The organism is Suttonella sp. (genome assembly GCF_056855035.1).
On the sequence record NZ_JBXGGR010000036.1, the window covers coordinates 1 to 57,671 of the forward strand.

The window sequence follows — 57,671 nt, forward strand, 5'->3', positions numbered from 1 at the left end:
ACCAACAAACCGTCCCAAAAATCGCCCATTTTCAGTGAAAAACGCCAAATTCACCCCATATTCGCCGCAAAATTCCAATAAAAACGGCGACACCAGCACATTACCAAAACAAAAAATATGCCCGATGGAATGAATCGGCAATTGGGCAACTTTTTTGCGGTCTTGCTCCACAACAAGGGTTTCGCGTTCTTTATGCAGGTAAGTACCTTGTGTGGTGATATAGAGGGTGTTTTGGAGTTTGCGCATTATGAAAAATTCCCTTTATTTTGACCGCATTTTAATGCCATTTAAATTATGTTTTTTATTTTTCAGATGATATTACAAGCTGTTGGATTTAGTTGAATTTTGCAAAATTTAAAGCATCACTACTTACAATTCTCAATCATACTTTATATATTACTAATATTCTGTATCCCAAACCTGAAGATGTTCCTTGTTATTTTGAATAAATTTAATCATATCTTCTAGCTTTCTCATTTTTCTAGAATTATATTCAAAAACCTTATCTTTATATTTATTTTGTAAGAAATACAACACATCCCAATAACAATCTGTTTTTATTTTCTGAATATTAGAACTCAAGAATAGCAATCTACCATATAGCTTTATATAATTATCATCACTATTTATTATTTCAAGATTATTCTCATAAAATAATTTCAACCCCTCATCTTTAATAAGTTTCTTACCTTGCTCAGTATTAAGTAATATCCAATTATTAATAACCGAACTTAACAAATCTGAATAATATTCATCCAAACCCAATTCATTTGGCTATTTTCTAATTGCATTATTAATATTATTTAATGTTCTTTCTGTATAATCTAATTTCTCATCTTCTGGTAATAGATGTTTATACAACAAAAGGTCTTTATATCTTGGCAGACATTTTAGTTCCTCTCGTCTCAATTGAAAAATTGGCTGCATATACGACTTATTAATAGATTCTCCACAGTAATTTTCACTAAGAAGTATATAACATTGAAATGTTCCAAAAATTTCAATATAAGAAAATAACCTTTTCTCCAAATTGAATAATTTAATTTGATGGCTCAAATAACGAAGGTCGTTACTACCCAAACGCACCTCTTCAATAGCACCATTTATAAAATCCCATGGCATATACGGTAATAATGCTATTCTTTGTTGTATTTGATGGTTATCAACATCTAGCACACATTCTAACTCTTTACGCTTGATACCATTTGCAACAGCAAATCCAATAGCTATCTTTGCCATTCCTTGTTTATACAGAATATTTTCTAAATTAAATGGAATAGTATATATATTTTCTAAATAATCGTTAAAATCTCGAATAACAATAACCTTATCTGGATCTGTTATTTTAAATTGTTCCATTTTTTTATTTCTTAATCCTTTAATATTCTTGTCTGGCATTCCTTTTGGATAAAGAATAAACAATATGTCATTCTTCATAAAAACTTCAACCTTAATGGGTAAAAGATCTTTTTTATTCATTCTAAATTCAAAAACGTAATCAAATTTAGGGATAAAGATTTCCCCTTCTTCACTAAATGAAGTATTTTTAGATTTTCTATCAAAATTTATAGGTAACCTAGATATATAATTTTTAAATATTTTGATAAATGGTATATCTATATCTTGCCCTAATTTATTCCCGCATTGTTCGCACAATATGCCATCGCATACCAACGTTCCTCCAAGTGCTTGTTGAAAAATATGTTCCCCATGATCATTACCTGATGTCAATTCAACATTGCATAAATAGCAATTCTTTTTCTTTTCATTCATATAATTACATTCCGATCTTTAAAATAATTTAATTCTATATTACATCACGCGACTCTACCGAATCTAATGCCTCCTCCCCCCCCCCCTTCACATACTTCCCCGACTTGTCTTTTTCCAACAGTTTCGGCTGGCAGTTCAACAAGCGGTCAATTTTCCCTGAAAATTTGCAAATTTCTACTCGAACGCCCGATAAACCCGTTCATATTGTCGTGTGAGAAAATCTAGCATCGGGGCTTTTTCGCCGCTTTGGTAAAAGTCAAGCATCATTTGGTTGTATTCCAGTTTGCTGTCGGCAAATACAGTGAGCGGGGCGAAGCCGTGGGTCATTAACACACCGCTCATCATCAGCTGCCCCGTGCGTTTGTTACCATCATAAAAAAACTGGGCTCGAGCGGCATCAAGAAATAAACCGAAGGCTTTTTCGGGTATGGTCATGGCGGTGGCGTAGTTTTCCAACAAGGTGTCAAAGGCAGCATTTAAGGCTTCGCCTGCTTGTGGCGGACGATAATTCGTGCCGCTGATGCCAACTTGCCCACTACGAAAACCGCCAACTTCTAACGCCTCTTCTTTTGCTACTAATACGTTAATATGGATAAAATTTTCTTTTGACACGACAAATTTTTCAGCGGCAACTTGACGGATAATTTCCTGCCAACCATTAGCAATGTTCAATACCTGATTTTGATCACTAATTTTATGCCCACCAACCGTTATACCCGATAAAGTCGTTTGAATTTCAGGAAAGGTAAACGGATTATTTTCCAGTTGTGCCATCTGAAAAACGAAATCAGGACGCATTCTTTGCGCAATAAAAAGCGCCTTTTTATGTCCGACTTGAAGCATATCATCTCCTTATTTTATAAAATCACAAAAAAACACCGCACTTTTACGGTCTAGGTATTTATTTTGACTAATTAATCTTTTCTAAACAAACCCTTTACATACCCCACCGACCTATCCTTCTCCAACAACTTCGGCTGACACATCTCCAGCAAAGAACAGGCTTTGCAATGCTTGCCATATTCAGGCGGTGGTGTGGTGCCGCTTTCCAGTAATGCGCGGACTTGGACAATGATTGCCAAGGTTTGCTCACGCAGGCTGCCTGAAAATACCACAGGCAAACGATGGCGCGTTTGCATGTACCACAACGCACCATCGTTGATGGTTTGACCGGTCATTTCTTCCAAACACATGGCTTGGGCACAGAGTTGGATTTCGTCCATCAATACGGGTTTGGGTTTGCCGCGTTTGTATTCCACGGGTTTCAGGCTGCCTAAACGCATATCGTGTTCAACCATATCCAAAATGCCCGACAAGCCCAAATGCTCCGCCGAGACGTGCACACTGCGCTCAAAACGCAGGCCTTTGCGGGTTTCGAGTTCGCCTGAATCAACGCGTTCGTGCAGGGCTTTGCCTTGTGCGGTCAAGAAATTCTCCGCCCATACTTGTTCATTGTGAATCAAGGCACATTGACGCGGGCAAAAGGCGTAATGTTGCAGGGCGGAGAGTGGAATCATGAGCATTACAACAGTTCTTCTACCGTAACACGTTCCAGATTTTCCTTATTAACGTGAATTTGATAATCGGCAAAGGATTGGGCAGGTGTACCGCTTTCGCCATTGACACGTTCCACGCTGACACGTTCAAACAGCTGATGGGCAGGCTGATTGCCTAAAGCATCATCGTGTTTAAATACAATGAGTTTGCGGGCGTTCATCTCGCCACGGGCGGCGGAATGGTCGTGCTCAAACATGAGTGTTAAGGCTTGCCATAATTTTTGCAAATCGTCATCGCCAAAGCCTGTTTTTTCTGCCAATTTTGCCGACACAAAACCATGCACGCGATACAAGGCGTAAGGCACGATGTATTTGCGACCCATGGTACGTTCTTTTTCCAAATCTTTTTCGTTGGTCACTGCCATGCGGGTAATGGAGATTTCCAAAGGAATGATGGGGTCAATGGATTGGGCAAAGGCAAGCTGTACCGCCCCTCGCACTTGTCCGCTATTGACTTCGGTGGTCATGACCGCCCCAAAGGTGCGAACATCAAAGAAGTTTTTGCACATCCAAGCGGTGATTTCACGGGCTTTGGCTTCGTCTTTGGGCAATTTTTTGGCTTCAGGTTCAACGCCCAAGGCTTCATACGCCCGTTTGTTCTGCAAATTCAACACGCTTTTTTCTTTAACGTAAATTTCATAGCCTGCTTCGTTTTCACAGCTTAATTCAATGAAATTGCGGATTTTGCGTTTTAAGCAAACGTCTGTTACCAAGCCTTTGCTGGATTCTGGGTCAAGGCGTGGCATATTGCCTGCATCTGGGTCGCCATTGGGGTTGCCGTTGTTTACATCAAAAAAATACACAAATTCATAACGATTTTGAATGGACATGGGCTACTCCTGTTCTGATTGGGATTCTTTTTTGGCAAAGTACTGCTGTTTTTGATGATAATAGCCAATGGCAAAACGCCCTTGTTCATCAATGCTCAAATGACGGGGAAAGGTTTCAGGCAATTTGCCAATGATGTCGCCCAAATCTTTATCCAAATTAACCGCCATACCTGCTTTGTCTTTACGCAAACGGGATAAATGGTGTTTGGCACCACTTAACAAACGTGGAAAAACCGAAAACGGCACGGCGGACGCTGAGCCATAATAACGGTCGGCAATGCCGGCATTCACATCGCCAAGTGCTTGGTTTTGAATGCGTTCTAATACCGCAAACAATCTGCCCATTAAATAAGCCGTATTGTTGCTTTCTTTGTTTAAACTCATGGGAACTCCTTCTGTGATAAGACCTTTTCTTGATTGACGTGCTAACACTGCTTTTATCATCGCCACACGCAAGCCATTGACATCGCCGTCAGCACGAATGCGGGCAATCAGTTGAGATAACAAACTTTTGGGATATGGCGAACCGTTGATAACCGCCCGTGTCATTTCTCCTGCCAGCACAGGCGAGATGTTTTCGCTTTTGCCCAAAACAGCCGTTTGAAGCAATAATCGCCAAATGGACGGCGGTGTTTTCCATGCAGGCGGTTCAATGGCTAAATCGTGGTAATGCCATGCCAAATTTTGTGCCAATGCCCCAAAATGGGTATCCAGCCAAAAACGAATGGAAATCCGTGAAGCATTCGGCGCCAGTCCCAAAATGTAAAAACGGGTGTTTTCAGACAATTCTGGTGCAACTTCCGACAATGGTCGCCCTTGGTTGATTTTTTTCAAAATATCAAAAATCTTGGCAGTTTCTTGCTCATCATCTGGCGGTGTCAAAGCCCCTGCAAAAAAATCTTCCGCCATTTGAGCTTGCTCCACGCTTTCGGCTTCTGCCCAAAACACGGTGCTGGCATCGCCGATTCTGAGCGAATGTTTGTCGCTACGCAGTAAGTAATTTAAGGCTGTGGTGTAGGCAAATGCTGATTTTTCAGAAACAGGGGCATTGGCTCCTTGCTCTTTGCCAAATGAGGTAAAAGATTCTTTATTAAAAGAAATAATAGACCCGCCCGAGCTTTGTCCGCCCCACACGCCTTTAATGGCTGGGTGCAGTCTGGCAATCGGAGCGACCTCGCCTGTTATCAAACACAAACCTTCTTTTGCATCTTCGGTGTTCAATAAATCCGCCCACAAGGCTTTGGCTTCTTCACGCCCATGGATATAACCGCTTGTGTCGTCTAATTTAAACACCAAATTGGCGTCCAACACGTCGTTGGTCAAAATGGAATCGGCAAATTTTTCAGGCTGCCAATTTGCCAAAAAAGCACGCAACGCCACCAGCCCTTCATCTTGGCTGTCCTTTAACCAATCCAAATGCGCCTCGCGAAAGGCATCAAAGGTTTTTTCAGACGGCACAAAAGGCATCTCTTTGGCGGTCGCCTTGTCTTTATTGCTCTCCACGCCCAACACATACGCACTTTTGTCCCACAAAAAATTCGGTTTAACACCTGAAGTGCGTTTTTCAGGACGTGGTACGCTCATCAGTTTGGGCTGGGGCTTTTTATCGGCAGTTAGATTGGGCATACAATCAAGCAGTTCTCCTGCTTTGTTTAACACCAAAATATAGCCGATTTTTTCTTCGCCAAACCCATAAGCAGGCACTTTGGGGCTGCCTGAAACCTTATCCACTTCATTTGCCAAACGATGATAACACCCTGCTAATTTTGCCAAAATCATGCTTTGACCTCCTCAGCAAAAAACGGCGGAACCTCAATCACACCCTCGTTCATCTGAGCCCGAAAAAACTTGGGCGTGTTGTCATGGTCAAAATCAATATCGTGCAACATCCAACCCAAATCACGGGTTTTGTCAGCCTCCGCCAACAGACTTTGGGGCATGGGTTCATTGTCATCAATCAAGGCAAAATGTGCTGGAAATTCACGCACGCCCATGCACGGCTGATAAAAACATTGTCCTTTTTTGGCTCGGCGTTTAAACATCTCAATATGCTTGGTGATATTATCCTCCTCGCCTGCTTTGGCGGTCAGCACGCAATGGGCTTCAATCACATAGGCAACGTCTTTTAACACAGTAGAAGCACGTTGCTGGCGGTCATCTTCAATAATGGTGTACAAATCAGCTGTACTTTTGCGTTTCATCGCGCCGCTGATTTTGCCTGCTGAAATCTTACTGCCCAATTCATTACGCCGAACCGATTCAAAACGTATGGGCTTTAACACATAAATTCTGTCAATCACCCAGCGAATCGCAGGTTTCCAGTGTATCCCTGCCAAAATCCCCCGTGCCGCCGACGGCGTGATGACATCGTAAGACACCCGCTCCACTTTCATCTCAGGACGGGTAAAACAGGCATAATCGCCCCAGATATAGAGTTTGATTTTATTGGGCATAAACCCTCCTATTCTTAACACACGCCCCCGTAAAGGGGGCGAATCGCCTAATGGCTAATATATCAACTTTAGTTTCAACACACACCAGTCAATGATGCGAAAAAAAATAATGGCTATTTTCTTTCAAATTGCAAAAAATCAATGAGCTTCTTAGATTCAAGCACTTCATTATGAGGAATGAGTAAATAACACCACGCTTTGCCGTCATGTGCCTTGGTATACTGTGTCGCTTGTTTACACCAAGCCACGCCTGCTGTTGCCTTGGTCAGCACGACGTCATCATTCATATCATTAAGGGCTTTGGTTTCTACCATAAGGATATGATTGGCAGTCTCTACCACAAAATCAGGTACATACTCTTTTTGCTCCGCTCCCAATTTGTAATAAATCTGAAACTGCCCTTCGGTCGGCTTGAACCATTTTTGTGCCTCACGCTCCAAAATAATGGCAAAACGACGTTCAGTATCAGAATCAAACTTTTGTAAGGGGTACAAGCATTTTTGAAAACCACCAAACAACATTTGTCTGATGCGAGAAACATCCTGTACCGTTTCACGGACTTTATGTACTTTGTCTTCTGTTGCTGTGTATTGACAAGGTTTTAATGGCGTAAAGCCTTGACTGACTTTCACTTCATATTCGGTCGCCTTTTCCCAAAAATGCGTTTGCATTTGGGCATGGATTTCACGGGCTATCAGACGGCGATTAGTATCCAATACATTTAACACTTCATTTTCAGATAGATAGCCACGTAAATGCCCCACCATTTGACCTGCCAAATCGTACAACAATTCAGCTTGAGTAAAATAGTCAATATCATCAAAATCCACCAAAGCGTGTACGATATAATCTTCCGCTCGTTTTTCCTTTAATCCCAATTCTGCAGAAAGACTGCTTTGCTCGTCGGTGTGCAAATCATGAATCAGAATTTCACGTTTACTTGGCTGTAAATGCAATCCTGCTGTATCTAATCTAAACGCATGAAAACCACTGCTTATCTCGCCACTTGGCACCACCGTAATGCGTGGAATGTCAATCGTATTATTGATTAACAACTTTGCTACTTGAGCAGTAATTGCTTTTATTTCCACATCATCAATCAATAAATTCCCCTGCACAGGAGCTAAGGCTTGGCGAACCTCTGCCATGATTTTTTGTTGAACATTCTCATTCATCAAATCCTTTGAAGTCGGAACTTCACTTGGCTTATTGGCATAACGAGAAGCGGTTTGTAGTGCTGTACGGGCAATGAGTTTTTCACGGTCATTTTGAAAAACTGTTTGGCTTGTTGGCACATTGTCGTTTAATGCTCCTATTGATACATTATCAGGGGCTTTATCGGAAGCATCCGACAAGCCTAGCATCACATCAATATTACTTGGTACTTGTACACTTACCTTGTGTTCGCTCTTGTCTGGTGCGTCCAAAATCATCTGCTGTAATTTGAGTACAGAATCGCCCTTATTGGCTTCATCGATGATTTCTTGAAAGCGGTCATGAGCCACGATATTAAGCCTATCCACTACATCTACGCCCGTACGCTTACCATAGGGCAAACGCAAACCTCGCCCGATAGACTGCTCAATCAAAGTACGGGCATTGGCGGCACGAAGTGGCACAATGGTATAAAGATTGGTAACGTCCCAACCCTCTTTTAACATATTGACGTGAATCACAATCTCTGTTGGCTCATCGACACTCTCCACCGCCAACAAGCGGTTAATCATCTTTTCTTCATCTTTACCGGACTTACTAGAATCCACCTGTATCACTTTGCCTGCATAACGCCCAGCATAAAACTCGCTTGATTCAAGCAATGCCAATAACTGCGATGCGTGGGTCGTATCACGAGCAATCACCAGCATAAAAGGCTTCACAAAAGGCAATTCATGCTGACGGGCATAAGTTTGCAATTCCACTTTGGTATTTTCGTGTAAGCGTACGCCATCTTCTAATTTGATTTTTTCAATCTCTTCAGGTGTGTAATTTTTAGCATTAAAGTTACGCTGAGTAACTACCGCAGGCGTTTTGATAAAACCGTCATCTAGGGCTTTTGCCAAAGGATAATCCACCACCACATTTTTAAAGGGAATCGGGGCTCTGGTTGATTCTACAAAAGGCGTAGCGGTCAGTTCCAAGCCCAATAGTGGGTTTAGTTCGTTGATTGCACGCATACCTGCCAAAGCCCGATAGCGGTGTGATTCGTCCATAAGTAGCACCAAATCAGGCAAATTCGCCAAATAATTAAAATAACTGTCGCCCAGCACTTCTCTCATTCTTTTGATGCGTGGTTCTTTACCACCACGAACTTCGGAGTTTATTTTGGAGATATTAAACACATTGATAACAATCTCCCCAAACAAATTACCCATGCCCATGCTTAGGCTTTGTTGGTCATAATTATCGCCTGTGATGACTTTAGGGGCGTTAATGGCAAATTCGCTGATGCCTTTAAACACATATTTTGGGGTATTGGGCGTAAAATCGGCAATAAGTTTGTTGTAAATCGTTAAATTCGGTGCCAATACAAAAAAATTGTTAATGCCATGAGCCAAATACAAATAAGCAATAAACGCCCCCATTAGGCGAGTTTTGCCCACGCCAGTTGCCAAAGCAAAACACAAAGACGGAAATTCCCGCTCAAAATCTTGCAACGTAGGAAATTTTTCCTGTAACTTTTGCAATATCAATGATACATCACGCTCACGAGCCAATACCTCAGGGGCGGTATCAAGTGCCTGTTTGAGCACTGCCAAACTCTGTGATTGTGGCGGACGCAAAGACAAGCGACCTGTAATGTGTTGCTGGGTTTTTAGGCTCATGATTCATCTCCCTCTTCAAACAAATTGCCTTGCGTGGCATTTTCTTTGTCTGTGTTTGGCTCGGCGGTGCTTTGGGTTTCGGCTAAAGGCAAATTTGCCACATTCAGGCTGTAATCATCATGCCCCCATTCGCAACGAGACAACACCATTTTGGGGATTTTTTTCAACGTCAGATTGCCAAAGCGTTCTACCGCTTGCGTGGCGGTAACACTACACCACGCCGAACAGCACACCAGCAAACTGCGTCCTTCCCCCACTTCATCAGACAAGGCTTGCAACTGCTCTGCCGACAGGCTTTGGGTGGTTACATAAATAAAATCACTCTCGCTAGAAACCCCATGTTGCCACCACAGATTTTCAGACGGCTGATAACGAAAGCCCTCCAATTTACACAAGGCTTCAGCCAGCATTTCAGCATTATATTCTGGATTGATGATTGGATTGCCCCATTTGTCATTAACAATCAAGGTCGGAGCCAATCGGTAATAGCGAAAACCGCCACCGCCTTGCCAATTTACCGCCTTAGAAATCCCACCTTGGTCGGTGCCGTCAATCACCTTTTGCAGGCGTGGAATGATGTGTGTATGGCAATGCTCGCCCAGCTCCACCATAATCCAACGCCGTCCCATTTTATGGGCAACCGCACCGGTAGTGCCGGAACCGGCAAAAGAATCAAGGACAAGGTCGCCTTCGTTAGTAGAGGCTTCTAAAATAAATTCTAATAATTTTTCTGGCTTGGGATAATCAAATGCATTGCTACCAAACAACCCCAAACTCTCTTGTGCAGAATCTTCATTAGTAGCCATATCATAATGGGCTCTACTGATTAAATTATGGATTTTCTTTCCTTTTTCCTCTCTTTGAAAAACTCTCCTTGGACGAAAATCAAAACTTTTTACTACATAATAATCGCCAGCCTGCAGTTGTTCATAAATAGAATTTTGCCTATACCTCCACTCCCCTTCAATAACAACTTCATTTATATTCCACCCATTTAAAATCTGTAATTCTGTAAGCAGAGCAACCTCACTTGTATCTTTTTTGAAGATATTTTTTGGATATACGCCATCTTTATGCTTTATAAACTTAATAGATTTGGGTGGAAAAATTAGACTTTTTCTCGGATTACCTACATTATACAAGGGGTAAGTTTCTTCACCTGAAGTTTTACCATAAGTAAACTCCGCTACCTTATCATAATTTTTTGCATAGCAAAGAATGTGATCTGTAATGCTACCTATTTTACTTAAAAAAGATGGTTTTCTCTTTTTTTCCCACACTAAGTTTCCAACAAAATTTATCCGCCCAAAAATTTCATCACAAAGCACTTTTAAATAATGGGCTTCATTGTCATCAATGGTAATCCATAATGAACCGTCATCAGAAAGCAGGCGTTTGATAATCTCCAAGCGGTCTCGCATCAACCCAAGCCAAATGGAATGCTCTAAACCATCATCATAATATTCAAAAGCATTACCCGTATTGTAAGGGGGATCTATATAAATACATTTTACCTTGCCAGTAAATTCCTGCTCCAAGGCTTTAAGTGCCAATAAGTTATCGCCAAAAATCAGACGGTTATCAAAAATATCCTGTTCTGATTTTTGCTTAGCGTGATAGGATTTTTCGGTATCTTCTAACAAGATACGGGCTTCTAACTTGGGGCGTTTGTCTTTACCAACCCAAGTGAGTTCTAGTTTTTGTTTGGTCATGCCAGTAATTCCTTTAGATACAAAGATTCACCATTTAAAACCGCTCTTTTGTAGGCTTTATCTGGGGTAGTTTTTTTCATTTTGGGCTTGGGCGTAGTCGCTGTTTTATTCAAAAGACTCTTCTTGCTATGGAAAATAATATACCTTTCATCAATAATCGGTAACCTTATACCAGAAAATTCTTCGTATAAGCCAATCATATAACGAACAAATTGACGAGTGCTTTTAAACTGTGGGCTATATCCCGTTGGATTGTCTGACTTTAAATCTATATAAAGAACCGTCAATCCATTATTATTTTTCAAAAAAATAACAGCATCGCATGCACAGTGATGATTAAATTCTTTACCTATCGTTAATAACGGAGATATAACTACAATATTCTTAGCTTTAGGATGAATCCTTTGGCATTTTCTCCCTTCATCAGGAGAAAAGCAAAACCAATCGCTATTATCCATTTGAATATTAACCGATTTTAATTTGGCAGATGGGTTAGATTCATTAATGCAAATATCTGAATGTTGAGCACCGTTATAGGTAACACACGATAATGATTTCATTAAATAATCCAATTCCACAGATAGGGGCATCTTACTCCCCTCCATAGATTAAATCATTCTGAATGGTATTCATTAAATCAATCGTATCATCAAATGTTGTTACCTCGATACCCAACTCGGAATAAATATTAGCTTTTCGTAGAATATTCTGTTTTTTTCTTGAACCAGCTTTATCCGTAATATAAAGCACAATATTACTACAATCTAACAATTCATTTTGAGAATACTTATATTTTTCCTGCATTAACTTAGTATGTTCAGTTTGCTGATTGAGCATAATGAGTGTATTTAACTCTTTAATAATATAATCACTATGAGTTGTCATAAAAACTTTGATACCAGAGTTAACCAATTGGGCAATCAATCTTGCAAAAGCACGCTGATTTTTAGGATGTAAATTCAACTCTGGTTCATCGATAATAAATAAGTCTCCTGACTTGGCTTTGCAACGTAAATAAAATTCAACATCTAGCAATGCTCTTGCACAGCTAGACGCTTCGTTCATTGTGTATCTTCGATTTTTAGCACCTTTTGCCTGAAAAACCAATCCTTGATTTTTAACCACCTTATAACTACCCCCGATAATCTCATCAAAAGCTTTTAATATTTCAGGATGTTTTTTGTCAAATCACTGGTTTGTTTATCTATATCTTCTAATTGGCGAACAAATTCCACATTGTCTTCTACTGGCCAGGCATAATCAGTATCAATGCTTTGCAATAATTTCCACGGTCTGTTTCTAATCTCTTTAGAATCCATTTCATTAATTGCTTTTAGCATTCTTGTTCTTGCCATATCCAATTCACGGCGAAAGATTGCCGCTCCAGTACGTTCAGCACTTGAAATATGAGGATTTGGAAAATATGGACTAAATACGATTTCAGCAATAGCATCAATCACAAATTCAATTAAACCAAATGCACTTAATCCACTTTCCATATCTGCAGATAATAGCTCTAAAATTGGGGAATCGGCATCTTTAGTTATTGTTGCCAATACAGACCCCCCTCCTTGAACCCTTCGTTGGTAAGAATCTTTAAAAACATCAAGTTCTTTTTCTATGCTGATACGAATTTTTGTGTCTGCAAAAGCATCCTCTTTTGTGGCAAATACTTCATAAAGAATCTTTTGAAATTAATCACTTAGCTTAATAAAATAATCATTTATTTTACCGCCAAAAATCTCCTCTAAATTTATCTGATATTTTTGATTGGACGATTCCATTGATGAAATTTCTAAAAACAATACATTTCTCAAAAGACTTTTCCAAGAACGTAAAAAACCATAAACTGCATAAGTTGCATAAGTTTTTCCTGTGTTATTCTCACCACATATAATGGTTAAGTCAGATAAGTTTATTTCAGCTCGACCGAGCAATCCCAAATTTCCAAATTCAAATTTCATAATTCACCTTCATGTTTGAAATAATATTTGTGGAAAGCATCACACCATCTCCCATTCAATCACAAATAATTCTTCATCCACCACCGTCTGTTTGAGTTTTTCTTCTAACTCTTCAATCAAGCGATTGCGTTGATGTTCAATCTCATCTTGTTTATCAAAAAGTTCACGCCGTTGTTTGGTACGTTTACTTTCTAGCTCTCGCTGTTTTTTCTGCCAGCTTAACTTTTCATCCAGCGTTGCCGATGTTGCTGCAGTACGGCGAACTTCTTTAATTTGGCGGTCGGTTTCTTTGATATCTTGCTCTAGCCCAACTTTTAAATCCTCCGCCCAGTCATCCAGCTTTTGTACTTCTTGCTCAAAATAGCTCAAATTTCGTTCGGTACTGTCATCCACACACAGCTTATGGCGAATCTGCATATTAGCAATCAGGTCAGATGATACATGAATCTCAATGTTTTCTTGAATGACTTTGGCAGGCAGTCTAAGCAATTTGGCAGGGTCATCGGCTTGCAGTATTTGTCCACTGTGTGTTATCGCACCAATTAGCAGATGCTCTTCACTTTCATCCAACGCACCGATACGGACAAGTTTGGCGATAAGTTGCCCACTTTGTCCAAGATAAGGCTTAAGCGTGCTAATAAGACTTCCTTGAGCAGAATAATCAAACAACAGTCTGGCAGGCGGGCAATCACGATTTTTTGCTCGTTTAATGACCGCTTGAGCCAAAGGATGACTGATGCGATACAGATGAGCATCACCGTTTTTGCGTGGCAATTCATAACGCCCTGCCATAATCGCTTCATTTACAAAATCATCAGGTAAGTCTGTTAAACTAAAACCGTCCTTATCAAAACAAACATGGTTTGCCAGCTCATTTTCGGTCAGCGTAAACAACAACTGTTCGTATTTGTTGCGGGTATTGCGACTGTCTTCATCACGCATACGCAGTCGTTGACGAACTTCTTCATCAAAATTCTCTAGCAACTTTTGACGAGCCTGTATCATCGTTTGATTGATTTCATCGGATAGCTCATGTTGCAGATTATTAAAGGCTTGTTTGATGTCTTCAGACTGCCTGCAATGGCGATAAATATCAGCAATACGCCGTTCAATATCCACCCCCGAACCAATCGCTCCCAAAATCTCATCGCTGGCACCAAAAACACCGCTAAACAGTTGAAATTTTTGCTCCAAAAGTTCATAAATACGGGCATCCGCTTCATTGTTTTGGTCAATAAAATTCACCACTACAACATCATGTTTTTGCCCATAACGATGACAACGACCAATTCTTTGTTCAACACGCTGAGGATTCCAAGGCAAGTCATAGTTGATAATCAAGGAACAAAATTGCAAGTTAATACCTTCAGAACCCGCTTCGGTTGCAATCATGATATTGGCACGCTCTTTGAAATGCTCTACAAGGGCGGCACGGGTATCGGCTGTTTTGGAGCCTGTGATTTTGTCGCTTCCTTGATGACGTTTAAGCCATTCTTTGTAGATTCTTTGAGATTGGGCATCGCTGTTGCTTCCGTTGAACAACACAATGCCGTCGCCATGCTCGCTTGCATATTTTGTTTTGGATAAACATTCAAGCAAATAATCTTGAGTGCGTTTGGATTCAGTAAAGATAATCGCCTTTTTGTTTGCCCCCAAACGTTCAAGCTCACCAAAAGCACGTTCCAAAGCACGCAACAACGCATGGCTTTTGGCATCTTCACGAATGCTTTCAGCAAGGCGTTTAAATTCTTTAAGCTCTTCTATTTCATCTTGTATGGCTTGATATTCATCAGCGGTCAAAAGCTCGGTCTCCTCAGATTCCCATTCTTCGGCTGTTTCGTCCAAAGTTTCGTAATCTTCATCTAAGGTCTCAACCAAATCAACAACCTCTGATTTATCCAAAACACCTTGCAAACGTTTGCTCATGGTATCCAACGCCCCTGCAATCGCTCGACTGCTGGATGCAAGCAATTTCCACAACACCAAAGAGATAAGCTGTCTTTGTCCCTCGGGCATGGCTTGCAAATTAGGACGGCGTAAATAGTCAGCAACCAATTTTGAAAATTCGCGCTCTTGGTCAGACGGCATAAACTCCTCTACCAATGCCAAACGATTGGTATAAGGCACATAGGCTTGCACTTGTCTGCGGAGTGTTCGCTGACAAAATGACTTAAGACGTTGACGCAGGTTGTTTAATGCCTGTTCACTCGCCTTGGCACCATATTGACTGCGAAAACTATCCACATCGCCAAACACCCTCTCATCAATCAAGCTGGCAAGTCCATACAACTCCAATAAAGAATTTTGCAAGGGTGTTGCGGTCAATAACACTTTACTGTCCACATGAGCCAATGCTTCTTTTAAAGTTTTGCCAATGACGTTACTTTTTTTATAGACGTTGCGTAAGCGATGAGCCTCATCCATAACCACCAAATGCCAATTGACCGCCTTAATATCTGCTGATTTTGCTTTGGCAAATTGATAAGAACAAATGATAGGAACACCTTGTTCAAAAGGATTTTTTCCCTGTTTTTTAATGCTGTTATAATTTTTAGCTTCCAAAATCACGCCTTGCAAGCCAAATTTTTCTTGTAATTCTTGATGCCATTGTTTACGCAAATTGGCTGGCGTGATAATCAAAATACGGTGCTTGCGCTCTGACCAATGTTGCAAAATCACAAGCCCTGCTTCAATGGTTTTACCCAAACCAACTTCATCTGCCAAAATAACTCCTTTAGACAAAGGATTAGCACAAGCAAACAATGCCGCATCTACTTGATGCGGATTCAAGTCCACCTGCGCATCCACCAACGCACTGGCAAAAGATTCCATGCTCCCAGCATGGGCTTGACGAGTCAATAAATAGGCGTGATATTTGGCTTGATGCGGGGTAAGATTCATGTGTAAGCCTCCGTATTTTTTTGCAATATTAACCCGATTAAGCCAAAATGTCAATAATTCACTTCTAAAGCTGATAAATTATAACACCAACCCCTCCGCCCTCAAAAACGTCGCATTCTCCCAAGAGAGCCCTGCCACAGGGTTATACAAATCCGTGCCAATCAAGGCATAAAATTGCTTGCCAAATTTAGGCTCGTTAATCGCTTCAATCCGTCCTGCTTGAAACAATTCCGCCAAAGCATTTTCTGGAATTTGCACGGTGTAGGGCTGAAGCCTACGCAAAATTCCGCCAATGTGTTCGGCATAACGCAAATTGTCTATCAGTTCTTCGGCTTCTTGATTAAACGGTATGATGACGGGGTATAAATGACTTTCAATCATGCGAAATTTTTCGGCAATATTTTGAAATGGAAAATCGGTTTGACAAGCGTGAATTTCACTTAAAATCCCTTTTTTATCCAATTCATCGCCCTTCATTTCATACACCTGCGTAAAATACCACTCCAATGCCTCTGGCGACAACAAATCATCGCCATGACTGCGTACTACCGAACACATCACCGCAGACAATCCTTTGAGTTCAGGTGGCATTGTCCATTTCTCCTCTGTGGCAAATACCGATACCACGCTGTTTTCAGGCTGTCTTTTGCCCTCACGATTACAACGCCCCGCAGCCTGAACCACGCTGTCCAGCCCCGTCTCGGCACGCATGACCGCAGGAAAGTCTACGTCCACGCCTGCTTCTATGAGCGAAGTGGCAATCACACGACACGGACCGCCTTGTTTAAGCCGTTCACAAATTTTCTCCAACATCAGCGTGCGATGTTTGGCACACATGAGCGTGGTCAGATGAAACACGCCGTCCAAATCTTTGGCACCGTCATACAAAGAACGGGCATGACGGCGGTTATTGACAATGATGAGCAGTTGTTCGTTTTTAGCCAGCTTTTGCAATAATTGCTCATCGCTCTGCACGCCAATATGACGCACGGTCGTACGGCGTAATTTGTCAAACAGTTCATCAGGATTAGGGGCAAGTTCTCGGATATTTTCAAAGCCGTTATAAAAGCCTTGTTTGGCTTGAATGGCGGGCTGAGTGGCGGTACACAACACCACACTGCAACGATAATTTTGTGCCAATTCCTCAATCGCCATCATAATCGGACGCAACAAATTAAGCGGCAACAACTGTGCTTCATCCAAAATAATCACACTGCCTGAAATGTTGTGCAATTTACGACAGTGTGATGAACGGTCGGCAAACAGACTTTCAAAAAACTGCACCGCCGTCGTGACCACAATCGGCATATCCCAATTTTCAGAAGCTCGGCGTAATTTGTCTTGGCTGTCACCTTTGTCTTCAAGCTGGCTGTCATCAAAATTACTGTGATGTTCAAGCACCGCCTGTTCGCCCAATTCGCCAAAGGCTTTTTTAAATTCACGGGCATTTTGTTCAATGATACTGGTAAACGGAATCACATAAATGATTCGCCGTAATTCATGCACTTTGGCGTGTTCCAATGCAAACGCCATAGACGTGAACGTTTTGCCGCCGCCAGTCGGAACGGTTAAAGAAAATAAGCCTTTTTCTTGTGTGGCTTGTGAAATGGCGTGGTCTAAAATTTGTGTGCGTAATTGATTGAGTTCAGAAAACTTTTCAGACTGCCTGAATGTTTGAATATATTGATTAAATTGGGTATGAAGTTCGCTTAACGCAGGATAATTGCCCCGTTGAACGGGTTTGTTTTGATGTGTGGCATAGAATTTTTCGGTATCCAAAAAATCAGCATCCACCAAACATGAATAAATCATGCGGGTAAAAAATGAATATGAGAAAAACGGGTGTTTTTTTGAAGCGTTAAATCCATTAGGTGATTTAATGGTGTCAGGCAAATGGATTTCTTGTTGCCAAGTCTTGTCCAGTTTGGGAATTTGATTACCAAATTGTTCGGACAATCTAGCGGTTAAAGTACCACGATTATTGCCCTGTTTTGCCCCATTTGCTAAACCCGCATGATGCCCTGCAATGCAAAACGCCATCATTTTTCCGATGGGATTGTTCCATTTTTCTAGGGCGATTTTGGCACCTGCGGTAGAATGATTGACCTTTTTTCCACCATGCAAACGCTCTTGATAAGGCAAACTGTATTTACCCAAATCGTGCAATAAACCTGCGTAATAAGCAATGTCTTGGGCGTTAAAATGATAAGCAAATTGAGAAGCCATTTCGCCAACTTGATGAAGATGACTGTCTAAAGTTTGCCAAAGATTTTCAGGCTGCTTTTCAAGAGAGTGTGCATAAAAATTCATAACAAGCATTGAAAGAAATTAATAAATGAATCAATTACTGATGATAAACCTTTTGGTTTCATAACATATTAAATTGAGGAAGAATTGATAAGCAAGTGCAGCACATCTTACTTCTTCTCTCTTGTCTATTAAATGTAGCACTTCTCGACTAATCCGAGTTTATGACAATAGAAAAGCGCCCGAAGGCGCTTTGAAAAGACTATTATTTTTTACCCGCCCGTTTGCGCTCGTTTTCAGTTAATAGTTTTTTCCGAATACGAATGGATTGCGGCGTCACTTCGACTAATTCGTCTTCGTCAATAAACTCTAAAGCCTGCTCTAAAGTATTGCGAATCGGCGGCGTTAAAATCAGATTTTCATCGCTGCCTGCCGCGCGGATATTCGTCAATTGTTTCGCTTTGAGCGGATTGACCACCAAATCATTGTCGCGGCTATGAATGCCGATGACCATACCTTCGTATACCTCATCGCCATGCCCGATAAACAAACGTCCGCGGTCTTGCAAATTAAACAAAGCATAGGCCAATGCCTTACCGGCTGCCATCGCAATCAATACGCCGTTATGCCGCGTTTTACCCAAACCCTCTTTAATCGGCCCGTAATGGTCGAAGGTTTGGAATTTCAAGCCTGAGCCGGAAGTCATGGTCATAAATTCGGTTTGAAAGCCAATCAGTCCGCGCGTCGGGATAATGTATTCCAAGCGCACTCGTCCTTTGCCGTCGGGAATTATGTTTTGCAAATCGCCTTTTCGCTGTCCCATACGCTCCATGACAGCGCCTTGATGCGGCTCATCAACATCCAGCACCACAAATTCATAAGGCTCTTGCTTTTGTCCGTCGATTTCTTTGAAAATCACTTCCGGACGCGATACGCCCAATTCATAGCCTTCGCGGCGCATGGTTTCAATTAAGACCGACAAATGCAATTCGCCGCGCCCCGATACTTTAAATTTATCAGGATCGTCCATCTGCTCGACACGCAAAGCCACGTTATGAATCAGCTCGCGATCCAAACGTTCTTGGATTTGGCGCGAGGTAACGAATTTGCCTTCGCGTCCGGCAAAAGGCGAGGTATTGACTTGGAAAGTCATACTCATAGTCGGTTCATCGACATCCAAACTGGGCAGGGCTTCCACATGGTTGGGATCGCAGAGCGTATCAGAAATATACAAAGGATCGATGCCTGTGAAAGAAATAATATCGCCGCCGGCGGCTTCTTCCACTTCCACTTTTTCAAGCCCTAAGAATTTGAAGATTTGCAAGATACGCCCGCTGCGTACCTCACCTTCACGACCGATGATTTTTACTGGCGTATTTTTACGCACTCGACCGCGCTCGATTTTGCCGACGCCGATAACCCCTGTATAGCTGGAATAATCCAATGAAGAGACCTGCAAACGGAAAGGCGCTTCGCGGTCAACCTGCGGCGCTTTAACATGATTGACAATCGCTTCAAAAAGATAAGTCATATCGCCTTCGCGGATATCGGCATTATCGCCGGCATAGCCGTTCAAACCCGAAGCATAGACAATCGGGAAATCCAATTGCTCATCAGTCGCGCCCAAGCGGTCAAACAAATCGAAAGTTTCATCTAATACCCAATCGGCACGTGCGCCGGGGCGGTCGATTTTATTAATCACAACAATGGGATTCAAACCCATATTAAAGGCTTTTTGGGTTACAAAACGCGTTTGCGGCATCGGGCCGTCCATCGCATCGACCAAAAGCAAAACGCAATCCACCATTGATAAGACGCGCTCTACTTCGCCGCCGAAATCCGCATGTCCCGGCGTATCCACGATATTGATTTGATAGTCTTTCCAACGAATCGCGGTATTTTTCGCCATAATGGTAATGCCGCGCTCGCGCTCCAAATCCATCGAATCCATCATACGCTCATGCACTTCCGCGCGCTCGGCAAGCGTGTCGGACTGGCGGATTAACTGATCGACTAAAGTGGTTTTGCCGTGGTCGACATGCGCGACAATGGCGATATTACGAATCTTAGAAACGTCTTGGTTATTGCTCACAAAATTTATCCGAAATTAAAGAAAAACGGCGCGCATTATAATGCTAGCCATGCGAATTAGCGAATGTTTTTCCAACGTTCGGCTAAATTGCCATTATCGGTATCAAATGCACCGATAAAAAGATGACATCAGGCAAAAACAAAAAAGCGGTGCTATGAAAAACAATCCACTATAAAATTAATGCTGTTTTTTTCTCCGCCGCAGTTGCGCTTTCATCAGAAAGCACTATAATGCGCCTCTCTCGATAAGAGAACGGATGCTTAGCTCAGTTGGTAGAGCATCGCCCTTACAAGGCGAGGGTCATAGGTTCGAGTCCTATAGCATCCACCACTGCGGAGTGGTAGTTCAGTTGGTTAGAATACCTGCCTGTCACGCAGGGGGTCGCGGGTTCGAGCCCCGTCCATTCCGCCATATTTCTAAAAACCGCTCATAAGCGGTTTTTATTTTGCATAGAAATTTTTGCACCGGATTCTTGTAGTCCGAGCAAAAATGACTATAATGCGCCTCTCTCGATAAAAGAACGGATGCTTAGCTCAGTTGGTAGAGCATCGCCCTTACAAGACGAGGGTCATAGGTTCGAGTCCTATAGCATCCACCACTGCGGAGTGGTAGTTCAGTTGGTTAGAATACCTGCCTGTCACGCAGGGGGTCGCGGGTTCGAGCCCCGTCCATTCCGCCATTTTCCTAAAAGCCGCTAAGAAGCGGCTTTTATTTTGCCTATTCCCTGCCAAATGCTGGCGCTTAGCATCCTCTTCCCCTATCATGGCTTCTTTTTTCATGCTGTGTAAAGATACCGATGCCAAGCACCAAAAACATCCTCTTAATTGCTCTTGCCGGCTTATTAAGCGCTTGCGCCAAGCTCTCTTACCAACCCATTCCGGCAATTGAGCAGATTGATCATCAAAAAGGCTATCGTCTCAGACAGGCTTTAGAGCAGCAGCAGAATCAGGAAGATTTATTTGTCGTCTTAACGCTTTCCGGTGGCGGCAGTCGGGCGGCTGCATTCGGCTACGGGGTATTAGAAGCCTTGGCACAACAAAATATTGCATTAAACGGTCGCCAAAGCAATCTGCTGGAAGAAATCGATTTGGTTTACGGCATTTCCGGCGGTTCCGTATTGGCAATGTATTTCGCGCTGCATGGCAAAGACACGATTCCGCAATTTTTACAGCGTTTTCTCGCCCATAATTTTCAAGACACGCTGATTGAAAAAGTTTTCTCTCTCGCCAATGTGGCGCGCCTGACCTCGCCCGAATTCGGACGCGGCGATTTATTGCAAGAAGAATTTGAAAACAGTCTGTTCGGCGAGGCGACTTTTGCCGATTTAGCCCGACGGCGCGGACCTTTCGCCGTTATTTCCGCCACCGATATGACCCAAGGCATTCAAATAGACTTTACCCAAGAATTTTTCGACTGGCTGTGCGTGGATTTATCCGCCTTACCGATTGCGCGCGCCGTTGCCGCCTCCAGCGCCGTACCGCTGGTATTTAGTCCGATTACACTGAACAATCACGGCGGACAATGCGGCAATCCGCAGCAATACAGCGATTTACTGGCAAAAAATACGGAAGAACATTCGGAACAAGCCAAAATTCGCGATGATATGCTCACCCAGTTCCAATCTTATCAGGACAGCCAAAAGCACCCTTATCTCCATCTTTTAGACGGCGGTTTGACGGGCAATTTAGGCTTGCGCTCCATGCAGACCATCGTCAATCTCAGCGGCGGTAATGAAAAAAATCTTTATATGCAGCTGACTAAGGGGCGCGCCAATCGCATTGTGCTGATTAATGTTAATGCGCAAAATCAAATCGACAGCGATATCGATCAATCCCCTGCCGTACCGGGTTTTCAAGACTCGCTCAATGCGATTATCAATATCCCGATTGACCAATCCTCCGCCGATGCCATTCGGCAAATGCGTCTAATGGTCGATGAATGGAATCAAGCCGAACACCGCGACCAACAAGGGCGCAAAATCTCCCTGCATTTCATCGAATTGTCATTAAAAGATCTTGCCGATGAAACATTACGCCATCAAGTATTAAATATACCCACCAGTTTTGCTTTACCGGGAAAAGATGTCAATGCACTACGTCAAGCGGCAATAGAATTACTCAAACAATCATCAGACTATCAATCCCTTATTGAGCAATTACGCTAGATGCTTACATTTGACGGGCAATACAGCATATAATCTTTACATCAACTTAACCCATTTAAGGACTAAATATGTATTTAAGCAATACTTCATACACGCAATTATACGGAGAGTCTCATGTCGCAAAATAATTCTATTTTTTTAATAGTCATCGTATTAATTATTTTCGCAATAATTGCTATATTTTTCATCCGCAAAACCTCTGCAGCTAAAACGAACAACCCAAAAGAGCTCACGCTCCCCAATCAAAAAATAACCTTAAATAGCCAAGATATTATTTATGTCGCTTGTGATGCAGGCATGGGCAGCAGTGCGACCGGTGCAAGTATGCTGCGTAAAAAAATCCAAGAAGCGGACTTGCCTTATCAAGTAAAAAATCTCGCTATCAATGATTTGCCTGAAAATGCCAAACTTGTTATTACCCATCAAGACCTCACACCACGTGCGCAACAACGTTTGCCGCAGGCGACACATTTATCACTAAAGCATTTTCTTGATCGGAAATTTTACGAGCAACTAATTTATTCATTAAGCAATAATCAGAACTTATCTTAAATAGAATTTTAAACCTATTCTAAAATGCCGGTTTCAACCGGCATTTTTATGCGAGCAAAACTTGCAGCAATTGGCGTAAATGTACTTCCTGCAAATTTACATTTCCTTGCCGTCGCCAGTGGGCATCTAATGTTTGCCATAAGGATTGCCGATAGGTGGTGCTTAATGTGCTAACCGTACGCAAAGCCTGCAATAAGCAGCGCAAATCCTCCTGCGATGTCATCTCTAAAGCATAAAACTCCGGTATTTTTAGTGGAAAGCTTTGCTGTATCAGTTGTGCAAAACATTGCTTTTGTTCCATAAGCAATGTTTGTGCATCAGGCACTTGCATTTGCCAAGGCGTTTTTTGGCTATGATACAAACTCGCTACCGCACGCAAGAGCTCATAAATCGCCATCGCATTATCACGATAATGCTGATTTTGCCTAGGCTTACTAAGAATAAATTGCACTTGAGCGGCATAGCAAATTTCATAAAAGGTCAATTTGCCGTCATCACGCATAATATGTTGGATTTGCTGCCATAATGACAAATGTTCTTCAGCACTGCTTTGCGCCTGATATTGCTTTACAATTTGTTGAAATATCGCAAAATGCTGCATCGGCGGCAACAGATTCACTGCGGCAAGCGCTTGGCTTAATTCTGCTTTTTCTGCCTCGGGAATACGTTTGCTATATGCTAAGCTTAAGCTGTCTATACCGCTGTGATACACAAAAAATGCCAATAGCTGCTTGCGCAATTTTAAACGGCCGAGTGATTGCGGCAAAGTATGCAGTTGTGCCGCCTGTATCGTTAAAATAGGAAATACCGCATTTTGCACAAAAGCTTGCCGATTAATTTCTATGGCATTATCTGCTACACAGTGTAACTTTTTACTCCGAATCTCAAAGGCAAGCGCTTCGATTTCCTGCGGATTGACATTGCCGCCGTAGCGGACGATGCGTGTTTCCAGCGGCGGATGGGTGCGCATTTGCGTGAAATAATTGATGAATAATTGATGGGCTTGATTGCTGGGCATGGCATAGGGACGCATCTGCAAATATTGCAGGGCAAGCGCTTTTTTAAATGCCATGACTAAGGCGGTAGGGTTGCGTGTGTATTGTACCGCCCGCGCATCTGCCATCCATTCGCGCTCGCGGCTAAATGCCGCCTGAATACGTTCTCCGAGCATGGCGAGGATTAAGCCTGTGGTTCCCAGTAAGCGGCGAATCGCATCTAGCGGTGTGTCGCCGCCGTCTTCGCGCCGCAGCAGTCCGCTGAAAATGTGTTCGCGTGCTACCGATACGATGGGCGCGCCGTGCCGCCATTCGCTAATTGCATAATAGCCTTTGAGCACGGCGGATAATTTGGCATAAATGAAGACATCTTCATTTTTGATATGACCGAATTCATGCGCAATAATCGCTTGCTGTTCATCGCGTTCCAGATAATTCAGCAGACCGTTGCTGACCACTAATGCCACGCTTTGCCCTTTGCCGCCCAAAACGAAAGCATTGATGCTCTCATCATGCGGCAGATAAAACACCGGCGGCGGACGCATGCCGCCGGCGACCGCCATTTCATCAACGATATTTGCCAGCATTGCAAAGCGCGGAATGTGTTTGTTTTCATCAATCGGCTTGGCGTACATTTCTTTTGCCAATTCTGTGGCAGTTTTTCTTTGCAGCAGGGCGAGCGCGGCAAAATATTCGCCGATGACCACCGCTATGCAGGAAACGGCGATAATGCCGCCGCAATAAAGACTGTAGCGGTGCAAATGCCATTCCTGATCGAGCAGTTCCGCATGTAAAAAGATGAAGCGGAATAATTCGATAAAGCCTGCGCCCAACGCAAAATAAATGCCGGCGCTGAGCAATACGCCGAGCCAAAAGACCGCCGAAAGACGGCGGCTGGCCTGCTGGGCGGCTTGATGATGTAAGCGGAATAAAGAGCTTCGCGCTGCCATGACGGACTTTTAGCTGAAATCGACCTTGACTGCTTCGCGCACTTTCGCATCGGCGACTTCCAACCACGGCGAGGGCAGGAAAGAAAAGGCTCTGCCAATCAGATGATTCGGGAAGACTTGCAGATAATTGTTATATTCCGTGACGTAGGAATTGTACAAATTGCGCTCACGCGCCACTTCGGTTTCGATATTGCTAAGTTCGCGCTGCAAATTCAGCATTTGCGTATCCGCTTTCAAATCGGGATAAGCCTCGAAAGCCACCTGTAAATTGCCTAAAGCATGGGTTAACTGATTATCCGCCAGCGAAAGCGCGCCTATATTTGCCGCATTGCCGCCGCTTTGCTGAATCTGCTTCAGCGCACTGGCTGCCGTATTGCGCGCTTGCGTTACCTGCACCAAAGTCGCCTGCTCGTGCTGCAAATATTTCTTTGCCACCTCGACCAAATTGCGGATAAGGTCGTAGCGCTTGTTCAGCACCACATCAATATCGGAAAACTGATTGGCTACCGCATTGCGCGAACGCACCAATTGGTTATACACCATAACCACGAATACCGGCACGCCGATTAACACCGCCAGCAAAAATACGGAAATGACAAACCACGTCATAACTATCTCCTTGAAGACATCATCTAAGAAACCAATTCCTTGATTGGCACAGGGGGCAAGAGCAATTGCTCCTGCGATTGAAAAGCAAAACAACGCGCCAGCAAGCAATCGGGGAAGACTTGCAAAGCATCATTATAATCATTAACGGCATCATTCAAATACTGGCGCGCAAATGCCACGCGATTCTCCGTGCTACGCAATTCCTCTTGCAAACGCAGCATCTGTTCGTCGGCTTTAAGCGCGGGATAGGCCTCGGCGCGTAGGAAAAAGTGCCCTAAAGCCGCCGCCATTTGCTGGCCCTGCGTTGCCGCCAAAGGTTCTCGGAGGGCTGCCGCACGCGCTTGACTGACCGCTTCCAGCACCGCTTGCTCATGCTGCATATAACGCTGCGCTACTTTGAGCAGATTAGGGATTAATTCATAGCGTCTGCTTAATTGCACCTCAATTTGGGCGCGGGCATTAGCAATCTCATTGCGCTTTTTGACTAAGCGGTTGAACACCCATACCGCCCATAATAAGAATGCCGCCAATACTGCCAAAGCAATGCCCATCGCTAATCCCTTATCTGTATGAAATATCTCAATCATAGCAAAATGCTAGTCAATTAACAGCAGACAAAATAAAAAAATTCCCCTATAATCCGCACCGAGTTCGCTAGACAATCACCGGCATCAGCCGGAGGAAAGTCCGGGCTCCATAGGGCAGAATGCTGGGTAACGCCCAGGCAGTGCGAACTGACGGAAAGTGCCACAGAAAATATACCGCCTCGATGAGGTAAGGGTGAAATGGTGCGGTAAGAGCGCACCGCGCTTTTGGCAACAAAAGTGGCAGGGCAAACCCCATTCGGAGCAAGATCAAATAGGAAACCTTTGCGGCTGCCCGTCGCGGTTTCGGGTAGATCGCTACAGGCGGTGAGTAATCAGCGTCGCAGAGGAATGATTGTCCACGACAGAACCCGGCTTATCGGCGAGCTCTTTTTCTTTCAATGCCCTTGTAGCTTAATGGATAAAGCAGTCCCCTCCTAAGGGAAAGAGTGCCAGTTCGACTCTGGCCTCGGGCGCCAATTTATCCGACGACTGACATGCGCTCTTTTTTGCTATCCGTAACATGTCAAAAACAAAACGACAATCTTTCCGCTAATTAAACGACTCGAAGCACAGGTTTCATCTGTCTGCATCAAAAGCGCTACGGTATTGGCGCCACTTACCACACTGTTTGCAATTGCTTGCCCGGATTGCTTTTTACTTCTCAACCTAGGGAATATTTTCATAAGTAATTTAATTTATTGTCAAATTTTAACTTCAAACTCTCTCATCATAATCAGCTGTATTAACAAATACTAAAGCAGTAACAAATTTTCATATTGAAACTTGTAAATTAAAAGAAGGGTGAAAGAACTTTACTTTATCCTTATTTATTATAAAGTAGCCACGCTCATGGAGCGATTTACTAATTCATTCAGGAAGGAAAACAATGAAAAAACTATCCTTAGCGCTTTTACAAAGCCTATTATAGTCGAAGAATTGAAAAAGTATTACGGCGTTGACTCGCCTTGCCGTACTATCTGTACTGTCTGCGGCTCGCCGCCTTGTACTACTTTTTCACTTCTCCGACTATAGTGACCGGCCCTAGTTTTGCTGCTGATGAAGGCACCCATTAGGACTATACAGGACACGAATCTCCCGAAAAATGGGGCGAACTTTCTCCAAATTATGCCCTATGCTCAAGCGATAAAACCAATCACCCATCGATGTGGTCGATACTATCAGCGGCGAACCGCCGGCTTTAAATTTGGATTACAAGGCGGCAAAAGCAGAAATCGTGAATAATGGTATACCATTCAAGTAAATTTCAAAGATGATGCCAACAAGCTCTCGCTAAATGAAAATACTTTCACGCTTAAACAATTCCATTTCCATACGCCAAGCGAAAACCGCATTCAAGGCAAATCTTTCCCTTTAGAAGTGCATTTCGTACATGCAGACAGCAATAACAATCTTGCCGTATTAGGTTTGCTATATGAAGTTGGCGCGGAAAACGCACAACTCTCTCCCGTTTGGGCGGCTATGCCTAAAGAAGCCGGTGAACCGATTGCTTTAAAAGCGCAAATCAACCCTGCCGAAATGTTGCCTGAAGCTTTAGATTACTACCGTTTCAACGGTTCTCTAACAACACCTCCTTGCAGCGAAGGCGTTAACTGGTTATTGTTGAAAAACACTGTTAGTGCTAGCGAAGCGCAAGTAAAAGCTATTGAAGCGATTATGGGCAATAACAGCCGTCCGCTGCAAGCAGTAAATGCGCGTGTTATTTTAGAATAATAGATAAGCTAATGCTTAGTACTCTGCAAATATTTCTATATTTACAGACAAAATAAAGGCAGATTATTCTGCCTTTATTTTTTACTAAATTAAGATTTAATGCCCTTGGGTTTAAAATTCATTTTTTTATTTCTGGAAAATTAACCTGCAAAGAAAAAGGCGCATCATCCCAATATTTTAATTCTTCTTGCAAATCCGCCACACTTAAAGGATGTTTTTGCAAATATTGCTCTGAAAAACTCAAACTCAATATTTTATCTTTCAATTTAACTGTTGGCCAATCCGATTCTGCCAAAGGCACACGCGAGCGGTATAGCAGCACGGCTAAGCGCAATGCCAATAAATATTGCCAAATAAATTCTTGATAAGCGGGATTTAGTTCGCGAATTAATTTAGCAGGCAATTTCTTACGCTGTCCGCGTAGCAGAATCGCCATCATTTTTTGCATGACTTGAGAAAAGCCCGGCATATCCGCATGCTCCATGAGATAAGCGCCGTGTTGATGCTGTTTGCCGCGCGCAACCGCCAAGCCGATTTCGTGCAATTGGGCGGCAAAGCCTAATAGCGGTGCAAATCGCAGCGGAGCTTCTTGCGCCATGGCGGCGTTAATATGCTGTGCCATTTTTGCCACGCGTTCCGCTTGTAGCGTATCAACCGTAAAACGATGCTGCATGGCGGCAATGGTAAGCTCTCGTTCATCATGACTGCCGTCTTCATCACGTCCCATTAAGTCTAGCAAGACGCCTTCGCGCAGAGCCGCTTGGCTGACAAAAGCCGATTCAATGTGCAAGATGTCGCAGAGCCCTGCCAAAATACACACGCCACCGGTAAAACCGAAAGCACGCGCAGGATCGATTTCCAAACGTTCCGCCAATTTATCCGCGTGCCCGATTTCCAGTAGCACTTCTAATAAGCGATGCAAACCTTGCCGCGTAATTCCCTGATTGCTGATACCCAATTTTTGCAGAACTTTTTCCGTGCTTTTAGCCGTGCCCGAGCTCATGACTGCGCGCTGATATTCATGCATACTTAATTCTTTTACATGCGGTTCAATTGTCACAGCGACATGCGACAAGGCTTTTTTAATACCTGTTTTGGTAATTTTGCCACGCGGGAAAAATTTATTTGCCATATTGGCACAGCCGATTTTCATCGAACGCAAGACTTTCGGCGTTTCGCCTTCACCGATAATAACTTCCGTCGAACCGCCACCTACATCAATGACCAAGGTGACGTCTTTAAAGAAGTTATGCTCGCTGATGCCAAGATAAATCAATCGCGCTTCTTCATTGCCGCTGATGATTTCAATATCCGCGCCAAGAGCTTTTTCTGCTTTACGCAGAAATTCTTCGCCGTTTTTTGCCACGCGCATGGTATTGGTTCCCACCGCACGCACTTGATCACGCGGAATATGTTCAATACGCTGACGCATTTCCCCTAAGGCGGTCAAAGCGCGTTTGATGGAAGCGTCATCAAGCATATTGTCTTTGCCCAAACCTTCCCCCAATCGCACCATATGCTTGATTTTGTCTACTTCTTGAATGCCGCTGGCGGTCACTTGCACCACAATAAGATGAAAACTGTTCGAGCCTAAATCTAAGGCGGCATAATAAGAAGATTGTTTGTGCATCATCAGTCCTAAGCTTATTCAACGATGGCAATCATACCCACAAACGGTCGCCAATGAAACCAATTACTCTGTCTGATTGCATAATAATGCGAAATGCTGCCGTCTAAATACAGGGCTTGCCGACAACCGAAAGACAGCATCGCCTCGCTCATGCGATAAAAACTCGGCCATTCGCTATCCTGCCGCACAGCAGTGCTGATAATAAAATACAGCTCTCCCGCTTCATTGATACAGGCGGCATTGCGTTTGTAAGGAGAAGACAAATCTTTAATAAAACGCGAGTTGATTGTTCCGTCGATAATCATCATCGGTCCTGATTGAAAGGCATAAGCGGCTTTTTTCGGCTGTTTCTGCCATTGCTCGATCGGCATTATGCCTGCGGATTGTCCGCCAAACCACAGTACACCGTTCGGCTGAATATGAAAATTGCCTTTGCCGCTGCTGCGGTTTAAAGCGCGCAAAGTTTTGCCTTCTTCAATCCACAGTCCGGCAGGCTGATAGTCCTGCGTATAAATACCGGCATTCATCAGCATTAAAACATTTTCGCCCTTAGCGCTCAGTGCAGCCGCTGCGGCGCGCAATTTGCTGTAATTTTTTCCCGCTTCATCGCGCCACAGCAGACGCATTTGCGCAGGATTAGCAGTAAAAATACGGTATTCCACGCCTTTAAATTCCACCGTCGCAAATAATAAGCCGCGCTCATTGCTAAATTGCAAGGGCGCGGCAATCGCTTTGCTGAACAAACAGAATAAAAAGACGAATGTTAGCTTAGCCAACTTTCACCACATCTAAGACCAAACTATCGACATTCACCACCAACACTGTCGTTCCGGCCGGCATATCTTCACCGCGAATCGTCCACATGCCGTCATCAATCTTAACCCGTCCGCTACCATGCACAATCGGCATTTCTAAAACCAAATGCCGTCCAATCAAATTGCGACTGCGATTATTTAATTTAGCCGCCTCGTCATTATGATTTTTAGGCTGCCAAGCTTTAGTGATAAACCACCATGCCGTAATGCTGATCATCGATAAGAGCGAAAAAGCCAAAGCTTGGCTTTGAATGCCCAATTCGGGCATCAGCCAAGTAAGCAAAGTTAGCGTTAATGCCGCCATTGCCCAGAAAATAAAGAAGAAGGATGTCGTAAAAGCCTCAATTGCCAAAAACAAGCAAGCCAAAATCAGCCAATTCCAAAAAATTGGTTCGATGTAATACATGGCTATTCCTCTGTAGGCTTATTCGATTGGGAAGGATTTACGGCGCTGAAACTGCTGTCACTCACATTTTGGCGCAACATTTCCGCCATACCGCCCAAAGCCCCTAAAATGCCATTAGATTCCATTGGCAGGAAAAAGGTTTTTTGCTGATTACTTTCGGCAAATTTAGCCAAAGCCTCGACATATTTTTGTGCAACGAAATAATTGGTCGCATGAATATTGCCTTCGGAAATCGCACGCGATAAGGTCGCCGTTGCGCGTGCTTCCGCAATCGCCAAACGCTCGCGCGCTTCCGCATCTAAAAATGCCGCTTCTTTGCGTCCTTCCGCTTCTAAGACCTGCGATTGCTTTTCCCCTTCGGCACGCAAAATTTCAGACTGACGCTGTCCTTCCGCTTCTAAAATCTGCGCACGTTTAATTTGTTCGGCTTTTTTCTGCCGCGCCATTGCCGCAACCAAATCCGCCGGCGGCGTAATATCTTTAATTTCCACTCGTGTGACTTTTACCCCCCAAGGGTTAGTCGCCAAATCAATAGTTTGTAATAAGCGCTGATTGATTTCATCGCGCTGTGCCAGTAAATCGTCCAAAGCCATAGATCCCATAACGGTACGTAGATTCGTCATTGCCAAATTCATAATCGAATATTCCAAATCATCCACCGCATATGCCGCCTTCGCCGCATTCACCACTTGGAAAAACACAACGCCGTCAACCGAGACCATGGCATTGTCTTTGGTAATGACTTCCTGACGCGGCACGTCCAACATCCGCTCTTTCATATTCACGCGATGCCCGACGCTTTGCCAAAAAGGAATCAATAAATTAAAACCGGGCTCTAAGGTTTTCTGATAACGCCCCAAACGCAGCAATGTATATTCCATACCCTGCGGCACAATTTGAATGGCTTTTTTGGCAATCCAAAAGACTACTACAATCAGCACAATAGAAAAAACCATTGAGCCGTCGAATATTTTTTCAGGATTCATCCTTTTCTCCAATACATTAATTTTTGCGCATAATACAGAAATCCTTTCTTAAGTTAAAGCTTTAAATCAAAAGCGCCTAAAAACCGAGTAGCTGTTTTCATCCTCTTTTAAACCGCTCTCGATGTATCCGTTTTATTTGCATAGGAATGAGTCATATCCGAATTGGCGACAGCTTTTTTTTCCGCACTTTTTTACCTAAAATGAGCGATTTTTCATTAAGGAGAAATTTATGAATGCAGTCGTTTTAGCCGTCGTGCTGATGATGATATTGGCATTGCTGCGTATCAATGTCGTGCTCAGCTTGGCTATTGCCGCCTTTATCGGCGGTTTGTATGCAGGACTGCCTTTAAGTACGGTGACAGACAGCGCCGGCAATACACAATTAGGCGTGATGGAGCATTTTCAAAACGGCTTGGCGGGCGGCGCGCAAATCGCCCTGTCTTATGCCATGCTGGGCGCCTTTGCCATGGCAATCATGCACTCGGGTCTGCCGCAACAATTAGCCCATCTTGTCATTCGCAAAATGGAGCAGGAACGCGGCAGCCGCTCGACATTAAATCTGAAATGGCTGCTGATGGCAGGTCTATTGGCGATGTCGGTCATGAGCCAAAACCTTATCCCTATCCATATCGCCTTCATTCCCATGCTCGTACCGCCATTGATGATGGTATTTAATCAGTTGCAGATTGACCGCCGCCTGCTTGCCTGCGTGATGACTTTCGGCTTGGTTACTACTTATATGTTCCTGCCTTACGGCTTCGGCGAGATTTTCCTCAAGCAGATTCTGCTCGGCAATGCCGCCAAATTCGGTTTAGATACACAGGGATTGAATGTTGTCACGGCAATGGCGATTCCGGCTTTGGGTATGTTTGCAGGATTGCTAATTGCCGCCTTTTTCAGCTATCGCAAAGCGCGCCACTATCAAAGCCGCGAAGTACAGCAACAACAGCACAGCACAGCCATCGCGCCCAGCACCTACCGCAGCGCCGTTGCGATTGCCGCGATTATCGTCGCTTTTGCCATTCAATTATTCGTTGATAATGCCTTATTACTGAGCGCCATGTTAGGTTTTGCCGTCTTGATGTTGGCAGGCGTAGTCAAGCGCCGAGATGCCGACAGCGTGTTCGACAGCGGCATCCGCATGATGGCGATGATCGGCTTCATCATGATTGCCGCCAAAGGCTTTGCCGAAGTCATGAATGCCACAGGACAAATCGATTCTCTAGTGAGTGGAGCGATGGAGCTATTCGGCAATAACCGTGCCTTAGCCGCTGCCGCCATGTTATTAGTCGGCTTATTAGTGACCATGGGTATCGGCAGCTCTTTCTCCACTCTGCCAATTTTGGCGGCAATTTATGTGCCGCTGTGCATGGAAATGGGCTTTTCCGCTTTGGCTACCATTGCCATTATCGGCACCGCCGGTGCCTTGGGTGATGCCGGTTCGCCCGCCTCGGATTCTACTTTGGGACCGACGGTCGGCTTAAACGGCGACGGACAGCACAACCATATCCGCGATACCGTAATCCCGACCTTTTTGCATTTCAACATCCCGCTTTTCATTGCCGGCTGGATAGCGGCACTCATCCTATAAATCAAAAAATATCCCCTAAATTCAAAGGGATATTTTTACTAAAGTCGGATAATTGAAAAAGCACCACAAGCTAAGCTTCGCTACTCTGACCATACGCTAACACCTTATGCCGAACGCAAAGCCTCTGCACGGTCGGTTTTTTCCCAAGTGAAATCAAGCAATTCACGTCCAAAATGCCCGTAACTGGCGGTTTGGCGGTAAATCGGACGCACCAAATCCAGCATTTTGATAATGCCGTAAGGCGTGAGGTCAAACACAGTGCGTACGCGTTTTTCAATTTCCCCATCGGCAATCTTGCCTGTGCCGAAGGTATTGACCATAATCGAAGTCGGCTCTGCCACGCCGATAGCATAAGAGACCTGCACTTCGCAACGCTCCGCCAAGCCCGCCGCCACAATATTTTTTGCCACATAGCGACCGGCATAAGCCGCGCTTCTATCCACTTTGCTCGGATCTTTGCCCGAAAAAGCGCCGCCGCCATGATGCGCCGCGCCGCCGTAGGTATCGACAATAATCTTGCGCCCTGTCAAACCGCAGTCGCCGACCGGTCCGCCGATGATAAATTGCCCTGTCGGATTGATATGATATTTGGTGTCTTTGCTCAACCATTGTGCCGGCAAAACTTTTTCAATAATCAGTTCGCGTACTGATTCCTGCAAATCTTTCTGCTTAATATCAGGGTCATGCTGGGTAGAAAGCACCACCGCATCAATGCCGGTAATCAAGCCGTTTTCATAACGGAAAGTGATTTGGCTTTTCGCATCGGGACGCAGCCACGGCAGGACTTTATCCTTACGCAATTGCGCCTGCCGCTCCACTAAGCGGTGCGCATAGGTAATCGGCGCCGGCATCAGGGTTTCGGTTTCATTACAGGCATAGCCGAACATCAGACCTTGGTCGCCTGCGCCCTGCTTGCGTTTTTCCTCTCTATCCACGCCTTGCGCAATATCGGAAGACTGCTTGCCAATCGCATTTAAGACGGCACAAGTCGCCCCGTCAAAGCCCACATCCGAGCTGTTATAGCCAATCTCGACAATGGTATTGCGCACAATATCTTCCAAATCCACCCATGCGCTGGTACTCACTTCTCCGGCAACCACGACCATGCCGGTTTTGATTAAGGTTTCGCAGGCAACGCGTGCATGTTTGTCTTTGGCTAAAATCGCATCTAAAACCGCATCGGAAATTTGGTCGGCGATTTTATCGGGATGCCCTTCTGAAACCGATTCAGAAGTAAATAAAAAGCGGCTCATTTTTGCTCCTTTTCTTGATATTCCTGCTGCAATAATCGCAGCACCTGCGTATTAGGCTCCGGAAAGCGATAACGGCTCAGTTCGGCAAGCGCCACCCATTGCCAACGTTGGTTTTCCAAACCTTGCGGATCGTAATCCCGTTCGCTTTCGGCAATAAAAAACGATAAGGCGACTTCTTCGCCGCGACTGTCTTGGTAAAACAAACGCCAGTCTTCCTGCTGCGTATCGATCCCCAATTCTTCCTGCAATTCGCGTTGCAAGGCAGCAATCGCGCTTTCACCCGCCTCGATTTTGCCGCCGGGAAATTCCCAGTAGCCGGCATAAATCTTACCCTGCGGACGCTCGGCAATCAGCACTTGCCGGGCGCGATTGACGAGAATGCCCGCCGCAACCGCCTGCTTGACCATCAGGCTAATTTGCCGTGACAGTTTTTAAAGCGTTCACCGCTGCCGCAAGGGCAAGGTTCATTGCGTCCGACACCGGCGATGGCATCAGCAGGCAATTCGCCTTCTCCGCCTTGAAATTGTGCCTTTTCCATATCCGCTGCCTGCGCCTGCTGCGCCGCTTCTTCACGTGCCGCCAATTCTTCCGCGCTGATTTCCTGTGCCTCCGGCGGGCGTTGGAAAGCGATTTGCGCCATCAGGCGTACAATTTGGAATTGAATCGTATCCAGCAATTCGCTAAACATTTCAAAAGATTCGCGCTTATACTCCTGCTTAGGATCTTTTTGCGCGCGCGAACGCATCCAAATCGCCTGACGCAGCATATCCATCGTACTCAAATGCGATTTCCATTGTTCGTCAATCACTTGTAGAGCGACAAATTTTTCGCCCCAATTCATTACTTCATCGCCGTATTGCTCGCGTTTGCTTTTATCCACCGCCTGCAAAATCTCAAACAGACGCTGCTCGATTTCCTGCGCAGACAAATTCGGCTCTTCTTGCAGCCACACGCCGTCAATATCCACTTTAATGCCGAAATCGCCCAATAAAGCGGCTTCTAAACCGCGCAAATCCCAGCTTTGGCGCACCGCATCTTCGGGCAGATAATCATGAATCAGGCGCGCAATCACATTGGCGCGCATCTCATTGACCATCTCGGAAATCACCGGCTCATCCATAATCCGGCTGCGTTGGGTATAAATCACTTTGCGCTGCTCATTGGCAACGTCATCATATTCCAGCAAACTCTTACGCGCATCAAAATTATGCGCTTCCACCTTTCTTTGCGCCCCTTCAATCTGCTTGGTCACGATTTTAGACTCAATCGCCTCATCTTCCGACATGCCGAAACGCTGCATCATATTGCGCATTTTGTCGCCGGCAAAAATCCGCACCAGATTGTCGTCCAATGCCACATAGAAACGGCTGGAACCGGGATCGCCCTGTCGTCCCGAACGTCCGCGCAGCTGATTGTCGATGCGGCGCGATTCATGGCGCTCCGCGCCGATCACATGCAAACCGCCGGCGGCAATCACAGCATCATGACGCTGCTGCCAATCTTCGCGCACTTGTTGCTGCGCTGCTTCGCCCGCACCCTCGCCCAAAGCCGCCAAGGCGGCACGCAAACTGCCGCCTAGCACAATATCCGTGCCGCGTCCCGCCATATTGGTAGCAATCGTTACCTGCCCCGGCAAGCCCGCATTGGCAATAATCTCCGCCTCGCGCTGATGCTGCTTGGCATTCAATACTTCGTGCTTAATCCCCGCCTGCGTCAGCAGATTGGATAATAATTCGGAAGTTTCGATAGACGCCGTACCCAATAACACAGGCTGTCCCTTCTCTTGGCTTGCCTTGACTTCCTCGACAATCGCCTGATATTTGCCTTCCTGTTTCAGATAAATCAAATCTGTGTAATCTATCCGCGCAATCGGACGGTTGGTAGGAATGACCACTGTCTCCAAAGCATAAATATCTTGGAATTCAAAAGCTTCCGTATCCGCCGTACCGGTCATGCCTGCTAATTTGTCATACAGGCGAAAAAAGTTTTGGTAGGTGATAGACGCCAAAGTTTGACTTTCTTTTTTAACCGGCACGCCCTCTTTGATTTCAATCGCCTGATGCAGACCATCCGACCAGCGGCGACCGTCCATCGTCCGCCCCGTAAACTCGTCCACAATCACTACTTCGCCGTTGCGCACAATATAATCCACATCCTTATGGAATAAATGATGCGCGCGCAAACAGGCAGTCAAATGATGGAAGACGCCGATATTTTTCGGGTCGTACAAACTCTCGCCTTCGGCAATCAAACCTTCCTTGCGCAGCATCTCTTCCACATGCTCGTGACCGCTTTCCGTTAAGCCGACCTGCTTGCTCTTCTCGTCAATCGAGAAATCGCCTTCGCCGTCTTCTTCCACCTGCGCGCTTAAGGCAGGCACCAAAGCATTCAGACGCACATACAAATCCGTATTCATATTGGCTTCGCCGGAAATAATCAGCGGCGTGCGCGCCTCGTCAATCAGAATCGAATCGACCTCGTCCACAATCGCGTAATTCAGCTCTCTTTGCAGGCGATCTTCAGGCATAATCGCCATATTGCTGCGCAAATAATCAAAGCCGAATTCATTATTCGTGCCATAAGTAATGTCCGCCCGATAAGCGGCTTTTTTCGCTTCGACCGACATGCCGGAGACAATAATGCCGCAGGAAAGCCCCAAGAAATTGTACAACTGCCCCAATTCCTCGCCGTCGCGACGCGCCAAATAATCATTCACGGTAACCACATGCACGCCGTGCCCGCTCAAGGCATTCAAATAAACCGCCAAAGTCGCAACCAAGGTTTTGCCCTCGCCCGTGCGCATCTCCGCAATCTTACCCATATGCAAGACCATGCCGCCAATCAACTGCACATCATAATGGCGCATACCCAAAACGCGTCGCGAAGCCTCGCGTACCACCGCAAAAGCCTCAACCAACAATTGATCCAAGGTTTCGCCGGCTGCCAGACGGCTTTTAAACTCCTGCGTTTTACCGCCTAAAGCTTCATCATCAAGCGCCTGCATTTGCGCTTCAAGCGCATTGATATCCCTTACGTTTTTTGACAATTGCTTAATAATGCGCTCATTTCTCGAGCCGAAAATTTTTCTCATCAGTATGCCTAGCATAGCCGTATATCCTATTCTAAAATAATCCCAAAGCGGGCAAACAACCGCGCATCATAGCGCAAAATTGCCTGCCTAGCACCCGCATTAGCCCTAAATCGCGGCAAAATATCTTTTTTCAAGAGGGAAACCGATGTCATCCAAAGAAACACCGCAATATGAAGCGGATAAGCGCCGCTTTCTGCCGCTGAAAAACAGCAATTCCCTGATTAAACAACTGCTCAGCCAGCAAATGGGCAGGCAGCACTATCATTTGCACGAAAAATACCAAGGATTGCTGCTTAAAGTCCTGCCGCCCGCTTGGCGGCATCAAGTCTATTTTGAAAAAATTGAAAAAGGCGAATGGCATTTGCTCGTCGCCAATAGCGAAGCCGCCTTTAAATTGCGCTTTCTGCATAATGAAATCAGCCAAGCGCTGAATCAATATCTCAGCAAACCGGTGCACCTGCGCATTCATGTGCAGCCCAATCTGTGGCAAATCATTCCACAGACGCGCCGCCCGATTGCCGTGAAAAGCGCCAGAGCCTATACAGAGGCGGAAGCCGAGCAAAGCATTAGACACTTCCTTGCCGCTGCCGCAAAAAAACGCTGAAGATAAGCCAAATATTGGCACATCAGAAGATATTCGACGGAATAAAAAACAAAAAAAATTAATGGCAACAGTATTGCCTAGCCGCTTCATTAAATTTTTTTAGCAGATAAGAGATAAAATAAAGCAGACAATTTGTTACCCTCGAGGGCGTTCAGAAATCTGTGTCAGTTTAATCAAAGGCTCATCACCTTATCTAAGCGCCCGGGGAAATGGATAGACAACTGCATCATAGTTTGTCCCCAATTGTTGATAGGTCTTGTCCATTTCTCACCGGCATTTAACATAGCCACATACAGTCAAGACAGAAAGAAATATTCAACAGACAGCAAAATCCAATACATCTACTCAACAAACAGAATCTGTGGCTGATCTTTGTCCTCGAGAGACAGGAAAGAAGTTATTTTAGAAAACTCAGGAATATATCGCAAGGTGTAAGTATGGATGCTTACCGCCTTTGAATTGTATGAAGATGCGAGCGGAAAGGGGGATGACAATGCCGCTCCTACTGATACCAACCCTACACTCTCCCGTGTTGATACAGGTGCTTCATACTTGGCATCTGATTCAAGACAGGCAGCTGAAAACCACCTTGTCCGATACGCAAGCTCACTCACGAAGAGGCAGGGGCTTGGGGGCAGAATACGTGGATAAATTAGCGGATATTCAGAGAGAAATCAATGATGCTAAGCATGATGACTGGCGGTCTTCGCACAAAGAACCCTGTGCCAGAAATGATGGAAGAAAACATCATAAATGATGCAACCTCACATCGGCTCCACAAGGTTGTGCAGATAGTCTAAGTCAAGCAGTTAATAATTTCAATAACGGAACTGTCTTAACAGAGGGGGATTTCCAAAGCAATATTGAAGTGGAAAATGAAAATAGCGGCTTGTCTATTCAACAAGTCGCCACAGATGGCGCTATGCCGGAAATGACAGAGGTTGATACTGAGAACAGTAACAGCGCCCCACGTCGGCTTCATAGCACCAATGTGCAGAGTCTAATCCAAGTCATTGAAGATAAGGCTGTGGCATTGCGTCGCGATATTCCAAGGCACTGACTAACAGAATAGTTTTGCTAGCCTAGAGCCAAGATAAACCAGATAAAATCATTTATTTCAGACAAGAAAAAAACCGAGAATCCTCTCAACAATCCCAACCTATTGGAAGAATAGACTTCCTCTTGGGTGTAGGGGCGCTGCAATATTTAATTGACAACAGGAGTAAAAGCTCATTCTCGACAAGTCAAATGCTACTAAATAGTGAAAATATTGTCAAATTTGGGGCAAAGAGACGTGTTAGGTGCTAAAAAGGAAGTGTTCAAAAAACTGTGTCAATCCCATAAACTATTCAGAAAATTAGGAGTGGTATTATGCAATATTCTGATTTTAATTAATATTTAAGCAATTTAAGTAGTCAAACTCATCACAGGTTTCAGATGTAAATAAAAAGGCGACTTAAGTCGCCTTTTGCAAAGAAGCTTATTTTTTAGCTTTTTTAGGAGCCGCTTCTTTTTTAGCCGGTTTCTCATTTTTTTGATTGACCGCATCTTTTAATTTTTTACCTGCTTTGAAAGCGGGCGTGGTGCTAGCGGCAATTTCTAATGCCTTGCCGGTTTGCGGGTTGCGACCGGTGCGCGCGGCACGTTCGCGAGTCTCAAATGTGCCGAAGCCGATGAGGGTTACTTTATCGCCTTTAACCAAGGCTTCAGTGATGCTGTCGCAGAAAGCATCAATGGCTTTGCTCGCTTCCGCTTTGGTGATGTCAGCCGCGGCTGCAATGGCATCAACTAATTCCGTCTTGTTCATATTCCATGTACCTTTATGAGGGTTGATTAAGATGTGGTGCAAGCACCAGCGGTGCTGATTTTTGCAGATTATGCAGGTAAGTGTCAAACTTTTTTAATTTCTTATAGGTTGAAAATGCACAAAAAAATGCCTAGAAATCGCTTTCTAGGCATTAAAGACATTTGAAAATAAACTTATCTTATTGAAAGATAGAGTTTATTTTTCAATGTGCATGTTTGCTCATATTACCGTCGTTTTGCAGGCTTTGCACAGGGATAAAGGCTTTGCTGGGCGTACTTTCTTCGGCAAAAGCGCGGGCAAAGACTTCGCTGACGTGGCTGACGGCGATAATTTCAAGGTCTTTTTTTACATCTTCAGGCACGTCACTCAGGTCTTTGACGTTGTCGCTAGGGATTAAGACGGTGCGAATTTCTCCACGCTGCGCCGCCAGCAATTTCTCTTTTAAACCGCCGATAGCCAGCACGCGTCCGTGCAGGGTAATTTCCCCCGTCATGGCGATATCACCGCGCACTTTGCTGCGTGTGAATGCGGAAAGCAGGGCGGTTGCCATAGCAATACCCGCGCTTGGCCCGTCTTTGGGCGTCGCGCCTTCCGGCAAGTGCATGTGAAGGTCGTAATCGGCGAAGCGGAAATCGCTGTCATGCGCTTCCAAATAGTGGCGCACAACGGTTAATGCCGCTTGAATCGATTCTTTCATTACATCGCCTAATTGTCCCGTATGGGTCAATTTGCCTTTGCCGCTGAAGGCGGCGGTTTCAATTTGAAGCAGTTCGCCGCCTACGGAGGTCCATGCCAAGCCCGTAACGCTGCCGATTTTAGGCGCAAGGTCTTCGTCGCTGCGGCGGTATTTCGCCACGCCGAGATAGTCTTCCAGATTATCGCGCGTGATTTTGACGCTTTTAACGCTTTTATCGTGCAATTTACGTACCACTTTGCGCGCTAATTTGCCGATTTCGCGTTCCAAATTGCGTACGCCGGCTTCGCGCGTATAATCTTCCACCACTTGGTTTAAGACGCCTTTTTGCAGTACGAATTCTTTTTCCGACAGGGCGTTTTCTTTGCGCTGGCGCGGCACGATGTAACGCTCGGCGATGTGCAGTTTTTCACGCGCGGTATAGCCGGGAATGCGGATGACTTCCATGCGGTCTAATAGGGGCGCAGGGATATTCAGGGTGTTGGCGGTGGCGATGAACAGCACTTTGGACAAATCGATATCGGTTTCCAAATAATGGTCGCTGAAGCTGCTGTTTTGCGCAGGATCTAAGACTTCCAACAGCGCGGAAGCGGGGTCGCCGCGGTGGTCGTTGCCGATTTTGTCGATTTCATCCAGCAAAATCACAGGATTATTGCTGCCTAGTTTGCACATTTTCTGCACGATTTTGCCCGGCAGGGCGCCGATATAGGTGCGGCGGTGTCCGCGGATTTCCGCCTCATCATGCACGCCGCCTAAGGAAATGCGGTCGAAATCGCGTCCTGTGGCTTCGGCGACCGATTTGCCTAAAGAGGTTTTGCCGACACCCGGCGGACCGACAAGGCAGATAATCGGGCTTTTGTTGTTTTTATTGCGTTTTTGTACGGCGAGATATTCGATAATCCGCTCTTTCACATCCGCCAAGCCGTAATGGTCGCGGTCGAAAATGGCTTCGGCTTTCTCAAGGTCGTATTGGCTGCGTTTGCGCTTCGACCAAGGATAATCAATCATCCATTCCAAATAATTGCGAATCACGGTGGCTTCTGCCGACATGGGCGACATTTGCTTGAGTTTGTTTAACTCACCGACGGCTTTTTTCTCTGCCGCCGCCGGCATTTTGGCTTCTTTGATTTGCGCCTCGAGCTGCTCGGTTTCGCTCAATTGGTTTTCGTCAAGGTCATTCAGTTCTTTTTGAATGGCTTTGATTTTTTCATTGAGATAGTATTCGCGCTGGTTTTTATCCATTTGCTCTTTCACGCGTTTTTTAATCCGCTGCTCGAGTTTAGCTTTGTCTTTTTCCTCTTCCAGCAAAATCAGGACTTGTTCTAAACGCTGCTGGATATTGAGCGTGCCTAGGATATTGATGCGCGCTTCGACGGGAATATCCATATGCGCGGCAATGGTGTCGGCAATGCGTCCGCCGTCTTCCAATTGGCGCAAGGTTTCGATGAGTTCGTCGGCGTTGCGCTCATGGCTTTTCAAATAGGCGGTAAAATCGGCAATCGCGCTGTCGCTGAGTGCGGTCAGCACTTTGGCATCATCGCCCCATTCGTCTTCCAAAGGCGTAAAACCGCCGACCAAACATTCGCCATTATCTTCCACATGCGCGATTTTAACCCGCGCAATGCCTTCTACTAAGACTTTGACCGTGCCGTCGGACATTTTTGCCAATTGCACGATGCGTCCGAAGGTCGCAATTTCATGCAGGGCATCCGGCTCGGGGGCGGTAATATTCGGGTCTTTCTGCGGTACCAGCAATAATTCCTGCGAATTATCCATGGCTTTGTCCAGAGCGCTAATCGATTTCGGACGCCCCACAAAGAGCGGCACGATGACTTGCGGATAGACGGCAATATCGCGCAGTGAAAGAATCGGATAGAGTTTTGTTGTATCGTTCATTTTTTCCTTAGGCTTTGGCTTTGTCCGCTAAAGGCGGCAGTCCGTTTTCCACATCGTCTTTATCGATGACGATTTTGCCGCTGTGCGGCACGCTGGGCAAATCGAACATGGTGTCTAGCAATAATTGCTCCACGATAGAACGCAGACCGCGCGCGCCTGTTTTGCGCGCAATCGCTTTTTTGGCAATCGCTTCCAAAGCGGCAGGCGTGAATTCCAGTTCCGTGTCTTCATAGCCGAAAATGTGTTGGAATTGGCGCACAATCGCGTTTTTAGGTTCGGTCAGGATTTTGACCAAGGCGGCTTCGTCGAGCGTATCTAAAATCGTTACAATCGGCAGACGTCCGACAAATTCGGGGATGAGACCGAATTTGACTAAATCTTCAGGCTCGACTTGCTGGAACAAGGCGCGATCCGCCTCGCCGGTCATGGTTTTGCTGCGCACAGTCGCACCGAAACCGATACCGCCTTGGTCGGTGCGCTGGGCAATAATGTGTTCCAAACCGGCAAAAGCACCTGCGCAAATAAAGAGAATATTGCTGGTATCGATTTGAGTCAATTCCTGCTGCGGATGCTTGCGTCCCCCTTGCGGCGGTACCGATGCTACCGTGCCTTCAATCAATTTGAGCAATGCCTGCTGCACACCTTCGCCCGAGACATCGCGCGTAATCGACATGTTTTCGCCTTTGCGGGCAATTTTGTCGATTTCGTCAATATAAACAATGCCGCGTTGCGCACGCGCCACGTCGAAATTGCAATTCATCAGCAGTTTTTGCAAGACGGTTTCCACGTCTTCGCCCACATAGCCGGCCTCGGTTAAGGCGGTGGCGTCGGCAATTGCAAAAGGCACATTAAGGAATTTTGCCAAAGTCTGCGCAAGCAAGGTTTTGCCCGAACCGGTCGATCCGATCATCAGAATATTGCTTTTGGCGATTTCCGCAGCATCTTGATCTTTGGCTTCGTTCATACGCAAACGTTTGTAATGATTATAAACGGCTACGCAGAGGGCTTTTTTCGCCGCATCTTGCCCGATAATGTATTCATCCAGAAAATCTTTGATTTCGTGCGGGGTAGGCAATTTATCCGCCAGCACCGGATCGGAAGGCGCATCCGCCTGCAATGTGTCGGCGGCGCCTTGCTCGGCATCATCATCCAAGAGATCGCTGCATAAATGAATGCAGGTATCGCAAATGGCAATGCCGTCAAGACCGGCAATCAAACGCTGGACTTCGGATTCCTTTTTACCGCAAAAAGAACAATGCTGTTCACTCATCTTAATTTCCAACTTTCAAATTTTTACGGCTGACGACAATTTCATCAACCAATCCGTAGGCTTTGGCGCGTTCCGCACTCATGAAATTATCACGCTCGGTATCGCGGGCGATGGTTTCGATATCTTGACCGCTGTGCTTGGCGAGCAACTCATTCAGGCGTTCGCGGATAAAGAGAATTTCGCGGGCATGAATGTCGATGTCGCTTGCTTGACCGCGGAAACCGCCCAAAGGCTGATGAATCATCACACGCGAATTGGGCAGGGCATAGCGTTTGCCTGCCGCGCCGGCATTGAGCAAAAAGGCGCCCATGCTGGCGGCTTGTCCGAGCACCATAGTGCTGACGTCGGGTTTGATGAATTGCATCGTATCGTAAATCGACATGCCGGCGGTCACGGAGCCGCCGGGGGAGTTGATGTAAAAGTGAATGTCTTGCTCGGGATTTTCCGCTTCCAAGAAGAGCATTTGCGCCACGACTAAATTGGCGCTGGCATCATTGACTTCGCCGACTAAAAATACCACGCGCTCTTTCAGCAGGCGCGAATAAATATCATAAGAGCGTTCGCCGCGCCCTGTTTGCTCAACCACCATCGGGATAAGCATATTGGAAATACTGTCCATCATAACTCCTTCATATTTGACTATTGCTCTTATGGGGATTGTTTGGGCAAATGCAAGTTCGGCAAAGAAAAGGGCGGTATTATACCGCCCTCTGCCGCGTTTATTCGCTTAACTTCTTCTCAAATCAAATGAAGATTGCTTTAGCTTGCCTGAAATTTTAAGCAAAATTCAGACAAGCCCAGCGGCATTGATTCGATTTAGTTGCGGATTTGGCTGTTGATTACCATCACTTCTTGGAAAGTTTTATCTTCGAAGCTCTGCGTAGCTTTTTCGTACAATTGATCAATCAATTGCTCTTCTAAAATGGAAGATTCCAAAGCCATACGGGTTTGTTGGTCATTTTTATACCAATTTTTCACTTCGCTCGGGTCTTCGTAAGTGGAAGCGATGCTGTTCAAACGCGCTTCTACGCGGCTTTGATCCAATTCGATTTTACGCTCATCAAACAATTTGCCTAATAAGAAACCGAGTTGCAGACGGCGTTTGGCTTGCGGCTCGAACAATTGATGCAATAATTGATGACGTTGCTCGGCATCAGGAATTTGCTTAGACAATTGAATTTCTTCGCCCATACGGTGCATTTCTTGGTCAAGGCTGGCATGCGGCACGATTTGATCGCCGTTATGCTCCAATAAGGCGTCGAACATTCTTTCGCGGCGGATGCGGCGCAAAGCGTTTTCCAGCTCGCGTTCCATGTTTTCGCGAATGGCTTTTTTAAATGCCGCTTCGTCGCCGGCTTCAATGCCGAAACGTTTGATAAAGCCTTCGTCTAATTCAGGCAAATGCATTTCTTCGATTTTTTTCACTGTTGCGGTGAATTGCGCGGTTTTGCCCGCCAAATCTTCGCTTGGGTAATTATCCGGGAAACGCACGTCGAAGGTTTTTTCTTGATTCAAGCTCATGCCTTTTAAGCCGTCTTCAAAATCCGGTAACATTTGACCGCCGCCGATTAACACGGCAATACCTTCGCCGCTGCCGCCATCAAAGGCTTCTCCGTCGATACGGCCGACAAAATCCACGGTAACACGGTCATTTTCGGCGCTGGTTTTTTCCGCATTTTCGCTGAAAGTGGCTTGTTGGCGGCGCAAAGTCTGCACCATTTCTTCAATGTCTTTGTCATTGATTTCGCTTTTCGGCAAGGTAACCGACAAATTATCCAAGCCTTTGACTTCTACTTCGGGCATGACTTCAATCACAGCTTCAAATTTCAGCGCTTCGCCTTCTTTGATACCGCTGATAAGGTTAATTTGCGGCGGCGCCACCGGCTGCAAATCGGTTTGCGAAACGGCTTCGCGGAAAGCGGTGTCGATTTCATCGCCTAAAACATCGCGGCGCGCGCTGTCGCCGTAGCGCTGTTTCATGATTTGCGGAGGAACTTTACCCGGGCGGAATCCGTCCACGCGCACGCGACCGCGAATGGCTTTTAAACGCTCAGTAGTAGCGCGGTCGATTTGTTCAGCTGGCACTTCAATGGTGAATTTATGGGCCAGACCTTCTAATTTCTCGACAGATGATTGCATAGTATCCTCAAATCTTTACAAAAATATAGGTAAAAAAAATGCGCCACAAGGCGCAGTATTCTGGTGCGAAAGGAGAGACTCGAACTCTCACGGGCTACCCCGCTGGAACCTAAATCCAGTGCGTCTACCAATTCCGCCACTCTCGCAATGTGTGAAAGCGCGCATTATACGGAGCAATGGATGATAGTCAATACTCGCTGCTAAGAATTTTATGCTTGAATTCCATTAGGCTGAGGTAGAAAATACATGAAAAATCCACACAAATAAAGAGGAGTGACGATGTTGTTGATACCGCCTTTAGAAAAAATGACTTCCATTGAAGATTTGCGCCAAGTGGCCGAACGCCGCGTACCGCGCATGTTTTATGATTATTGCGATTCAGGTTCGTGGACGGAAGGTACTTATCACGAAAACGAAGCGGCTTTACAAAAAATAAAATTTCGCCAACGGGTAGCGATTAATATGGAAAATCGCAGTACGACAACTCATATGGTCGGGCAGGAAGTGCGTATGCCTGTGGCATTGGCGCCGGTGGGCTCTTGCCGCCCGTGCGGCAGAGGATTTCGGCGTACCTTTTATTTTATCGACGGTCAGCGTCTGTTCGATTGAAGATGTGGCGCAGCATGTGAGCAAACCTTTTTGGTTTCAGCTGTATGTGATGCGTAATTGTCAGTTTATGTATCAATTGATCGATCGTGCGAAAGCGGCAGGTTGTTCGGCTTTAGTGGTAACTTTGGATTTGCAGATTTTGGGACAGCGGCACAAAGATATTAAAAACGGCTTGTCCACACCGCCGAAACCTAGTTTGAAGAATTGGCTGAATCTTGCCACGAAACCCACATGGTGTTGGCATATGTCGCGCAGCAAGCATCGTACTTTCGGCAATATTGTAGGGCATGTGGCGGATGTGAAGGATATTCGCTCTTTATCGTCATGGACGGCGGAGCAATTTGATTTAGGCCTGAATTAGGATTTGATTAAGCAAATTCGCGATTATTGGCAGGGTAAGCTAATTTTAAAAGGAATTATGGAAGTTGAAGATGCCTTATTGGCGCTTGAATACGGCGCTGATGCGATTGTGGTGTCTAATCATGGCGGTCGGCAATTAGACGGGGCGCTTGCCAGCATTGAGGCATTGCCTGCGATTGTGGATGCGGTGGGCGATCGGATGGAGGTGTGGTTTGACGTCGGGATTCGCGGCGGTCAGGATGTGTTGCGTGCTTGGGCATTAGGCGCAAAAGGTACCTTAATTGGGCGCGCTTATATTTACGGTCTGGGTGCTTATGGTCAGGCAGTGGTGAAAAGGTTTTTGGAGATTATTCATAAGGAATTGGATATTTCGATGGCTTTTTGCGGACATACGCAGCTTCGCCATGTTGGGAAAGATATTCTCGTTGCCCATACTTGCCCGCTTGCGCAGCCGTCACATTAAGCTTTACCTTAGTTTCATTCGCTCAAATTTAAAAGTAAGAGGACTGCAGGCAGTCCTCTTACTTTATAGCCAATTCAAAAAATATAGCCGATTCAAATTGCAATGATACGGCGTCGCCTTGTCTCATTTTTATTTCAATCGACTATAGTCGAAGAACTGAAAAAGTGACACAAAATATCAAGCTGCGAGCGTTATAGAGAGTACAGCAAAATGAATCAAAACTGTAACTCTTTTTGAAATCTTTGACTATAGAGCCAAAAGTTTCAAGTATTTGTTTTGAATTAACGCTATGTTTTATACGGCTTTGCTGCTGAGGGTTTTATTGATTCTTTCCACCAGCGCTTCGCTATCCAAGGGAATATCGTCCAAGGGATCGATTTTCCAGATGTTGCGCGCATAATCCATAATCGAGCGATCGGAGGAGAAATAGCCCATATTGGCGATGTTCGCCAATGCGGCACGCTGCCATGCCATCGGATCGCGGTAGAACTCGCTGATGCGGTTTTGCGCTTCAACATAGGTGCGGAAATCGGCAAAGGATTGATAGTAATCTCCGAAGGGGCTGAATAAGTCTTGATAACGCGTGGGATCATCAGGGGAAAATGCGCCATTGCTGACTTGCTGCACGATATGGCTTAAGGCGGCATCTTGCTCGATGTAGCGCATCGGCGAGTAGCCTTCGCGGCGCAGTTGTTCGACTTCTTCAATGGTGTTGCCGAAGATGAAGATATTGTCTTTGCCCACGGCATCTAAGATTTCTACGTTTGCGCCGTCAAGCGTGCCGACGGTTAGGGCGCCGTTGAGCGCGAATTTCATATTGGAGGTGCCGGAGGCTTCTGTGCCGGCTAAAGAAATTTGTTCGGAGATGTCGGCGGCGGGAATAATCATTTGTGCCAAGCTGACGCCGTAATTGGGAATAAAGACGACTTTGATCAAATCGCGGATGCGGGCATCGTGATTGATGATGTTTGCCACATTATTGATAAGATGAATGATTTTTTTTGCCATATAGTAGGCACTGGCGGCTTTGCCGGCAAAGATGAATACGCGCGGCTGCCAATCGGCGTCCGGATTTTCCAGTATGCGGTGGTAGAGATCCAAAATGTGCAGGACGTTCATGCTTTGGCGCTTATATTCATGAATGCGCTTGATTTGCACGTCGAAAATGGCATCGGGATTGAGCGTGATGTTCAATTGTTTTTTAACATAGTCGGCGAGCGCTTGTTTATTGTTGCGCTTGATATGCGCCAATTGCTGCAAGAAGGCTTCGTCATCGGCAAATGTATTCAGCTGGCTGAGTCGGGTGAGGTCTTTGCGCCATGTGCCGCCGATTTTATCGTCGATTAGTGTGGCGAGTTGCGGATTGGCAATGCCGATCCAACGTCGGGGCGTAACGCCGTTGGTGACGTTGGTAAAGCGTTCGGGGAAGAGTTTGGCAAAATCGGCAAAAATGGATTTCACCATTAATTGCGAATGGAATTTCGCGACGCCGTTGATTTTATGCGAACCGATGACGGAGAGCCAAGCCATGCGCACTTTGCGTTCGCCTTCTTCGTCAATGATGGAAACGCGGCGGATTAAGTCATGATCGTGCGGATAGCGTTCTTGGACTTGTTTGAGGAAGACTTCGTTGATTTCCAAAATGAGTTTCAAATGGCGCGGCAAAATCATACCCAGCATATCCACCGGCCAGGTTTCTAAGGCTTCGCTCATGAGGGTGTGGTTGGTGTAGGAGAAGATGCTTTGGGTCATTGTCCAAGCCTGCTGCCAGTCATAGCCTTTTTCATCGATGAGAATGCGCATAAGTTCGGGAATGGCAAGGCTGGGGTGGGTGTCATTAAGATGAATGGCGATTTTATCGGCAAGATTGTCGCAGCCGCCGTATTGGACTTCATGGCGGCATACGATGTCTTGCAGGGAAGCGGAGCAGAGGAAGTATTCTTGGCGCAGACGCAGTTCGCGTCCCTTAGTGGTGGAGTCGTCAGGATAGAGGATGCGCGAGACGTTTTCCGAAGCGTTTTGCTTTTCCATGGCGGCAAAATAATCGCCGCGGTTAAAATCCGCCAAGCTGAAGACTTTGCTGCCGACCTGAGCTGTCCATAAACGCAGATTATTGGCGAGATTGACGTCATAGCCCGGCACCAGATAGTCATGGGCTAAGGCGGTGATTTCATCGGCGCTATGCCATAGGGTGCGATTGCCTTCTTCCTGCACATAGCCGCCGAATTGGATTTTATAGCGTTTGCTCGGGCGCACATAAGGCCAAGCGATTTCATGACTTGTCCAGTTGTCCGGCATTTCGACTTGTTCGCCTTGTGCATTGATTTCTTGGCAGAACATGCCGTATTCATAGCGGATGCCATAGCCCATGGCGGGGATTCTCATGGTGGCGGTGCTGTCTAGGAAGCAGGCGGCAAGACGACCCAGACCGCCGTTGCCGAGTCCCGGATCCGGTTCGGCATTGATGATGTCATCAACATTTTGTCCGAGCGCTTCAAGAGCGGCTTTGATGACGTCGTACATTTCTTCGGCGATGAGGGCATTGCTGAAGGTACGACCCATGAGAAATTCCATGGATAAATAATAGACCTGCCGGCTGCCTTTTTCTAAAGTGAGGCGGCGGGTTTCGAGTCGTCCTTCGGTGCTGATGTCTCTGACTACGCGCATGGCGGCATGCAGCCAGTTCAGCGAGGTGGCTTCTTTGGGATCGCAGCCCAAGGCGAAGATGAGTTTATGGATAATCGCGTTTTTAACGCGCTCGACATATTGCGGATTCGTGGCATTCATAGAAATTTCCCTAAATAAAAACGGCTGCTATTGTAGCAGCCGTTTTTTTCTTGTCTATCAAATATTAGTAAATTATTTCAACTGATTAAACGTCGATAAATTTGCCGATATTCTTGGGCTGCCTGCGTCCAGGTAAATGCTTGTGCCATGGCATTGCGGCAGAGATGCTGCCATTGCGGCTGCTGCTGCCAGAGCTTGAGGGCGCGGCGGCAAGCGGAGAGAAAATCGGCGGTGTGCGCTTCGCCAAAGCTAAAACCGGTGGCTTGTGTGCCGCCGTCATCGCTGTCGATTACCGTATCCGCCAACCCGCCGGTGCGGCGGACTAAGGGTAGCGCGCCGTATTTAAGGGCGTAGAGTTGCGTCAGTCCGCAGGGTTCGAAGCGGCTGGGTACCAGTATCATATCGCTGCTGGCAAAAATGCGGTGCGCAAGGGTTTCGTCATAGCCGAGGTGTAAGCCGATGTGCTGTGGATATTGGGCGGCGAGGGCTTGGAAGCGTTCTTGCAGATGCGGCGCGCCGCTGCCCAAGACAATCATTTGCACTTTTTCTTTGAGCAGTTCGGGTAATGCGTCCAACACAATATCCGCACCTTTTTGCTCGGTCAGACGGGCGACCATGCCGATGAGCAGAACTTTCTTATCCTGAGGCAGTTGGAAATGTTTTTGCAGGGCGCTTTTATTGACGGCTTTATCGGCAAGCGTGGCGGCGCTATAGGTTTTGTCGATGAGCGGATCGTGGGCGGGCTGCCAAATGTTTTCATCGACGCCGTTCAGTATGCCGACGAGACGACCTGCGGCGGCGCGTTCCGCCAAGAGTTGGTGAAAACCTGCACCGGCAATCGATTCGGTGATTTCGCGCGCATAAGTGGGGCTGACGGTGGTGATGAGGTCGGCATAGAATAAACCGGCTTTGAGGTAGGACAGTTCGCCGTAAAATTCCAGACCGTGCATAGAGAATGCCTGCCAAGGCAGTTCTAATTCGGATAGATGATGGGCGGCAAAGCGTCCCACATAGGCGATGTTGTGAATGGTGAAAACGCTTTTTACGGGGCTGTGCCAATGGTGTAAATAGGCGCAGGCCAGTCCCGCCTGCCAGTCATGGGCCTGCAGTACGTCGGCGCGTCCCCACCACTGGTCTAATCCTTCCGCCAATTGCGCGCCGAGATAAGAGAGCAGGGCAAAGCGGCGGTAATTATCGGGATAGTCTTGATAATGCTCGTCATGATAGGGATTGCCGTCGCGGGCAAAGCATTGCGGCGCATCCAGCACATAAATGCCCAAGCCTTGATAGTAGGCAAAGCGGATGGCGGCAGTGCCGGCAAAGGTCTTGCGTCTGGCGACTTCCACTGTTTCGCCCAGTTGCGCGGCGACTTGCGGATAATAGGGCAGCAAAACGCGGACGTCGTCTCCCTGCGCCTGCTGGCTGAAGGGCAGGGCGCCGAGTACGTCTGCGAGTCCGCCGGTTTTCATCAGCGGATACATTTCCGAGCAGATATGTAAGATTTTCATAGGGTTTCCTTGCGCATAAAAGACCGGAGTACCGGCCTTTTCTTAGGGTTAAATGGTATGTTGCAGACCGATGTCCACATCGCGTTCGTTTTCCGGCTTGAGTTTGTCCAGCATTTTGCGCGTGACCAAAACGATGCCTTCTTTACTGACTCGGAAGCGGCGTGCATCTTCTTCGGCATCCACGCCGATTTGCATACCGTCCGGAATCACGCAGTGGCGGTCAATGACGCAGCGGCGCAGTATGCAATTTTTGCCGACGGTGATTTGCGGCAGTAAAACGCTGTATTCGATAATGCTGTCTTCCTGCACGGTGCAGCGCGAGAATAATACGGAATTGCTGATTTCCGCATCGGTAATCACGCAGCCGCCGCTAATCAGGGAATTGTCGAGGGTACGTTCGCGCGGTTTGCGGTAGAAAAAGCGCGCCGGTGCGGTTTGCTGCGGGCGGCCTTGAATGGGCCAAGTGTCGTCGTATAAATCCAGCTGCGGTTTTTCGCTGACCAAGTCCATATGCGCCGACCAATAGCTGTCAATCGTGCCGACATCGCGCCAGTAGATGCTGCCAGTGGTGTTGCGCCCTTTGCAGGAACGTTCGAAGGGATGGGCGTAGAGCGTGCCTTCTTCCACGGCTTTGGGAATGATGTCTTTGCCGAAATCATGCGAAGTCTGCGGATTGACGACTTCGCGGTCGAGAATATCATAAAGATAGTCGGCGTCAAAAACATAGATGCCCATCGAGGCGAGGGAGTAATTGGGGCGGTCGGGCATGGCGGGCGGATCACTGGGTTTTTCCACAAAGGCTTGGACTTTGAGTTTTTCATTGACGGACATGACGCCGAATTCATGCGCCTTATCGCGCGAGACTTCGATGCAGCCCACGGTGCAGCGCGCGCCGCTTTCGAGATGATCAATCAGCATTTGCATGTAGTCCATTTTGTAGATGTGATCGCCGGCTAAAATCAGCACGTATTTGGGGCGGTAATGCGATTTCATCATCGCCATGTTTTGATAAACGGCGTCGGCAGTGCCGCGATACCAAGTCTGGTCGTCCAATTGCTGGCGGGCGGGCAGCATATCGATGTATTGATTGCGCTCATAAGGCAGAAAGGACCAGCCGCGCTGCAAATGGCGGAGCAGGGAATGGGCGGCATATTGGGTGATTACGCCGATTTTCAGCAGATTGGAGTTGATGCAGTTGGATAAGGCGAAATCGATAATGCGGCGGCTGCCGCCGAAATAAACCGCCGGTTTGGCGCGTTTGTCGGTGAGTTCGTATAAACGCGAGCCGCGTCCGCCGGCCAGAATCAGCACGAGGGTATCATTAGCGAGGTCTTGCGCGGAATAGGGGGCACTGGTGTTGGTGTTGGTATTCATGGGTTCTCCTCTAAAAAAATGAAAAAACTATTGCCTCAACACGCGTACCTCCATTGGCGTGAGTTCGACGGATTGTGTGTAAGTGAAATCCTTGATGCCGCTGCCGGCAAAAAGCAGCTGCCATTGTCCTTGCGGCAGCACAAAGCGCTGCGCTTGCGGCTGCGGATTGATTAATACGAGCCAGCGGCGGTGCATGAGAATGGCAAGAGTGGGGTTGTCATTGTCATACCAATCTTGATGTTGCATGGGCGCGCCTGCGCTGTTCAGCCATTGGATATTGGCGTTGCTCCAGTCTTCGCCGTGGCGCAGGAGCGGAATTTCTTTGCGCAGGGCGATGAGGGCGGCGGTGCTGTCGATAAGAGATTGATCGGCTCTCGCCCAATCCAGCCAAGCGATGGGATTGTCTTGGCAATAGGCATTGTTATTGCCTTGCTGCGAATTGCCGAATTCGTCGCCTGCCAAAAGCATCGGCGTGCCGCCAGAAAGCAGCAAAGTTGCCAACAGATTACGGCTGCTTTTGGCGCGGGCGGCAAGTATGTCGCGGTCTTTCGTTTCGCCTTCGATTCCGTGGTGGCAGCTGAGATTGTGCTGATGGCCGTCGCGATTGTCTTCGCCGTTGGCATGATTATGCCGCTGCTCATAGCTGAGCAAATCGCGTAAGGTAAAGCCGTCGTGGGCGGTGATGAAATTGATACTGGCGCTTAAGGGGCGCTGATTGTGTCCGAACTCTGCTTGGCTACCGGCAAAATGTTCGGCAAATTCGGCAAGATAGCCGGAATGGCGCAGGAAAAAGCCGCGCATGGTGTCGCGGTAGCTACCGTTCCATTCGGCAAAGGGCGGCGGGAATTGCCCCAGACAATAGCCGCCTAAGCCGATGTCCCAAGGTTCGGCAATCATTTTGAGTTGGGAAAGCACAGGGTCGGCGGCAATGGCGGCAAAAAAGGCTGCCTGCGGACTAAAGGCGGGATTGCGTCCCAATATGCTGCCCAAATCGAAGCGGAAGCCGTCGATTTGGAAGGTATCCGCCCAATAGCGCAGGCTGTCGATAATCCATGTCAGGCATTCGTCTTGGTTGGCATTGAAACTGTTGCCGCAGCCGGACCAGTTTTCGTATTCGCCGGCGGGCGTTATCCAGTAGTAATTGGCATTGTCCAATCCGCGCCATGACAATGTCGCACCGCGCTGATCGCCTTCGGCGCTGTGATTGAAGACGACGTCTAAAATAACTTCGATATTGGCGGCATGCAGGCTGCGAATCGCGGTTTGCAATTCTTCTATCGGGTGTTCGGTGGCGGCATAGCGCGAATTGAGAGCCTGATGTCCTAAGACGTTATAGCCCCAGTAATTGCGCAATCCGATGGCTTGCAGATGCGGTTCTTCGGCGGCAAAATTGATCGGCAGCAGTTCTAATGTGCTGATGCCCAGACGCTGCAAATGCGCAATCAGGGCAGGGTGGGCGAGGGCGGCGTAAGTGCCGGCAATATCGCGGGGAATGTCGGGGTGCTGCTGCGTCAGCCCTTTTACATGCGCCTCATAAATAATGGTTTCTGCCCAAGGAATGGCGGGGCGGGAAATGCCCTGCCAGTCAAAAGCGCTTTCAGCGCTCACAATCGCTTTGGGCGCGACTGCGGCGCTATCATGCCATGTGTCTATCTGAAAAACCGCCAGTTTGTCGGCAGTGGAAAAATCGGGCGCATGGCTGATTTGCTTGGCATAAGGGTCAAGCAGGAGTTTCTGCGGATTGAAATAATGTCCTTGCCGCGGATTGCTGACGCCGTTGGCGCGGTAGCCGTAATGCATACCGGCGCCAATATCGCTGATAAAGCAATGCCAGATATTGCCGCTGCGCTGCATGGGATAGCGTTTTTCCCCTGTAGCGGTGAAAAGGCATAATTCCATACGTCGCGCATGTTGGCTGAAGACGGCGAAATTAACGCCTTCCAGGCCGTCGTGGCGGCAAATGCGGCTGCCTAAGGGTTGCGGCTGTCCAGCAAAATATTTCATTGCGCTTCCAAGACAAAAAATAAGGTGGACAGCGGCGGCAAGGTAAGCTTGATAGAATGCGGCTGCTGATGCGCGGCAACGGCTTCGCTGGCAACGCCGCCCTGATTGCCCATGCCGCTGCCCTGATAGCAGGTGGCATCGGAATTCAGGGCTTCGCGGTAATAGCCTGACAGCGGCACGCCGATGCGGTAATCATGACGCGGTACGGGCGTAAAATTGCTCACCACTAAAATGCGCGCGCCATTAGCGGCAATGCGCTCAAAGGCAAAGACGGATTGCTCGGCATCATCGACGACACGCCATTCAAAGCCTTGCGGCTGATAGTCTTGCTCGAATAAGGCGGCTTGGGCTTGATAGAAATGATTTAAATCGCGTACCCATGCCTGCATGCCGCTATGCCAGCCGCCATGGGCTTCGTCGAGCAAATACCAATCCAGACTTTCCTGATAATTCCATTCCCGCCCTTGGGCGAATTCATTGCCCATAAAGAGCAGTTTTTTGCCGGGATAGCCCCACATATAGCCGTAATAGGCGCGCAGATTGGCGAATTTCTGCCAGCAGTCGCCCGGCATTTTATCCAGTAAAGAACCTTTGCTGTGCACGACTTCATCATGCGAGAGCGGCAGCATGAATTGCTCGCTGTATTGGTACATCATGCCGAAGGTCATAAGCTGATGATGGTATTTGCGGTGGACGGGGTCTTGCCGCATATAGCGCAGAGTATCGTTCATCCAGCCCATATTCCATTTATAATCAAAAGCAAGACCGTCTTGATGGGTTACGCCCATAAAGGAAGTGGATTCTTCGGCAATGCTGCCGGCACCTGTTTGCGCGCGCAGCATCTGATTGGTTTCTCTTAAAAAATCGATGGCTTCTAAATTTTCACGTCCGCCGTAGCGGTTGGGAATCCATTGTCCTTCGGCGCGCGAGTAATCGCGGTAAATCATCGACGCCACGGCATCGACGCGCAAACCGTCAATGCCGAAGCGCTCGATCCAATACAGGGCATTGCCGGAAAGGAAATTGCGCACTTCATGGCGACCGTAATTGAAAATCAGGGTATTCCAATCTTGATGATAGCCTTCGCGCGGATCGGCATGTTCGTATAGGGCGGTGCCGTCAAAATGCGCCAAACCGTGGGCATCATCGGGGAAATGTCCTACAACCCAATCGAGTAAGATGCCGATTCCCGCCTCATGAGCACGCTCAATCAAGAAACGCAGACCTTCAGGATCGCCGAAGCGGCTGGTGGGCGCGTAAAGCCCGGTAGCTTGGTAGCCCCAAGAGCCGTCGAAGGGAAATTCCGCTATGGGCATCAGCTCGATATGGGTAAAGCCCATCGATTTGACATAAGGAATCAGTTCATCGGCAATTTGCCGGTAATTCAGCCAGAAATTATTCTCGGTATTGCGCCGCCAAGAACCGAGATGGACTTCGTAAATACTAATCGGCTGGCTGCTTTGCAGACGGGCTTGTTGCTGCGGATTAGGCGCAATCTTTTCGGGCAGTCCGCTGATTTTGGAAGCGGTGGCGGGGCGCAATTCTGCGGCAAAAGCATAGGGATCGGCTTTGATATGGCAATGATGACGGGTATCTAATATCTCGAATTTATAGAGCTCGCCGCGCCCAATCTGCGGAATAAACAATTCCCATATCCCGCTACCAGGGTGCAGACGCATCGGATGGCGGCGCCCGTCCCATTGGTTAAAATCGCCGATCACGGATACGCGCAGGGCATTGGGTGCCCATATGCCGAAACGCGTTCCTGCTACGCCGTCAAGACAGCACAGATGCGCGCCCAATTGCTCATAAGGGCGCAGATGCCGTCCTTGCGCCAAGAGCCAATTGTCCAATTCGCCCAAAGCGGCGCCGAAACGGTAGGGATCTTCAATCAGGCGGTGGCGCTTGTCGTGATAGACGCGCAGTTGATAATGGGTAAAAGGCGCATAGTCGGCAAGATAGCGGACGAAGACGCCGCGCTTATCGATACATTGCATCAAATAGCTTTCTTCGCCGATGCATAGCTCGACTTTGCCGGCTTCAGGCTGATAAGTCCGCACGATGATGCCTTGCGAGTACGCATGCGCGCCCAAATAGGCAAAAGGATCGGCAAGGCGCGCTTCGCACAGGGCATCGATGATTTGCTGCTCTTGGCTGTCGGTGGATAGACGCGGATTGAGCGCTTGAGCGGCTGTTGCGTCGTGACGGCGTGCCTTGATAATAGCGGCGACTTGTGCGCTAAGTGCTGAATTTGCTAGCAAATCTTCTAAGGTAAAGGGCAGTTTGACGCGCCAATTCGGATAGTCTCGGCTAATGCCCGGCACATTAAAAGGCGCATGACAAGGCAGAAGGTTTTCTAATTGAAAAGCGAAGAGTTGCGCCGCCGCAGCGGCAGCATGAGTATGCAGCTGCGTGACCAAATCGGCGCTGTATTCCTGCACTTTGC

At 46.5% G+C, this 57,671-nt stretch carries 42 protein-coding genes, 6 tRNA genes, 1 other RNA gene and 2 pseudogenes (1 of these 51 running past the window's edge); 12 read left to right on the forward strand and 39 right to left on the reverse strand.

Features of this window, described 5'->3' with window-relative positions; genetic code table 11:
• From ACJHVI_RS03150 to typA, 17 genes are all read right to left on the reverse strand, one after another.
• The coding region (locus tag ACJHVI_RS03150; protein WP_483183174.1) for a CRISPR-associated endonuclease Cas1 at nucleotides 1-246 on the reverse strand (246 nt) is incomplete at its 3' end.
• Nucleotides 247-399: 153 nt separating this feature from the next.
• Nucleotides 400-759, reverse strand: a complete 360-nt coding sequence (locus ACJHVI_RS03155) for a hypothetical protein (RefSeq protein ID WP_483183175.1) — start codon at nucleotides 757-759, stop codon at nucleotides 400-402.
• A 15-nt stretch (nucleotides 760-774) separates the two neighbouring features.
• On the reverse strand, nucleotides 775-1,773 hold the full coding sequence (locus tag ACJHVI_RS03160; protein WP_483183176.1) for an HNH endonuclease: 999 nt from the start codon (nucleotides 1,771-1,773) through the stop codon (nucleotides 775-777).
• A gap of 174 nt (nucleotides 1,774-1,947) precedes the next feature.
• Nucleotides 1,948-2,616 (reverse strand): Fic family protein, encoded by a 669-nt coding sequence (locus ACJHVI_RS03165; protein ID WP_483183177.1) that lies wholly within the window; start codon nucleotides 2,614-2,616, stop codon nucleotides 1,948-1,950.
• 71 nt (nucleotides 2,617-2,687) lie between these two features.
• Nucleotides 2,688-3,296 carry a CRISPR-associated protein Cas4 gene (cas4, locus tag ACJHVI_RS03170; protein ID WP_483183178.1) on the reverse strand — a complete coding sequence of 203 codons (609 nt, stop codon included), beginning with the start codon at nucleotides 3,294-3,296 and terminating at the stop codon, nucleotides 2,688-2,690.
• On the reverse strand, nucleotides 3,296-4,159 hold the full coding sequence (cas7c, locus tag ACJHVI_RS03175) for a type I-C CRISPR-associated protein Cas7/Csd2 (RefSeq protein WP_483183179.1): 864 nt from the start codon (nucleotides 4,157-4,159) through the stop codon (nucleotides 3,296-3,298). Before cas7c ends, cas4 begins: the two co-directional genes overlap by 1 nt.
• Before the next feature lie 3 nt (nucleotides 4,160-4,162).
• Nucleotides 4,163-5,938, reverse strand: coding sequence for a type I-C CRISPR-associated protein Cas8c/Csd1 (gene cas8c / locus ACJHVI_RS03180; RefSeq protein ID WP_483183180.1), 1,776 nt, complete (start codon nucleotides 5,936-5,938; stop codon nucleotides 4,163-4,165).
• A complete protein-coding gene (gene cas5c, locus ACJHVI_RS03185) occupies nucleotides 5,935-6,612 on the reverse strand; it encodes a type I-C CRISPR-associated protein Cas5c (protein WP_483183181.1) in 678 nt (225 codons plus the stop codon). Before cas5c ends, cas8c begins: the two co-directional genes overlap by 4 nt.
• A gap of 113 nt (nucleotides 6,613-6,725) precedes the next feature.
• Nucleotides 6,726-9,434, reverse strand: coding sequence for a DEAD/DEAH box helicase (locus ACJHVI_RS03190; RefSeq protein ID WP_483183183.1), 2,709 nt, complete (start codon nucleotides 9,432-9,434; stop codon nucleotides 6,726-6,728).
• Nucleotides 9,431-11,146, reverse strand: coding sequence for a site-specific DNA-methyltransferase (locus ACJHVI_RS03195; RefSeq protein ID WP_483183185.1), 1,716 nt, complete (start codon nucleotides 11,144-11,146; stop codon nucleotides 9,431-9,433). The genes ACJHVI_RS03190 and ACJHVI_RS03195 overlap by 4 nt, the downstream gene beginning before the upstream one ends.
• A complete protein-coding gene (locus tag ACJHVI_RS03200) occupies nucleotides 11,143-11,736 on the reverse strand; it encodes a hypothetical protein (protein ID WP_483183186.1) in 594 nt (197 codons plus the stop codon). Before ACJHVI_RS03200 ends, ACJHVI_RS03195 begins: the two co-directional genes overlap by 4 nt.
• A gap of 1 nt (nucleotide 11,737) precedes the next feature.
• Nucleotides 11,738-12,271 carry an AAA family ATPase gene (locus ACJHVI_RS03205; protein WP_483183187.1) on the reverse strand — a complete coding sequence of 178 codons (534 nt, stop codon included), beginning with the start codon at nucleotides 12,269-12,271 and terminating at the stop codon, nucleotides 11,738-11,740.
• Between the two features lie 35 nt (nucleotides 12,272-12,306).
• The gene (locus ACJHVI_RS03210; RefSeq protein ID WP_483183188.1) at nucleotides 12,307-12,702 is read right to left on the reverse strand and encodes a hypothetical protein; all 396 of its coding nucleotides are present in this window, start codon (nucleotides 12,700-12,702) and stop codon (nucleotides 12,307-12,309) included.
• Nucleotides 12,703-12,840: 138 nt separating this feature from the next.
• On the reverse strand, nucleotides 12,841-13,110 hold the full coding sequence (locus tag ACJHVI_RS03215; RefSeq protein ID WP_483183189.1) for an AAA family ATPase: 270 nt from the start codon (nucleotides 13,108-13,110) through the stop codon (nucleotides 12,841-12,843).
• A 39-nt stretch (nucleotides 13,111-13,149) separates the two neighbouring features.
• Nucleotides 13,150-16,011: an SNF2-related protein gene (locus tag ACJHVI_RS03220; RefSeq protein ID WP_483183190.1), complete on the reverse strand. Its 2,862-nt coding sequence runs from the start codon at nucleotides 16,009-16,011 to the stop codon at nucleotides 13,150-13,152.
• 78 nt (nucleotides 16,012-16,089) lie between these two features.
• Nucleotides 16,090-18,330, reverse strand: coding sequence for a CRISPR-associated helicase Cas3' (gene cas3 / locus ACJHVI_RS03225; RefSeq protein ID WP_483183191.1), 2,241 nt, complete (start codon nucleotides 18,328-18,330; stop codon nucleotides 16,090-16,092).
• A 193-nt stretch (nucleotides 18,331-18,523) separates the two neighbouring features.
• On the reverse strand, nucleotides 18,524-20,350 hold the full coding sequence (typA, locus tag ACJHVI_RS03230; RefSeq protein WP_483183192.1) for a translational GTPase TypA: 1,827 nt from the start codon (nucleotides 20,348-20,350) through the stop codon (nucleotides 18,524-18,526).
• A 254-nt stretch (nucleotides 20,351-20,604) separates the two neighbouring features.
• On the opposite strand from typA, the gene ACJHVI_RS03235 reads away from it, so the two are divergent.
• The 6 genes from ACJHVI_RS03235 (at nucleotide 20,605) to ACJHVI_RS03260 (ending at nucleotide 23,066) form a co-directional block, all read left to right on the forward strand.
• A tRNA-Val gene (locus tag ACJHVI_RS03235) sits at nucleotides 20,605-20,680 on the forward strand.
• Between the two features lie 4 nt (nucleotides 20,681-20,684).
• Nucleotides 20,685-20,761: transfer RNA gene (locus tag ACJHVI_RS03240), tRNA-Asp, on the forward strand.
• A gap of 111 nt (nucleotides 20,762-20,872) precedes the next feature.
• Nucleotides 20,873-20,948, forward strand: a tRNA-Val gene (locus ACJHVI_RS03245).
• A gap of 4 nt (nucleotides 20,949-20,952) precedes the next feature.
• Nucleotides 20,953-21,029: transfer RNA gene (locus ACJHVI_RS03250), tRNA-Asp, on the forward strand.
• Nucleotides 21,030-21,146: 117 nt separating this feature from the next.
• A complete protein-coding gene (locus ACJHVI_RS03255; protein WP_483183193.1) occupies nucleotides 21,147-22,514 on the forward strand; it encodes a patatin-like phospholipase family protein in 1,368 nt (455 codons plus the stop codon).
• A 114-nt stretch (nucleotides 22,515-22,628) separates the two neighbouring features.
• Complete coding sequence (locus ACJHVI_RS03260) at nucleotides 22,629-23,066, forward strand: hypothetical protein (RefSeq protein WP_483183194.1); 438 nt, start codon at nucleotides 22,629-22,631, stop codon at nucleotides 23,064-23,066.
• A gap of 46 nt (nucleotides 23,067-23,112) precedes the next feature.
• Here ACJHVI_RS03260 and ACJHVI_RS03265 read toward each other — a convergent pair whose 3' ends face one another.
• Genes ACJHVI_RS03265 through ACJHVI_RS03275 form a run of 3 tightly spaced genes read right to left on the reverse strand, consistent with a single transcriptional unit; the run spans nucleotide 23,113 to nucleotide 26,207 of the window.
• A complete protein-coding gene (locus ACJHVI_RS03265; RefSeq protein WP_483183195.1) occupies nucleotides 23,113-25,011 on the reverse strand; it encodes a M48 family metalloprotease in 1,899 nt (632 codons plus the stop codon).
• A gap of 9 nt (nucleotides 25,012-25,020) precedes the next feature.
• Entirely contained in the window at nucleotides 25,021-25,620 is a 600-nt protein-coding gene (locus ACJHVI_RS03270; protein ID WP_483183196.1) for a LemA family protein, read from the reverse strand.
• Nucleotides 25,621-25,643: 23 nt separating this feature from the next.
• Nucleotides 25,644-26,207: a LemA family protein gene (locus tag ACJHVI_RS03275; RefSeq protein WP_483183198.1), complete on the reverse strand. Its 564-nt coding sequence runs from the start codon at nucleotides 26,205-26,207 to the stop codon at nucleotides 25,644-25,646.
• Nucleotides 26,208-26,266: 59 nt separating this feature from the next.
• Between ACJHVI_RS03275 and rnpB the strand changes: the two genes are divergently transcribed.
• The 3 genes from rnpB to ACJHVI_RS03290 all read left to right on the forward strand — a co-directional run bounded on the left by rnpB (nucleotide 26,267) and on the right by ACJHVI_RS03290 (nucleotide 27,938).
• Nucleotides 26,267-26,599, forward strand: an RNA gene (gene rnpB / locus ACJHVI_RS03280) — RNase P RNA component class A.
• Between the two features lie 8 nt (nucleotides 26,600-26,607).
• A tRNA-Arg gene (locus ACJHVI_RS03285) sits at nucleotides 26,608-26,683 on the forward strand.
• Nucleotides 26,684-27,458: 775 nt separating this feature from the next.
• The gene (locus tag ACJHVI_RS03290) at nucleotides 27,459-27,938 is read left to right on the forward strand and encodes a carbonic anhydrase (RefSeq protein ID WP_483183221.1); all 480 of its coding nucleotides are present in this window, start codon (nucleotides 27,459-27,461) and stop codon (nucleotides 27,936-27,938) included.
• Nucleotides 27,939-28,056: 118 nt separating this feature from the next.
• On the opposite strand, the gene ACJHVI_RS03295 is transcribed toward ACJHVI_RS03290, so the two are convergent.
• From ACJHVI_RS03295 to ACJHVI_RS03310, 4 genes are read right to left on the reverse strand one after another with little or no spacing between them, the layout of a single operon-like run.
• Nucleotides 28,057-29,571: a Ppx/GppA phosphatase family protein gene (locus ACJHVI_RS03295; RefSeq protein WP_483183199.1), complete on the reverse strand. Its 1,515-nt coding sequence runs from the start codon at nucleotides 29,569-29,571 to the stop codon at nucleotides 28,057-28,059.
• Nucleotides 29,572-29,582: 11 nt separating this feature from the next.
• Entirely contained in the window at nucleotides 29,583-30,344 is a 762-nt protein-coding gene (locus tag ACJHVI_RS03300) for a phosphodiester glycosidase family protein (protein WP_483183200.1), read from the reverse strand.
• Nucleotides 30,337-30,789 (reverse strand): NfeD family protein, encoded by a 453-nt coding sequence (locus tag ACJHVI_RS03305; protein WP_483183201.1) that lies wholly within the window; start codon nucleotides 30,787-30,789, stop codon nucleotides 30,337-30,339. Before ACJHVI_RS03305 ends, ACJHVI_RS03300 begins: the two co-directional genes overlap by 8 nt.
• Nucleotides 30,790-30,791: 2 nt before the next feature.
• The gene (locus ACJHVI_RS03310) at nucleotides 30,792-31,775 is read right to left on the reverse strand and encodes an SPFH domain-containing protein (RefSeq protein ID WP_115219255.1); all 984 of its coding nucleotides are present in this window, start codon (nucleotides 31,773-31,775) and stop codon (nucleotides 30,792-30,794) included.
• A gap of 229 nt (nucleotides 31,776-32,004) precedes the next feature.
• Between ACJHVI_RS03310 and ACJHVI_RS03315 the strand changes: the two genes are divergently transcribed.
• Nucleotides 32,005-33,366 carry a Na+/H+ antiporter family protein gene (locus ACJHVI_RS03315; protein ID WP_483183202.1) on the forward strand — a complete coding sequence of 454 codons (1,362 nt, stop codon included), beginning with the start codon at nucleotides 32,005-32,007 and terminating at the stop codon, nucleotides 33,364-33,366.
• 104 nt (nucleotides 33,367-33,470) lie between these two features.
• On the opposite strand, the gene metK is transcribed toward ACJHVI_RS03315, so the two are convergent.
• The 3 genes from metK to secA are packed head-to-tail and all read right to left on the reverse strand — an operon-like array spanning nucleotide 33,471 to nucleotide 37,725.
• Entirely contained in the window at nucleotides 33,471-34,619 is a 1,149-nt protein-coding gene (gene metK / locus ACJHVI_RS03320) for a methionine adenosyltransferase (protein ID WP_483183203.1), read from the reverse strand.
• A complete protein-coding gene (locus ACJHVI_RS03325) occupies nucleotides 34,616-35,026 on the reverse strand; it encodes a (deoxy)nucleoside triphosphate pyrophosphohydrolase (RefSeq protein WP_483183204.1) in 411 nt (136 codons plus the stop codon). Before ACJHVI_RS03325 ends, metK begins: the two co-directional genes overlap by 4 nt.
• Nucleotides 35,026-37,725, reverse strand: a complete 2,700-nt coding sequence (secA, locus tag ACJHVI_RS03330) for a preprotein translocase subunit SecA (RefSeq protein ID WP_483183205.1) — start codon at nucleotides 37,723-37,725, stop codon at nucleotides 35,026-35,028. Before secA ends, ACJHVI_RS03325 begins: the two co-directional genes overlap by 1 nt.
• A 130-nt stretch (nucleotides 37,726-37,855) precedes the next feature.
• Between secA and ACJHVI_RS03335 the strand changes: the two genes are divergently transcribed.
• A complete protein-coding gene (locus tag ACJHVI_RS03335; protein ID WP_483183207.1) occupies nucleotides 37,856-38,314 on the forward strand; it encodes a DciA family protein in 459 nt (152 codons plus the stop codon).
• A 173-nt stretch (nucleotides 38,315-38,487) separates the two neighbouring features.
• Here ACJHVI_RS03335 and ACJHVI_RS03340 read toward each other — a convergent pair.
• The 7 genes and pseudogenes from ACJHVI_RS03340 to ACJHVI_RS03370 form a co-directional block, all read right to left on the reverse strand.
• Nucleotides 38,488-38,610, reverse strand: a pseudogene (locus tag ACJHVI_RS03340) (IS256 family transposase); the annotation flags it as partial.
• Nucleotides 38,611-39,794: 1,184 nt separating this feature from the next.
• Nucleotides 39,795-40,121: an HU family DNA-binding protein gene (locus ACJHVI_RS03345; protein WP_115218536.1), complete on the reverse strand. Its 327-nt coding sequence runs from the start codon at nucleotides 40,119-40,121 to the stop codon at nucleotides 39,795-39,797.
• Between the two features lie 202 nt (nucleotides 40,122-40,323).
• Entirely contained in the window at nucleotides 40,324-42,711 is a 2,388-nt protein-coding gene (gene lon, locus ACJHVI_RS03350) for an endopeptidase La (protein WP_483183208.1), read from the reverse strand.
• Nucleotides 42,712-42,718: 7 nt separating this feature from the next.
• Nucleotides 42,719-43,981 (reverse strand): ATP-dependent Clp protease ATP-binding subunit ClpX, encoded by a 1,263-nt coding sequence (clpX, locus tag ACJHVI_RS03355; protein ID WP_483183209.1) that lies wholly within the window; start codon nucleotides 43,979-43,981, stop codon nucleotides 42,719-42,721.
• Nucleotide 43,982: 1 nt separating this feature from the next.
• A complete protein-coding gene (clpP, locus tag ACJHVI_RS03360) occupies nucleotides 43,983-44,603 on the reverse strand; it encodes an ATP-dependent Clp endopeptidase proteolytic subunit ClpP (RefSeq protein ID WP_483183210.1) in 621 nt (206 codons plus the stop codon).
• Between the two features lie 194 nt (nucleotides 44,604-44,797).
• Nucleotides 44,798-46,120 carry a trigger factor gene (gene tig / locus ACJHVI_RS03365; protein ID WP_483183211.1) on the reverse strand — a complete coding sequence of 441 codons (1,323 nt, stop codon included), beginning with the start codon at nucleotides 46,118-46,120 and terminating at the stop codon, nucleotides 44,798-44,800.
• 61 nt (nucleotides 46,121-46,181) lie between these two features.
• Nucleotides 46,182-46,266 (reverse strand) — tRNA-Leu (locus tag ACJHVI_RS03370).
• Between the two features lie 211 nt (nucleotides 46,267-46,477).
• On the opposite strand from ACJHVI_RS03370, the pseudogene ACJHVI_RS03375 reads away from it, so the two are divergent.
• Nucleotides 46,478-47,552: pseudogene (locus ACJHVI_RS03375) on the forward strand (alpha-hydroxy acid oxidase).
• 294 nt (nucleotides 47,553-47,846) lie between these two features.
• Here ACJHVI_RS03375 and ACJHVI_RS03380 read toward each other — a convergent pair.
• From ACJHVI_RS03380 to glgB, 5 genes are all read right to left on the reverse strand, one after another.
• Nucleotides 47,847-50,339 carry a glycogen/starch/alpha-glucan phosphorylase gene (locus ACJHVI_RS03380; protein ID WP_483183212.1) on the reverse strand — a complete coding sequence of 831 codons (2,493 nt, stop codon included), beginning with the start codon at nucleotides 50,337-50,339 and terminating at the stop codon, nucleotides 47,847-47,849.
• 77 nt (nucleotides 50,340-50,416) lie between these two features.
• Complete coding sequence (gene glgA, locus ACJHVI_RS03385; protein ID WP_483183213.1) at nucleotides 50,417-51,847, reverse strand: glycogen synthase GlgA; 1,431 nt, start codon at nucleotides 51,845-51,847, stop codon at nucleotides 50,417-50,419.
• Between the two features lie 48 nt (nucleotides 51,848-51,895).
• Nucleotides 51,896-53,221, reverse strand: coding sequence for a glucose-1-phosphate adenylyltransferase (glgC, locus tag ACJHVI_RS03390; RefSeq protein ID WP_483183214.1), 1,326 nt, complete (start codon nucleotides 53,219-53,221; stop codon nucleotides 51,896-51,898).
• Between the two features lie 27 nt (nucleotides 53,222-53,248).
• A complete protein-coding gene (gene glgX, locus ACJHVI_RS03395) occupies nucleotides 53,249-55,225 on the reverse strand; it encodes a glycogen debranching protein GlgX (RefSeq protein ID WP_483183216.1) in 1,977 nt (658 codons plus the stop codon).
• Nucleotides 55,222-57,671, reverse strand: the 3' portion of a protein-coding gene (gene glgB / locus ACJHVI_RS03400) for a 1,4-alpha-glucan branching protein GlgB (RefSeq protein ID WP_483183218.1). It continues 1,792 nt past the right edge of the window; only the last 2,450 of its 4,242 coding nucleotides appear in the window; its start codon lies off the right edge, out of view; the stop codon is at nucleotides 55,222-55,224. The genes glgX and glgB overlap by 4 nt, the downstream gene beginning before the upstream one ends.

Coding starts and splice junctions, on each gene's coding strand:
- cas4 (WP_483183178.1), bottom strand. CDS start 3,296: ATGCTCATGATTCCACTCTCCGCCCTGCAACATTACGCCTTTTGCCCG.
- ACJHVI_RS03260 (WP_483183194.1), top strand. CDS start 22,629: ATGTCGCAAAATAATTCTATTTTTTTAATAGTCATCGTATTAATTATT.
- ACJHVI_RS03305 (WP_483183201.1), bottom strand. CDS start 30,789: ATGTATTACATCGAACCAATTTTTTGGAATTGGCTGATTTTGGCTTGC.
- ACJHVI_RS03220 (WP_483183190.1), bottom strand. CDS start 16,011: ATGAATCTTACCCCGCATCAAGCCAAATATCACGCCTATTTATTGACT.
- lon (WP_483183208.1), bottom strand. CDS start 42,711: ATGAACGATACAACAAAACTCTATCCGATTCTTTCACTGCGCGATATT.
- ACJHVI_RS03275 (WP_483183198.1), bottom strand. CDS start 26,207: ATGATTGAGATATTTCATACAGATAAGGGATTAGCGATGGGCATTGCT.
- ACJHVI_RS03265 (WP_483183195.1), bottom strand. CDS start 25,011: ATGGCAGCGCGAAGCTCTTTATTCCGCTTACATCATCAAGCCGCCCAG.
- ACJHVI_RS03255 (WP_483183193.1), top strand. CDS start 21,147: ATGCCAAGCACCAAAAACATCCTCTTAATTGCTCTTGCCGGCTTATTA.
- clpP (WP_483183210.1), bottom strand. CDS start 44,603: ATGATGGACAGTATTTCCAATATGCTTATCCCGATGGTGGTTGAGCAA.
- cas8c (WP_483183180.1), bottom strand. CDS start 5,938: ATGATTTTGGCAAAATTAGCAGGGTGTTATCATCGTTTGGCAAATGAA.
- ACJHVI_RS03380 (WP_483183212.1), bottom strand. CDS start 50,339: ATGAATGCCACGAATCCGCAATATGTCGAGCGCGTTAAAAACGCGATT.
- cas7c (WP_483183179.1), bottom strand. CDS start 4,159: ATGTCCATTCAAAATCGTTATGAATTTGTGTATTTTTTTGATGTAAAC.
- ACJHVI_RS03270 (WP_483183196.1), bottom strand. CDS start 25,620: ATGACGTGGTTTGTCATTTCCGTATTTTTGCTGGCGGTGTTAATCGGC.
- ACJHVI_RS03345 (WP_115218536.1), bottom strand. CDS start 40,121: ATGAACAAGACGGAATTAGTTGATGCCATTGCAGCCGCGGCTGACATC.
- ACJHVI_RS03325 (WP_483183204.1), bottom strand. CDS start 35,026: ATGGTCAAGCAGGCGGTTGCGGCGGGCATTCTCGTCAATCGCGCCCGG.
- ACJHVI_RS03215 (WP_483183189.1), bottom strand. CDS start 13,110: ATGAAATTTGAATTTGGAAATTTGGGATTGCTCGGTCGAGCTGAAATA.
- ACJHVI_RS03200 (WP_483183186.1), bottom strand. CDS start 11,736: ATGCCCCTATCTGTGGAATTGGATTATTTAATGAAATCATTATCGTGT.
- secA (WP_483183205.1), bottom strand. CDS start 37,725: ATGCTAGGCATACTGATGAGAAAAATTTTCGGCTCGAGAAATGAGCGC.
- glgC (WP_483183214.1), bottom strand. CDS start 53,221: ATGAATACCAACACCAACACCAGTGCCCCCTATTCCGCGCAAGACCTC.
- ACJHVI_RS03295 (WP_483183199.1), bottom strand. CDS start 29,571: ATGATGCACAAACAATCTTCTTATTATGCCGCCTTAGATTTAGGCTCG.
- ACJHVI_RS03335 (WP_483183207.1), top strand. CDS start 37,856: ATGTCATCCAAAGAAACACCGCAATATGAAGCGGATAAGCGCCGCTTT.
- clpX (WP_483183209.1), bottom strand. CDS start 43,981: ATGAGTGAACAGCATTGTTCTTTTTGCGGTAAAAAGGAATCCGAAGTC.
- cas3 (WP_483183191.1), bottom strand. CDS start 18,330: ATGCTTGTTATGAATTTTTATGCACACTCTCTTGAAAAGCAGCCTGAA.
- ACJHVI_RS03310 (WP_115219255.1), bottom strand. CDS start 31,775: ATGAATCCTGAAAAAATATTCGACGGCTCAATGGTTTTTTCTATTGTG.
- glgX (WP_483183216.1), bottom strand. CDS start 55,225: ATGAAATATTTTGCTGGACAGCCGCAACCCTTAGGCAGCCGCATTTGC.
- ACJHVI_RS03190 (WP_483183183.1), bottom strand. CDS start 9,434: ATGAGCCTAAAAACCCAGCAACACATTACAGGTCGCTTGTCTTTGCGT.
- glgA (WP_483183213.1), bottom strand. CDS start 51,847: ATGAAAATCTTACATATCTGCTCGGAAATGTATCCGCTGATGAAAACC.
- ACJHVI_RS03195 (WP_483183185.1), bottom strand. CDS start 11,146: ATGACCAAACAAAAACTAGAACTCACTTGGGTTGGTAAAGACAAACGC.
- ACJHVI_RS03165 (WP_483183177.1), bottom strand. CDS start 2,616: ATGCTTCAAGTCGGACATAAAAAGGCGCTTTTTATTGCGCAAAGAATG.
- tig (WP_483183211.1), bottom strand. CDS start 46,120: ATGCAATCATCTGTCGAGAAATTAGAAGGTCTGGCCCATAAATTCACC.
- ACJHVI_RS03315 (WP_483183202.1), top strand. CDS start 32,005: ATGAATGCAGTCGTTTTAGCCGTCGTGCTGATGATGATATTGGCATTG.
- metK (WP_483183203.1), bottom strand. CDS start 34,619: ATGAGCCGCTTTTTATTTACTTCTGAATCGGTTTCAGAAGGGCATCCC.
- ACJHVI_RS03160 (WP_483183176.1), bottom strand. CDS start 1,773: ATGAATGAAAAGAAAAAGAATTGCTATTTATGCAATGTTGAATTGACA.
- cas5c (WP_483183181.1), bottom strand. CDS start 6,612: ATGCCCAATAAAATCAAACTCTATATCTGGGGCGATTATGCCTGTTTT.